Raw genomic sequence first — 56,452 nt, forward strand, 5'->3', positions numbered from 1 at the left:
TTCGTATCTTTCGGCGCTGTCCCTGCCTCAGCTGGCTCAGCCACATCTGGAGCAGTTGAGCCTAAAGCTGGGGGAGTCCACGTCGGCCGCAGTCCTGGATGGCCCGGACATCTTCTACGTTGCCCGCGTCGCTACTCGCCGAATCATGAACGTGGGTATCACGGTGGGCACCCGTTTCCCGGCATACGCCACCTCCATGGGCCGGGTGCTGCTCGCCGGTTTGCCACAGGCCAAGCTCGAGGCATACCTGGCCAACGTCGAACTCAAGCCCATCACGCCGCGAACCGTGGCCAACGCTGCAGACTTGAGGGCCGCCGTCGAACAAGTGCGTGCGCAAGGCTGGTGCCTGCTGGACCAGGAGCTGGAAATCGGGCTGATGTCCATCGCGGCGCCGGTGTGGAACCACAACAACGGCGACAACGTTGCGGCGATCAACGTGTCCCTGCAGGCGCAGGCTGTCGCGGCGGAGCCGGACCCGGACAAGTATCTCGAGTCAGTCCGGCAGGAAGTCGTCGCCACAGCCAACGCTATATCGCAGGACGTGTCAGCAAAGCACTAGATAGCTACTTACGGATCGCAGCCAGCCGCGTCTCCAGAATCCGCCGAACCATGGAGTCCGGAACCGGGTTGTCCGCAGAGAACCGCAGTGTCCCCGGCGACCACGAATAGCCGCCCAGCTCCTCCGACATCTCCGGCAGGATCTGGCCGCTAAACGGGTATAGGGCCAGGTGGTTTTTGGTTTCGAGGACGCTCACGAAGCCCTTGCCGTCCACCAGCAGAGCAGGCATGCCGTAGCTGGTGCCTTCCTCGGCGTCCGGGGCAAGTTCACGCGCGATCTCAACAACCCGCTCCAAGATTTCCCGGTTGCCCTCGCTGACGTTTTCCAGATATTCGGTGACGGTTCCCATAGGGGACATGCTTCACTAAGGCCGCAGCAGAGGCCAGAGGTTTAGCCCTCAGGAATAACGGCGATGCCCTGGATTTCGATCAGGGCCTCTTTTTGCCACAGTCGGGTCACACCGATGCCGGCCATCGCCGGGTACTGTGTGCCAGCCATTTCACGCCAGATCCGTCCGATCTCGCGGCCGTTCGCCATGTAGTCGTCTACGTCTGTGAGGTAGATGGTGACGTTGACGAGATCCTCCGGCTGTCCACCGGCTTCCCGCAACGTGGTCAGCACGTTGGAGAACGCCTGCGTGAACTGCTCCACGATGCCGCCGGGAACGATGTTCATGTTCTTGTCCAAGGCAGTCTGTCCACCCAGGAATACCGTGTTTCCGGCAAGCATGCCGTGCGCAAAACCGGATGGCTTGGGGAGTGACTCCGGGTTGATTGTTTTGTGGCTCATGCTGTTCCTCCTTGTTGTCGCAACTGCAAAAACTTTCGAAATGCCTCTGTGCAGATCATTTCTGCCGTGCTACGTTGAGCATATGTGACGATCGTAAAAAAGTCGACACATTGAATCTCGAAGGAGCAGAACCCATGAAACTTGCCACCTTGCGCACCCCGGGCGGAAGTACGACGGCGGCACTCGCCACGGGCGCCGACACTTACGTTGCGCTGCCGGCCACTGACGTCGGCGCGCTCCTGGGACACCCGGAATGGCGGCTAATCGCAGAGAGAGCAGCGGAAGCAGCGGCGGAGGGCGGACAGCCCGTCATCGCAGCAACTGAAGCTGACTTCGCCCCGCTCCTGCCCCGCGCCGGAAAAGTCATCTGTTGCGGGCTGAACTACGGGGACCACATCCAGGAAATGGGACGCGAACTTCCTGAATTTCCGACCCTGTTCGCCAAATACGCTGACACCCTGATCGGAGCCGCGGACGTCGTAGAAGTCCATGGCAGCGGTCGCGTGGATTGGGAAGCCGAGCTGGTCGTCGTCGTGGGTTCTGAACTGTTTCGCGCTGACGAAGAGCAGGCCCGGGCGGCAATTGCCGGGTACACCGTTGCCAATGACGTGTCCATGCGTGACTGGCAGAACCGCACCCTGCAGTGGTTCCAAGGCAAGGCCTGGGACGGCACAACCCCAGTGGGCCCCGTGATGCTGACTGCGGACGAAGCAAGCGAAAGCTTCGAGGTCCGTGGCTACGTCAATGGTGAGCTCGTGCAGCAGGGCAATACCAGCACCTTGGTGTTCGGCCCCGCGCAGCTCCTGTCCTACATTTCCCAGTTCACCATCCTGCGCCCCGGCGATCTTGTACTCACGGGCACGCCAGGGGGAGTGGGCATGGGGATGACCCCGCCGCGTTTCCTGAACGACGGCGACGTCCTCACTACCGAAATCGACGGCATCGGCCGGCTGGAAAACACGTTCCGCATCCACGCACCGGTCGCGCCAGTCCCCGCCAACGCCTAAAACCACCGCCAAAAGGAGAACCCCATGAGCCAGACCACCACCGAATACCGCCTCGAAGGCGACAACTCCATCTACGCCGGCGCTGACGGCAAGGTTGTCCCCGTAGTCACCCGCGCGGGTGAAGAAGACACCAACACCGCCCAGTCCGGGGATTGCATCCGCGTCTCCGGAGTAAGCATCCAGCACACCCCGGCAACCAAGATCTGGTTCGGCCAGGTCTCCAACACCCCCGGGTATCGTTCCCTGCCACACCACCACGGCGAAGCTGAAACCGGTGGCTACGTTCTTCGTGGCCACGGCCGCATCTACTTCGGCGAGAACTACTCCGAGTTCCTGGACATGAAGGCCGGCGACTGGGTCTTCGTGCCGCCGTTCATGCCGCACGTTGAAGCAAACATGTCCGTGACCGAAGAACTCGTGTGGCTCACGGCGCGCACTCCGGAGAACCTCGTGGTCAACCTCGAGGACGTCCCCGACGAAACCCTCGCCGATTACCGCCGGGTGTAACCACCATGATCGCCGGGACCCTTACCTCCGAGACCTTCCTCAAGGCCGTTGAACTGACGCCCACAACGGCCCAGGTTTTTGACGAAGCCTACGAAGCCACCACTCAATACGTTCCGTGGCCAAAAGCCTACGGTGGAGACATGGTGGCCCAAGCTGCAGCGGCCATGATGCTTTCCGTGGAGGCCGACAGGCAGCTCCACTCGATGCACAGCTACTTCATGCGCCCCGTGGACATCGGTGCCCATGTTCGTTATGAAGTAGAGCGCTTGCGCGACGGTCGCGGCTACTCCACCCGCAATGTCCGTGGTTTCCAGAATGGCAAGCCTGTATATGCCGCGATGGGTTCGTTCCAGGTTCCCGAAGATGGCCCGGACTTCCAACCGGAAGCTCCTGCCGCCGTCGAGCCTGAATCCCTGCGCTCCGCAGCGGAAGCACTGGACGGGACAGAAGGCCCAGCCGCAGACTATTGGTCTACGGGCCGTAGTTTCGACATGCGGCATATTCCGGGGCCGGTATATATTGAGCTTGAGGGTGGATCCATGCCGCAGCAGGCAATCTGGGTCAAGGCTTTCGATAGCCTCCCCAACGACGCCAACCTCCACCGCACTGCCCTTGCCTACGTTTGCGACTACACCATCCTGGAGCCGCTACTCCGGGTCAACGGACTCAACTGGTCCACTCCCGGCCTCGCCACCGCAAGCCTTGACCACTCCATGTGGTTCCACCGCGATGGCCGCGCCGACGACTGGGTCCTCTATGCACAAGAGGCCATATCAGGCCAAAGCAACAGGGGCCTGGCCATGGGCCGCTTCTTCGACCGGCAGGGAAGGCTCCTCGCCACAGTCGCCCAAGAAGGCATGATCCGCACCTGAACAGCTTTACCCCCCAACATCATCCCCAGCTTCACTGACGCACCACTGAAAGGAACGGCCATGAGCATGACGCCATCGGCCCACGTGGACACGTTCACCCGCGACCACCTGCCGCCCGCCAACACCTGGCCGGCGCTCGAATTTACCCTGCCCGAACTCCACTACCCGGAGCGGCTGAACGCTGCCGCCGTGCTGATCGACAACGCCGTCGAGACGTTCGGCCCGGACCGTCCCGCGCTCCGCACTCCGGATGGCACAGTCTGGTCTTATGGACAGCTGCAGCTGCACTCCAACCAGGTTGCCCAGGTCCTTACCGAGGACCTCGGGGTTGAGCCCGGAAACCGTGTGCTGCTCCGCGGCCCCAACAATCCGTGGCTCGTCGCTGCTTGGCTGGGCGTGCTCAAGGCGGGCGCGGTAGTAGTTACTACGATGCCCATGCTGCGTTCCAGCGAAGTGGCCACGCTGATCCAGCTCACCAAGCCCGTGGTCGCGATTTCCGATCACCGCTTCGTGGACGAACTCGCGACGGCGGCAGGCGAGGACGTCACCGTCCTGAGCTATGGAGGACCCGACGACGGCGACCTCACCCAACGCTGCACGGCCAAGAGCGGGGAGTTCACGGCTGTGGACACCTCTGCGGACGATGTTGCCCTGCTCGGCCCAACGTCCGGGACAACCGGTGTGCCCAAGGTGACCATGCATTTCCACCGGGATGTCCTGGCGAATGCGGACACCTTTGCCCGCTACATCCTGCAGCCCACCGCTGATGATGTCTTCGCCGGCTCTCCTCCGCTTGCCTTCACGTTCGGGCTCGGCGGATTGGTGATCTTCCCGCTGCGGTTTGGCGCGTCGGCGCTCCTGACGGAGAAGGCCGGACCTGTGGAACTGGCCGAGCATGCTTCGGCTGCTGGAGCCACCATTCTCTTCACCGCCCCCACTGCCTACCGGGCGATCCTGAAGGAAAAGCGCGGTGACTTGCTCCGTGGCCTCCGCATTGCTGTCTCGGCGGGAGAGCACCTGTCCAAGGAGACGTGGGAAGCGGTCCGTGAAGCGACGGGCCTGAGGCTGGTCAATGGAATCGGTGCCACAGAGTTGCTTCACGTGTTCATTTCCGCGGCCGGAGACGACATCCGTCCAGGTACCACCGGGAAGGCTGTGCCGGGCTTCCGCGCAACCATTCTTGATCAGGACGGGAACGAGCTGGGCCCAGGCCAGTCCGGCCGGCTGGCCGTGATTGGGCCCACGGGTTGCCGTTACCTCGACGACGTACGCCAAAAGAACTACGTGGTGAAGGGCTGGAACGTCACGGGCGATACGTTCTCCATGGACGAGGACGGCTACTTCACGTACCAGGCCCGCTCGGACAACATGATCGTTTCCTCCGGCTACAACATCGGGGCACCCGAGGTGGAAACCGCCATCGACCAGCACCCGGACGTGGTGGAGAACGCGGTGATCGGCCGGCCTGATCCTGAGCGCGGGAGCATCGTGTGCGCGTTCATCGTCCTGCGTGAGGGCGTCATTGGCGACGCTGCGAAGCGCAAGGAAATCCAGGACTTCGTGAAGCAGACCATCGCCCCGTACAAGTACCCGCGCGATGTCCGCTTCGTCACCGAGTTGCCCCGCAATCCGAGCGGCAAACTCCAGCATTTCAAGCTCCGCGATGGCCTCCTCAAGGAGAGCACCACAGGCGAAGCAGAAACCCAACAACTTACCCCCGCCGGCCAGAGCCAGGCTTGAGAAGGAGCATGAGCATGAAGATCGCAATTGTTGGAGGCGGCCCGGGCGGCCTGTACTTCGCAGCACTGATGAAGCAGCTGGACCCGTCGCACGACATCACCCTCTGGGAACGCAACGCTGCCAGCGACACCTTCGGGTTCGGCGTCGTGTTTTCCGATGAGACACTGGGCGGCATCGGCAATGCCGATCCCGTAGTTGCGGAGTACATGAGCCGCCGGTTCGCGCGCTGGTCTGATATCGACATCCACTTCCGCGACCAGATGATCACCGTCGGCGGGCAGGGGTTCGCGGCCATGAGCCGCAAGGAACTGTTGGAACTGCTGCAGCGCCGCTGCATCGAACTGAACGTCGACGTCCGGTTCAGCACCATGGCGCCTGCCATTGAAGAACTCGAAGCGAACTACGATCTGGTCCTCGCCGCTGATGGTGTGAACTCCCAGATCCGTGCGAAGTACGCCGACGCGTTTGGCCCGGACCTGGACCCGCGGACCAACAAGTTCATGTGGCTCGGTACGGACCAGGTATTCGAGGCCTTCAAGTTCTTCGTGAAGGAAACTGAGTGGGGTGTCATGCAGATCCACGGCTACCCGTACTCCGATGAGGGTTCCACGTTCATCGTGGAAATGCACCAGGACGTGTGGCAGGCTGCCGGCTTCGACGAGACCGCCAACGATGTCTTCCCTCCCGGGGTCTCCGACGAGAAGGCCGTTGCCAAAATCCGTGAAATCTTCGCGGAAGAACTGAACGGCTACGAGGTCCTCACCAACAACTCCAAGTGGATCAACTTCACCACGGTCCGCAACCAGAGCTGGCGCAAGGGCAACGTTGTCCTGCTCGGCGACGCCGCCCACACCGCGCACTTCTCCATCGGCTCGGGCACGAAACTGGCCATGGAAGACTCCCTTGCTCTGGCTGCATGCCTGCACGAGCATCCGGACGTGGACTCTGCTTTGGCAGCGTACGAGGCTGAGCGGCGTCCCGTCGTCGCCTCCACCCAGCGCGCCGCGCAGGCATCGCTGGAGTGGTTTGAGCGGATCGGCCAGTACAAGGACCAGGACCCCACCCAGTTCGCGTTCAACCTGCTGACCCGCAGCCGCCGCATCACCCAGGAAAACCTGCGCCTCCGCGACCCCGAATTCGCCCACGCCGTGGACCGGAACTTCGCCGAATCCCAGGGCCTGGCCCAGGACGCGCCGGCGATGTTCCAGCCATTCCGCATCGGGGAACTTGAGTTGAAGAACCGCATCATTGTCTCCCCTATGGACATGTACTCCGCCACCGATGGCATCCCGGGAGACTTCCACAAAGTCCACCTCGGCTCCAAAGCCCTCGGCGGTGCGGGCCTGGTCATGACCGAAATGGTCTGCGTGTCCGAAACCGGGCGCATCACCCCTGGCTGCAGCGGCCTGTACACGGACGAACAACGCGACAGCTGGAAGGAAATCGTGGACTTCGTCCACGCCCGCTCCACCGCCAAGATCGGCGCGCAGCTGGGCCACTCCGGCCGGAAGGGCTCCACCAAGCTCATGTGGGAAGGCATCGACCAGCCCCTCGAATCGGGCAACTGGACCGCCGTCGGGCCGTCTGCACTGCCGTACAGCAACGAAAACCAGACCCCCGCGGAGCTGGATCGTGCAGGGATGGATGCCATCACGGCGGAGTTCGTCGCTTCGGCGGTCCGCGCCGAGCAGGCAGGCTTTGACCTCCTCGAAATCCATGCCGCCCACGGCTACCTGCTGTCCTCCTTCCTCTCTCCGGTTTCCAATAAGCGCACCGATGAATACGGTGGCAGCCTGGAGAACCGGCTGCGGTTCCCGCTGGAAGTATTCGACGCCGTCCGCGCGGCCTGGCCTGCCAACAAGCCGGTGACGGTGCGCATCTCCGCGACGGACTGGATCGAAGGCGGCAACACCTCCGACGACTCGATCAAGATTGCCAAGGCGTTTGTAGAGCACGGTGCTGCAGGCCTTGACGTATCCACCGGCCAGGTCGCCAAGGAAGAGAAGCCCGCATTCGGCCGCAGCTACCAGACGCCGTTCGCGGACCGCATCCGCCAGGAAGTGGCCGCTCCGGCAGGCGTGGCCGTGATCGCCGTCGGCGCTATTTCCAGCTACGACGACGTGAACTCCATCCTCCTCGCAGGACGTGCCGACCTGATTGCCCTGGGCCGTACACACCTTTACGATCCGCAATGGACTTTGCACGCCGCCGCGGAACAGGAGTACCACGGCCCCGGCGCGCAATGGATCCCGCAATTCCGCGCCGGCCGCCGCAAGCCCCCAAGCGCCCGCACGGACGCCGTCCGCCCGCGCCTGTCCCTGCTGAAGGAACCCGACACCGAAGAAACCACCACCCACCTCCGCTGGACACCCGCGTCCGCCACTGCATCTGCGTTGGTGAAGTAGCCATGGCCGCCGCACCGGTGAATGACTGGAACGTGCCCAAGCGCACCACCGGCTTGGTGCTGATTTGCTGCTGGCTCGCCATCCTCGCCGAGGGTTACGACGTCGGCGTTCTGGGGGCAGTGCTTCCGGCGCTGGCCGAGTACAAGCAATGGAACCTCAGCCCGCTTGCCCTGGGTGGGCTGGGATCATATGCCTTGATCGGCATGCTTATTGGAGCCCTGTTCATCGGGACTCTCAGCGACCTCGTAGGCCGCAAGAAGATGCTGTTGGCTTCCATGGTCATCTTCACGATCACCCAGGCAGGTGCGGCCTGGGCTCCCACGCCCGAGCTGTTTGGCATCTTCCGCCTCATTGGGGGACTCGGCATGGGCGGCGTCATCCCCGTGGCCGCAGCCCTGACAATCGAGTACTCAGCTCCCAATAGGCGTTCCTACAACTACGGCCTCATGTATTCGGGCTACTCGCTGGGCATCGTTGCGGCCGCGCTTGCTGCGATGTTCGTGCTGCCGGTTGGTGGCTGGCGGGCGGTCATCGCTATTGGTGCCGCGCCGATTGTCCTGCTGCCCATCATTTGGAAATTCCTCCCGGAATCGTTGGAGTACCTCGAGTCCAAGGGACGTAAGACGGAGGCCAAAGCCTTGGCTGCCAAGCTGGAGATAGCCGACTACCAGCCGGTTGTACCGGTGGCTGAACGCGGTTCACAGGCAGCCTCAGACACAGCCTCACACGCCGCCGATCCGTGGTGGAAAACCATCACCACGATGTTCTCCAGGAAGTACCTGCGCTCCACGGTGTTCTTCTGGATTTCGTTGTTCTGCGGCCTGGTACTCGTCTACGGGCTCAACACCTGGCTGCCGAGCATCATGAAGAAGGCCGGCTACGATCTCGGCTCGTCCCTGACGTTCCTTTTGGTCTTCAGCCTGGCCTCCGCGATCGGCGGTCTGCTCCTGGGCCGTGCGGCCGACAAGTATGGCAAGAAGCTCATCCTGGTGGTGTTCTACATCCTGGGTGGCCTGGGCATCATGCTCCTCGTCTTCCCCAACACCATGGTGGTCAACCTGCTCTTCGTGGCCTTCGCAGGCGTCGGTTCCATCTCAACGTCGCTGGTCCTCACGGGCTACATCGCCGATTACTACCCGGCCAAGGTGCGCGGGACCGCCACGGGTTGGGCTCTCAGCTTCGCCCGTCTGGGCGCGATCTCCGGACCACTGATCGGCGGTTGGATAGCAGGTTCCAAGCTGCCGTTCGAGGCCAACTTCGCGATCTTCGCGGGCATCGCAGTGGTGGCAGCAGCCGCCGTCGCAATGATTCCGAAGCCGCAACCCGAGGTGACAGTTGCTGCGCCCAGCGCGGGAGCCGACGTCGCGGATCCGGACGACGAGACCGCGGTAGTCAGCACCCACTAGGAGAATCATGGACGCGTTTCCTGAAGCGAGTGTTGAGCGGACGGTTGAGTGGGTAGACACCGATGCCTCCGGCCACCAACACAACTCGGCCATCCTCCGATGGGTGGAAGCCGCCGAGGCAGAGCTGTTCCGCTCCCTGGAGCTGCCGGACTACTTTCCCAACGCTCCTCGCGTCCAGCAGGTGATCAACTACAAGGCCAAGCTCTGGTTCGGCCAGCGCGTCACCGCCACGGTGAAAATCCACGCGCTCGGCCGGACCTCGCTGACCATGGCCTTCGAGGTCCGCGGCCACCCACTTGAAAATGCGGCCCGCGAAACGCCCGACGGCGTCACTCACCAAGGTGCATCGTCGGACGGCAGCGAGGTGGCCGCCTTCGGGACGGTCACCACGGTCCACGTCCCCAACGGCACCACCGCCGCGCAGCCTTGGCCGGAACATTTTGTCCGGGCAATTGGGGCTGTGCAGGCCGCCGAATAGCTCCGCGAGATGGCAGATAACCCCAATGTTGAGCCTTGGCATTGGGGTTAAATGCCATCTCGGCGAACTGTACGTTGACGGGGCCTCCGCCCTTCGCCGGCCATTGATGGTTCCACACCTATGATGAACATGACTGGCGCCTTACCTGGCGCGGAAATGAGGGTCCTTCAATGTTCGCCGTCCCGGCACCCCCGGTGCGCCATCAGCAACTCCTGGTCACCATCTTCGGTCTTTATGGCAGGAATGCCGGTGATGCGCTGCCGGTCTCCGCACTGGTTTCGATGCTCGGTACGCTCGGCTATGACGCGCCAGGTGTGAGGTCGTCCGTTTCCAGGCTTAAGGCCAAGGGTGTCCTGAAGAGCGTGCGCGAAGGCGGCATTGCCAAGTACAAGATCGCCGAATCGGTGAGCGACGTCTTCCGTGAAGGTGATCGGCGGATCTTCGCCCCCGAACAGCCAGCTCCCGTGGATACGTGGGTGCTCGCCGTGTTCTCCGTGCCCGAATCGATGAGGAACCGCCGGCACCAGCTGAGGTCCGCCTTGTCCAGCCTGGGATTTGGGTCCGTGGCTTCCGGTGTATGGATTGCTCCAGCACACAAGCTGGAGCAAGCTCGCGAACGCCTCACTGCCAGCGGGCTCATCGAGTTCGTGGACCTCTTCCGCAGCGACTATGTTTTCGATGGCCCCATGCGGCCCAAGATCTCCGAATGGTGGGATCTCAAGGAACTCGATGAACAGTTCACGGAGTTCCTTGAGATCTACCGGGGCGCAGAGCAGCAGTGGATTGACCTGGTGGGCACCGACCCTGAGGCGGCCCTGGCTGATTCCACGGCCGAGGTGCGGCGCGACGCTTTCCGCTACTACATTCCGATGCTCACCTTGTGGCGCAAGTTCCCTTACCGGGACCCCAACCTGCCGTCGGACTACCTTCCGCCAGAGTGGCATGGGCCGGAAGTCCGCCGAACCTTCCAGGCAGTGCACCGCCTCGCCGCGCCGCTCGCCGCGGCACACGCCCATGAGGTCATCAGCGAAGCCTTGGACCCTGTCCTGACGTAGCCGTTGGTGCGGGCTTAGTCCTTAGTCCCGGCTTAGTCCTTGGTTCGGGGCGCGTCGATGATGCCGAAGATTTCTCCCTGGGGCGCCTGCAGGATTGCCATCCGACCCATGGGGCTGTCCATGACTGGCACCAAGGCTGAAGAGCCCAGCTCCACGGCGGTTGCGGCGGTTCGATCTACATGGTCGCTGGCAAACCAGGCCAGCCAATGATTCGGCGCGCCCTCGGCCATTTCGGTGTCGTGCTGAATGCCGCCCACTTCTCGGCCATCAGTGGCCCGCTTGGCGGTTGCGTAAATGAATCCGTCCTGGTCGATGTCCTGGTAGGTGAAGCCAAAAACATCGGCATAGAAGGACCGGGCCAGCGCGTAGCCGCGGGTGTGGAGTTCGTTCCAGCACAATGCCCCGTGCTCGTTGACGCGCTCCGCCCCGATATGGCTTCCCGCCTGCCAGATGCCAAAGACTGCACCAACGCTGTCCGCGGCAAGTGCCATGCGCCCCGAATCCATTACATCGAAGGGAGGAGCGATGAGTTGGCCACCAACAGCCGCTACTTCTTTGCACGTGGTGTCAACATTGTCCGAGGCCAGATACGTGGTCCAGGCAGTTGGCATGTTGGAATCCTGCTTGGGGCCCAGTCCCGCAACAGCCTGTCCATCCAGTTGGGCCAGTAGATAGCCTCCGGCTTCTTCGTCGCCGGAGAGGTAATCCCAGCCAAACAACTCCGTGTAGAAGGCCTTGGCTGCAGGGAGGTCATCGACCCCCAGATCCACCCACGCGGGTGTTCCTGCAGGCCATTTCTCAGTTTGGGTAGACATAGCAACTCCTCGGATTCAGGGCTTAATTGGCGCGGCTGCCTCCCGGAATGCCCTATGCGCCGGGCTTCCTGGGAGGCAGCCACTCCCTTTGTGCGTCCAGCGTCCAATTCGTGATGCGATTCGGCCCAAATCTTGGCCTCAAATCGTGCCCCAATACAAAGGAGGCGGCAGGCGTAAGCCGCCTGCCGCCGTCGTGCGTGTTCTGTTATCAGACGGTGCGCGTCGCCTTGGCGAGGTTTTCCCGAAGTTCGTCCGCGTTCTGACGGATAACGTAGGCCGGGCGGTCACGCTCGACGCGCCAGCTGTCTTCGAGCGGCCCGATGTTGACGGTGTCGAAACCGAACTCGTCGTACAGCTTGGTCACGAGTTCGGCGGCTTCCGGGAAGTCGCTGGCTGTGGCCAATGCGCGGCGGTTGGGCGTGCCGGCAGGGGTGCCATCGGTGGTGATGTCTTTTGCGAAGATGTGGTTGAAGCCCTTGGCTACCTTGGATGTGGGCAGGTGCTTCTGGAGCAGGCCCGAGGTGGTGGTCTCGCCGTTATCGAGCGCGGGAATACGGCCGTCGCGCTCCCAGTAATAGTTGTTGGTGTCGATGACGATCTTGCCTTCCAAGGGCCCCGCCGGGATGTCCTGATAGTTCTTCAGGGGAACGGTCACGACGGCGAAATCACCTGCCGCTGCTGCCTCAGCCGCCGTCGCGGCCCGGGCCCGCGGGCCGAGTTCTGTGACCAGTTCCGCGAGGGTTTCCGGCCCCCGCGAATTGTTGATCACGACGTCGTAGCCAAGTTCCACGGCTTTGCGCGCGACCTGGCTGCCAATGTGTCCTGCACCGATGATTCCGATTGTTGTCATACTCCCGCCAACAAGATATTGCAGACGCGTATTTCCGGCGTTACGGAATATGTCGCAGTCAAAGATGAGTTTCCGTGAATGGTGGTGATAAGTAGACTTACTAAATGTCTACTGCAGCGAATTCCAACCCCAAGAAACGCGGTGTCCTCTTCGACGTCGATGGGACGTTGATCGACTCCAGCTACTTCCACGCGTTCGCCTGGTGGCAGGCCTTCAGACGCGAAGGCTTGGACATCCAGATCTCCGACATTCATCGTAGCGTCGGAATGGGTGGCGACAAGCTGGTCCAGCACCTGGTTCCGGGCTGTCCGGAAGACATGCAAAAGGAATTGAAATCCGCGCACGGAGCTGTGTTTTCGACATTCTGGCCGTCATTACGCGCCTTCGACTCCGCCAGGGACCTCCTTGGAGCCTGCTCCGATTCCGGGCTGGCGGTTGGGCTGGCGTCGTCAGCGCAAGAGCGCGACCTTGACGTCAGCAGGCGGCTCCTCGACGCCGGTGGGTCCATTGACGCGTGGACCAGCTCCAATGACGCGGACGAAAGCAAGCCTGCCCCGGATATCCTCCTGGCGTGCCTGAAGAAGTTGGAACTCGATCCAGCGGACGTCGTCTTTGTTGGCGATGCTGTCTGGGACGTGAAGGCTGCTGCGGCAATTGGCGTTCCTGCCGTCGCCGTGACTTGTGGTGGTATCAGCGAGGCCGAGCTACGCGACGCGGGCGCCGTGGAGGTCTACGACAATCCGCGGCACTTGCTGGAGAATCTGGAAAGCAGCGCCATTGGACGGCTGACGGCGGGGACGCTCAGTGGTTAAGAAGCGCGGCCGCCCGCGCCACCGGGTTGAGTAGCATTGCCCCCAATTGACCAGCAACGGAAGGAAGTCGCATCATGCAGCAGTATGTCGTCCTGCAAGTGATCCTCAAGGAGAAGCTGCTGGGAACCGGTTCGGGCAATCTGACGTCCCTGGAGAAGGCCATCAACGATCAGGCCGCGAAGGGATACCGGCTCCACACCATCACCACGTCGAGCAGCGGGAGCAAGGGGCTCGGCGGCGGGGACCGTATCCAGGCAACGATGGTGTTCGAGCGCCTCGGATGATTTGACTTCGTCGACAAGCTGGGGCGTTCGCACGGCCGTGGTGGACCGACTTGCGGGCGAGGATGAGGATGGTGACCAAAATGGTCGCAAGGATGGCACAAGCGTACCGAAAGCGGTACGCTTTTGCCGTGAGATCGACTAGTTCGTACCGGCAGACCCTGAGGGAACTTGCCTACGACACCCATGGCGTCATCACAGTGGCCGACGCGCGCGAAGCAGGTGTACCTCCCGTGGAGCTCCGGAAACTGACTGCGCGAGGAGCCCTGCGACGCATCGGGCACGGCGTGTACCGAATGATCGAAGCCCCTTCGAGCAGCCTCGACGAGTTCGCTGAAGCCGTAGCGCTCGGAGGAGAAGAAGCTGTACTCGCTGACGAATCTGTGCTCGCCGCCTACGGCTTGGGTCAGGTCAACCTCCGCAAAATCAGGGTGGTCACTCCTCGGAGGGTCCGCAGCCGGCTGCCGGACACAGTCGAGATTGAACAGCGGAAAGTGCCTCTTTGGGACCGCGGCTACATTGAAGGCATTCCGGCCATGGGTGTGGAAAGCGCGCTGTTGGGTTCTCGAGGACGAATCATGACTGAGCGTCTGGTCGATGCGGCCCGTAAAGCGGAGCAGCGTGGTCTGCTCGATTCAGCAGCCGCAGCCCGCGTCATCAAAGTTTTGGAAACATCTTGAGCACACCACCTAACGACAATCAGCCAGAGGAAATCATTGCGCCCAAGAATGTCCGGTATTTCGAGGGCAGGATCGCAGAGCTCGCAAAGGCCGAGAACTCGACCGTCGCCAAGCTCAAGTCCCTAGTAGCCAACCTGGCGGTGTGCCAAATGCTGCCCCCATCAGCGGTGAAGGGCGGCACTGGTCTAAAGCTACGGCTTGGCGAGAACCTCACGCGTCAAACCCCTGATCTGGACACCGCCTTTCGCGGGAACATGCAGAATTTTGAAGAGCAGTTGCGAAAGAATCTTGCGGCTGGTTGGGGAGGATTCACCGGTGCGGTTGTGCCGGGAACTCCTCGCGCACCAGAGAGCGTGCCGACCGCCTACATCATGCAGCCTTTCGCGGTGAAGCTGCAGTACCGAAACAAGTCCTTCACGACGGTGGAGCTTGAAGTCGGCTTCGACGAGCTTGGAGCAACGGGAGATCTCACGGAGACAGCACTCTCGGCGGAATTGATCGACACTTTCGTGGCCCTAGGGCTCCCTCGACCGAATCCGGTGCCTGTCCTACCCCTCCACCATCAGGTATCACAGAAACTGCATGCGTGTACCGAACCCGGAAGCCAGCGGGCCCACGATCTGGTCGACTTGCAACTGATGGCCGGCCTTGCCGATGACGTGTTGGTGGCTGAAACGGTGGAACGGCTCTTCCGATTCCGGCGTCAACACGACTGGCCAGCTGTGGCAGTCTCGACCAAGAAGTGGGGCACTCTATATGCCGATGCGGCCCTCGGCCTGGAGGAGGTAGTGTTTCCCACTGTCGGCGATGCCGTCCAATGGCTGAACGGTGAATACATTCCGCGGATCGTGGCAGCAGGAAAAGTTCCTAACGCTGCAGATTGACGCAAAAGCCTGGGAGCTCGTGGTGCTCGGGGGCTTCGGCGTCCGGCACCTGGTACGGATCGCTCTACGACCGCCAAACTATGCTTTGAGGGCTCCCGGTATCCCATTGAGGCGAAGGGTCGTCCCCGTGCGCAGGTGAGGTAAGTCAGCGCTGCCGTCTCCGGTTCGCTTGATGAACGTGACCTGCTCTGTCCAGGTCAGCGTGCTTCTCCCCATTTCGGTATCGGCCAAGGTCACCGTCACGAGCGATGCCCACCGGGTTACATCGTCCACGATTGCTTCATAGACGAAAACGATCCGGCGATCGGGAATGATGTCGAGGTAGCGCGAACGATTGCGCAGTTTCCCGGCCTGCCCGTCGAGCATGACGAAAGTGCTGCTCGCTTCCTCACCGCCGCCAATGTGGAAGTCGTGATCATAGACGGACCCCGTTCCTGGCATCCGAAACCATTGCCGGCGCAACCGATCATCCGCGAACACGGCGAAGAGGTCCGCCCGGTTCGCATCGAAATCGCGCGTGATACTGAAAGTCTCGTGCCTCACGTCCGAAGGCTGCTCACCACTCGTTTGGTCGAAAGGGTGCCCATCATGCAACTCAGTCATGCCAGCCAACTCTCTGTTTTCTCATCACGTATCTGTGGGAACAGAGGCAGGCCGCAGTTGCTTCCCGCGCTTGATCTCAGCCGGACGGCCGCGCCTGGCGCCGTCTAGAGTTCCTCGTCCCGCACTTCCTCATTCCGACCGCGTCCTCGAACCGCCCAGATGATCAGCGCAATGACGATGATCGCAGCAACGGCTGCCAGGATCCACGGCGTGACGTCGGTCCGGGTTTGCTCCTGGGGTTGGGACTCTCCGGTCCCTGGGTTCGCGGGTCCGCTGCTTGCCGGGTTGGACGTGGTTTGCCCGCCGGACGATGGAGCTGGGTTTGTGGGTGTCGCCGTTGATGGGCCGGACGGGTTGCTGGGCGAGGCCGACGGTGTGGGGGTGGTGGCAGCGACGTGGCCTTGCATGGCGGCGGGGTTTGCTGCGTTTGCTGCTGCCGCGATGGACAACATGGACCCGGTGAAGAGGGTCAGTGCCAGGGTTGTCAGGGCTAATCTACGAAGCATCGTTTCTCCTGTGGGATAGGGCGTGTCCGCGAATCCTCATAGTAGTAAGCATACTGACTAACAAAGAAAATGGATGGGTGTCGCCCCTAGACAAGGGGCGACCCCACCCGAGGGGCTAGCGCGTTAGCTTGGCCGAATCCGGTTCCGGATCGCCGATATGGCCCGGAGCGTTGGCTGCCAGGACACGCTGGACGAACGCGCTGTATTCCTCCATATAGTGGCGCAGCAACCCTGCCGTGCCCTCGTCCTTAACCGAGCCGTCGTCGTCGTACGCGTCCGCGACGAAGCGGATGTAAGCCTCCGGCGCATTCAGCTGAGGTGCGTCGAGGAAGCTGAGGACGCTGCGCATGGAGGACTGCATCACCGCGGTTCCGATGCCACCAGGCGACGCGCCGATAATGCCGGTCGGCTTCCGTGCGAAGGAGTTGCTTCCCCACGGTCGTGATCCCCAGTCGATGGCGTTCTTCAATGCGCCTGGAATGGAACGGTTGTACTCGGGGGAGACGAACAGGATGCCGTCAGATACGGCGATTGCGTCCTTCAATTCCCTGCCGGCGGGCGGGAAATCGGAGTCATAGTCGGAGCTGTACAGCGGGAGGTCCCGGATGGCGATCTCATGAAATTCCAGTTCCGGAGGCGCCACGCTGATGAGCGCCTTGGAGAGGACCCGGTTGATCGAGGTACTAGAGAGGCTTCCGACGAAATAGCCGATTTTGAATGTGTCCATAGCGGCGTTCCTTCCCGACGGCACGGCCGGAACCGGCTCGTCGACGGTGTGGAGGCTGGATGCCCCAGCTTCCACCGACCCTAATGGACTTGTCCACATAGCGCACCCCCTACTCCCGTCCTGACCTTTGCGGCCATAGACTCATGCCAACTGGTTCCGGAGAGTTCCCGAAGAGGGGTGGCGGGTGAAAGCAGGCGTAGCGCGCGAGGCACTCGACGGCGAGCGCAGAGTGGCAGCCACGCCCGAAACGGTCAAGCAATTGACCGGGTTGGGCCTTGATGTTGAGATCGAGTCCGGAGCGGGGCTTGCCTCCGGACACAGCGACGATGATTACCGGCAGGCCGGCGCTTCTGTTGTGCAGTCCTTGGATCTCGGATCCGTAGACGTTTACTGCCACGTGCGTCCCATGGAACCGTCGACGGCGGGAGCTCTCCGCGCGGGTTCAGTCACCGTTGGTTTGGGGTCGCCGTCGTCGGAGTTGCCAACCGTCCGCGCGCTCGCCGCAGGTGGCATCACCTCCTTTGCCCTGGAACTGGTTCCCCGGATCTCGCGGGCCCAATCCATGGACGCCCTCACCTCACAGGCCCTGGTGGCTGGCTACCGCTGTGTCCTTGAGGCCGCGACGCGACTGCCGCGCTTCTTCCCCCTGTACATGACCGCGGCCGGAACTATTCCGCCGGCGCGAGTCCTGGTGCTGGGGGCAGGCGTGGCCGGACTCCAAGCGATCGGCACTGCCAAAAGGCTTGGCGCGCGTGTTTCAGCCAATGACATCAGGCCGGCCTCGGCAGACGAAGTGGCTTCCATGGGTGGGACTTTCATCAAGCTGGACCTTGAAACAGCCGAAGCTTCAGGCGGATATGCGCGCGAGCTCAGCGCAGACAGGGGTGCCTTGCAGCGTGCGCTCCTGACCCCGCACGTAGCGCAGGCAGATGTCCTCATCACCACTGCTGCCGTCCCCGGACGCCGGGCACCACTTCTGGTGAGCCGCGAAATGGTCCAAGGGATGCGCCCGGGATCGGTCGTAGTAGATCTGGCGGCTGAGTCAGGGGGAAACGTCGAAGGCAGCATCCCCGGGCAGGACATCCACATCCCCACCGCTGATGGGCAAGGCGAAGTGACCTTGGTGGGGCTCAAGGACCCAGCGTCCGCGATGCCCGGCGATGCCTCACGCTTGTTCGCCAAGAACGTGGCCAACCTGATCGCATTGATGACCCGGGACGCAGTTGTCGTCCCGGACTTTGAAGACGAGGTTGTGGCGGGAACCTGCCTCACCCACGACGGCGAGGTGCGGCACGCGCCAACGGCTGAGGCACTCACGGCGCTCGCGGGTGAGACCGGCCCCTTTGGCAGTGCCCACACCGCGGCCAACCCTGGCAGTGAAGGAGCGCATTGATGGATGGCATGAGTCTGCTGACGATCACCGTACTGGCAGTTTTCGTGGGCTTCGAGGTCGTCTCCAAAGTTTCCAGCACCCTGCACACACCGCTCATGTCCGGGGCAAATGCGATCCACGGGATCGTCCTCGTGGGTGCGATCATCGTCGCTGGCCAGGCCTCTGATCCGTGGGTTTTGGCGGTTGCCCTGCTGGCTGTTGTCCTTGCCACTGCCAACCTTGTGGGCGGCTTCGTGGTGACCGACCGCATGCTGGAGATGTTCCGCGGGAGGCAACGGCCGCTGTCGCCAGTTGTTTCATCCGAGGATCATGCGGGTAAGGAGCTCGGCCGGTGACTCTTCTGGATCCCACCTGGACAGCTCTCCTCTATCTCGCAGCCGCAGCCTGTTTCATCCTGGCGCTCAAAGGTCTGAACTCACCGCGGACGGCACGGCGTGGAAACCTCATTGGGGCGTTCGGAGCCTTGTTGGCTGTCGTCACAGTGTTCGTCTCGGTGAAGCTGGACAACGTTCCGTGGATCGTTGGGGCAATAGCTCTGGGATCGGTGGTGGCCGCACCCGTGGCACGGCGTGTTCAGATGACGCAGATGCCCCAACTCGTGGCCCTGTTCAATGGTGTGGGTGGCGGCGCAGCCGCGCTCGTGGCATTGCTGGAGCTCTCGCATACAGGGGATGCGTGGGTCCGCCTGGCCATTGTGTTCACGCTGCTCGTCGGGGCCGTTTCCTTCGCCGGTTCTGGAGTTACGTTTGCCAAACTGCAGGGGCTGATGACCACCCGGCCAGTAACGTTCCCGGGCCTGCCTGTACTGATGGCCGTGGTGCTGCTGGCCGCAGTGGGCGCAGGGGTTGCGGTGATACTGAACGGTTCACTGTTGCTCGCCCTTGCGCTGCTGATCCTTGGCCTTGTGGCAGGTATCCTGCTGGTGCTCCCGGTGGGCGGCGCCGACGTACCGATTGTCATCTCGCTGCTCAACGCCTTCACCGGATTGGCCGTGGCCGCGTCCGGATTGGTGCTGGGCAACGTACTCCTGGTGGTGGCCGGAACCCTGGTTGGAGCGTCAGGCACCATCCTCACTCGGGCCATGGCCGCCGCAATGGGCCGCAGCGTTACGGGCATCATGTTCGGTGCCTTCAAGGGTGGCTCCACGGCTGGGTCCACTGCGGTTAGTGAGCGCCCGGTCAGATCCTCCAGCCCGGAGGATGTTGCGGTGCTGCTCGGGTACGCCCAGCGGGTGATTATAGTTCCCGGGTACGGCTTGGCCGTGGCGCAAGGCCAGCACACGGCCGCTGAGTTGGCCTTGGCTTTGGAGGCACGCGGGACAGAGGTGGACTTCGCCATCCATCCTGTTGCCGGACGCATGCCCGGGCACATGAACGTCCTCCTGGCCGAGGCAAACGTGCCGTATGAGTCGCTGAAGGAAATGAGCGATATCAACCCGGAGTTCAAGACGGCCGATGTTGCTTTGGTGGTGGGTGCCAACGACGTAGTGAACCCTGCAGCCAAGACCACCTCCGGCTCGCCGATTTACGGAATGCCCATCCTGGAAGTAGCTGACGCCCGGCAGGTGGTATTCCTCAAACGGTCCATGCGTCCAGGATTCGCTGGCATCGAAAACGAACTTTTGTACGAGCCACAGACCACGTTGCTGTTCGGCGATGCAAAGGATTCATTGACCAAGGTGTTGGGCGCAGTAAAGGCGCTCTAGGAGGATCAGCCCCCCCAAATTTCGGCCCCTAATTTCGCGTCACGTTCGGACTGGTGAAGCCACGTCTTTTAAACAGAAGTCTGCCCAGACGGCGACTGCGAAAAGATGCATGGCTAGGAGTCATCGATTGCAAGACGATATGAAGGATTCGACGCCGGATTCCCGCTTCGACAAACCACAAAGCAAGAGAGTGACAGATTGGAGGCCCCTCGTTGGCCTGGACGTTCAAATCTGGCGCGGCAACAAGATCGTGGACCAAGGCCTCGTGGAAGCGGTGACGGCTGACGGCGACGTTTTATGGCTCAAACAAGAGGGAGCAACAAACCGTCGGCTTGTCATGAAGGAAGCCGGAACAGGGCTTCGGGTACGGCTCATCACCTGAGCACAAAGCCGGGGTGCCCGGCCTCGCACCCTTCCCGGCCATCCGCCGTCGTCCTAAGCTGAACCGTACGAGTTACCCAACCCATGCCGAACCGCCACATCTAAGCGAGGTTGCGCCATGACCGTCAAACTCAACAAGAAAGCATTCGATAACGCGAAGCACCTGATCAGCGACGGGAAGATCGTCAAGGACGTCCGGGATGACTGGAGCGAGCATGCCCCGTCCACCCAGGACGAGAACAAGTTCCTGGAGAAGCACGGCCAGGCGGAGTATTCCAAGTGGTATCTCGGTGTGGACGACGATCACCCGGATGACCAAAAGGGCCACTACAAATTCCCCTTCGGCGACTTCAAGAAGATCCACAGATGTGCGGTCATCTCTGCCGAGAGCCGTGCGGCGCAGAACGACTATGACGATATCCGGGATGCGCTCGGCAAGCTGCTCGAACGCATCGATGAGGACAACGAGGATTAGCGTACGGCGTCAGCCAGCAACCGCCCCCATTTCGGGTCCAGCAACGGAGCTCCGACAAGCTTGAGGGCATGCCAGAGTGTCACTGCCACAGAGTCGAGAACAGGGACGCCTGTTCGGGCTTCAACGTCGGCTGTGATGTTGGCTCCGTAAAGGTTGGTGCAGAGATAGACCAGGGCGTCCGGATGAGATGCCGCCAGCTCCAATGAACCCGGCAGCATTTCCTCATCAGTAACGCGGCCAAAGGATTCGTTATCGGTGAGATCAAGGTGCCGGTGATCGATCGTCTTGATGCCTTCTTTGGCATAGGACGCGATCACGGCCTCATTCACGTCTGCGGTGTAAGGCGTGAACAGACCAATTCGCTCGGTGCCAAAGGACGAGAAGGCCTCCAAGTAGGCGAGCGTGGACGTGGTGGCCGGTATGCCTGTGGCGTCGGTGATCTCACGGACCAAGGCGTGGTCGTGGGAAGCGCCGAGCCAGGATCCGGACGTGCCGTTCCATGCAATAACGTCCACGTTTGCTGTGGCCAGCAACTCGGCGGCGGCGCGCATCACGGAGGAATCGAACTGCTTGTCCGAGGAGTCGTCCAAGGCAATCCGGGTGACGGGGATGCGGGTTGAATGGATGGTTACATCCTGGCGGTCGCCAAGAATCCGGTAGGTCTGCGGCTCGAGGCAGGTATTGGAGGACGGCACGATCATGCCGATGCGGATGGGGCGGTTGTTTGAAGGCATGGTTGCTCCTAAGCGCTAAGGGATTCGGCAGAAGGAATGACGGGAACGGAGAGGGCGTCGCGGTGTTCCGTGAAGCCGTTGCGGGGCACGAAGCGACCCACCGGCCCGGGATCGTGGAAACCTGCTTCATCAAGGACCACCCGTCCCGCGGAGATCACCACTGCGGGCCAGCCGCTGAGCGTCTTCCCCTCAAAAGGCGAGAAATCAGTCCCCATGTGCAACGCACCGCCGTCGACCGTTTGCTGTGAGGCGGGATCGAAGATCACGATGTCGGCATCGAAGCCTTCCACGATCGCGCCCTTTCGCGGGACTGCATTGATTCTGGCGGGACCTGCGGAGAAAACCTCAACGAAGTCCTCCACAGAGCCGCCCGACTCCGTGACCAGTGCCGTGAACGTCACGGGCATGCGGGTTTCCACGCCGGGGAGGCCGTGCGGCATGTAGCGGACATCGTCCGTGCGCTCGCGTTTTTGGGAGAGGTCGTAGCAGGAATGGTCCGAGGAAACGGCGTGGATGGCACCGGCAGCAAGCCGATCCTTCAAAGCGGCCACCGTTTCGGCACTGCGCATCGGCGGGCAGCACGCGTACCATTCCGGGAACGCGGAACCATAAACGGTGTCGTCCAAGGTCAGATAGTGCGGGCACGTCTCCGAGTACGCCTCCTGGCCGCTCTCGCGGGCTTCGGCCACGAGGTCCACGGCGCCCGGAGTCGACTGGTGGACAAAATAGACGGGCGCTCCCGTGTACTGGGCCATTGCGAGGGTTTCCTTGACCGAGATCTCTTCGGCAAGCTCGGGCCGCGTACGGTGCAGGTGCTCGATGCCGATGCGGCCGTCCGAGGCGTGCTGCTCAGTGCAGTCGGTGACGATGGGGTCGTGCTCTGCATGGATATAAGTGAGGCCATCCAGGCGCACCATTTCACGCATGACCTTCAGGATCGTGTCACCATCGGCCATGGTTGAGCCGCGGTTGGTGGTGTACATCTTCACGGACCTGACGCCCTCGGCCGCAAGCTGCTCAAGCTGCCACGGAACCGTCTCGTCCCATGTGACAACAGCGCCGTGCAGGGCAACGTCGCAGCGGGACTCGGCGGCGAGCCGCTTTTTGTTCAGGACCGCTTCGAGCGGAGTCTCCCGCGAATCGCGGGGGATGCCGAAATCGATGATTGTGGTGGTGCCGCCCCAGAGTGCTGCCGTGGACGTGGTCCGGTAGTCATCCAAAGTGCGGAATCGGCCCGTCACTTGGGCAACATGGCAGTGGCCATCGATGCCGCCCGGGATGACCAACTGGCCGTGGGCTTCAATGGTTCGTGCGGCCGCGGGAATGGGTTCGGCAGCGTCAACGAGCTGAACGATGCGTCCGCCGTTCACTACGACGTGGGCGGCTTGCCTGCCGAAACTATTGACGACGGTGCCGTTGGCGATGACGAGATCGGGGAAGTGGGACATCGTTGTCCTCCTGGTTCGTGGGGAGCGTTTAGAGAGCGGGGGACGAGGATAGGTGCGCTGACTGCGCACCGGTCAGGGCAGCGTCGAGGTTTTCCGAAAGACCCTGCCGCCGCTTGACGGGTGGCGCTGCGAACGAGCCGCCTCGGTGAACGCCGGACTTCAACGCGACCACGGCCTCCGTCATGCGGATCCCGGCGGAAATTCCGTCCACCACGGGCACCGTGATTTGCCCTTCGAGCTCCCGGGCAAGCCCGGCTAGCGGCGCACCGGCAAGGATCACGACGTCGGCGCCGTCCTCAGCGACGGCCTGCCGGCTGAGTGCCAGCAGGGTTTCCTTGAAATCTGCCTGCACCGACCCTATCGAGTTCAGGCTTTGGTTGATGGAGCGGATGGAAGCGAGACGGCCGCCAAAACCGAAGCGTTCCACGCAGTCCAGATACCAGGCCTGGATCCGATCCGAGATGGCGATGATCGAGAAACGGTGGCCTTGCAAGGCCGCCGCGCACAGTGCCGCCTCGGTGATGCCGATGACCGGTACGTCAACGAGTTCCTTCAGCGCAGGCATTCCTGGATCTCCGAAAGCAGCCACAACGACGCCGTCCACAGCGGCGCTGTCGCGTTCCCGCCCAAGGCTGGCGCCGCCGTCGTGCGCGTATTCGGCGATCAGCTCAGCCACTGCGCCGGCCGCGATGAGCGACTCGAAGCGGGTTTCGATGTATTCGACGCCGTGCCCGGCAGTCCGAACGATCAATTCGGTGTCCGGCCCGGCTGAGTGCAAGGCCTCGGCCTCGATCAGGGCGGTGACGTCATCACTGATGTTGGGGTTGATGACCAGGAGTCTCATGGTTTTTTCCGTTGCAGTTTGGGCTCGGTGTGGCTGGAATCCTCGGGGAACTGTTCGCGGTACTTGCCGATGTGCGACGCCGATTGGAGAGCGGCCCGGTCAGGGTCACCACTGGCGATGGCAGCGTAGAGGTCGCGGTGTTCCTGGATGAGTTCCGGGAGATCGCTGACGTGGCGGAACAGCCAGTGCATGCGTCCCTGGAGTGGTTCCAGCGCGGAGCGAAGAAAATCGTTGTTGGCGATTGCCGTGATGGCATCGTGGAAATCGCTGTTGGCGCGGTGGGCTTCCAGGATGGAGCCCTTGGCCAGGCAGCGATCGGCCTCATCCAGCAGGCCGGCGAGGTGTTCAAGATTCTGGGTGGTGGCCCGCTTGGCGGCCAGCCGGCAGGCGAGGACTTCCAAGGATTGACGGACGTCGAAGAGGTCCTCCACATCCTTGGGGCTCAGGCCGCTGACTTCGGAACCACGGCCGGCGCGGTCCCGGATAAGTCCTTCCTGCCGCAGCATGCGCAGTGCTTCGCGGATGGGCAGTCGGGAGACGTTGAATTCGGCGGCGAGGTCGCGCTCCACCAGCCTGGTGCCGGGCGCATAGTGCCCCTCAAAAATCCTGGAACGGAGCGTGTCACGCACTGACTCCCGCAGGGGGCGGTCAGTGATGTTCGTGTCTTCTGCGGCTAGCATTTCCAGCTCCATTTCGTGATGTGTGAGGCAGTGCGCCCGGCGACCAGGTGGGCTTCCGGCCATCCGGCGGTTCAGGACCGTCCGGCCGGCCCGGTCAGGCGAGTTAGACCGGGAGTCGCTTGTTGTAATCCAGTACCAGGACGGAGATGCCCATGATCACGGCGGATCCAACAAAGTAGAGCAGAGCCCAGGTGTAAGAGCCGGTTGCCCCGACAATCAGGCCTACCACAATCGGGGTGACGAATCCGGCGATGTTGCCGCTGAAGTTCATGGCCCCGCCGAGTACGCCGGCATTGGTGCGACCGCCCAGGATGGACGGGATGGACCAGAACAGGCCAACCCAGCGCAGGAAGAACAGGACTACCGACAGAAGCACGACGGCGGTGATCGGGTCTGCGACGACCGTGACGCCTACGAGGCCGCCCACCACTACGACGCTGGAGATACCGAGGAGAGTGCGCATGACCCGGTTGGCGGAGGCACCGGATGCCCGCCATTTGTCGGCGATGATGCCACCGAGGATTTCGCCGACGAACCCGGCGCCGAAGATTACGAACGTGGACCAGCCGATGGTCTTCAGATCGAAACCCTTGGCTTGTGCCAGGTAAAGCGGGCCCCAGGTGAGCAGGCCGTAGAACACGCCGTTGAAGCCGAGCCAGCCGAAGCACATTGCCCAGAAGGAACGGAACTTCAGGTAGGGCAGCAGGGCGCGCTTGCCTTGCGCACCTTCCTTGGCAGCTTCAGCGTCGTCCTCGGCGTGTGAAGCCTCGATGTAGTCAGCTTCAGCGTTGTTGACACTCTTGTGCTGACGGGGGTTGTCGCGGACGTACCACCAGACGGCCAGGCCCATGAGAATCGTGAGGGCGCCGGCGATGATGAAGGACATCCGCCAGCTGCCGGTGGAGGCAATCAACCAAGTGATGAGGATGCCGCCGAGGCCAGCACCCAGCGGAGCACCGGCGTCGAGGATGGTGGCGCCACGGCCACGTTCCTTCTTGTGCATCCAGATGGCGTTGAGCTTACCGCCGGCAGGCATGACGCCTGCCTCCGTCACGCCGATGCCCAGGCGGGCGATGAACATGCTGAGGAATCCGCCGGCGAAACCCGAGGCGGCGGTAGCGGCGCCCCAGCCAATGCAGGATGCGGTGACCACTTTGCGTGGGCCAAACTTGTCGATCAACAGACCGACGGGGATTTGCATCAGGGCATAGGTCCAGAAGAATGCCGACAACAGAAGCCCCACAAGCTCGGGCGGGAGGTTGAATTCCTTCTGGATGATGGGCAGGGCTACGGAGATGGATCCACGGTCAATGTAGTTGACCGAGACAAGGACCAGGAGCAGGATGAAGAGCTTCCAGCGGACGTTGGTGCGTCGCTGCACGCCGTCCTTGCCGGTTTTGGGCTCGTTTTCCTGGTTTTCCTGGGTTGCCAGTTGGGTGTTTTGGGGAGACACAGCTTCTCCTTCAGAGGAGTCAACAGGGGTGGAATGTCTTGGGGTATGTCTTTGGGGGATGAGCCGGGGCGCGATATCGCTTCAGCTGGATCCGTGCCGGCGGCAACTGTTGCGATCCCTGTCCTTTTGGTGGCGGGGGCCGCAGCCGGTAGCGGGTCCATTTGGGATCCCGTTTTGGGATCCCAAAATCTAAGTTAGATGTGACGAGCGGCACTGTCAAGAGTTTTGGTATACCCAATCTGGGAACGGAATGTGACCGGGCGGGCTGGCGGGCGAACGCTCCTGCCCGGTTACTCCTGCACGGACGCGCGAAAACCCCGCCTTTCCTGGGAAATTCCGGGCTTTCGGGGCGGTAACTGGGAAGGAGCGCTGGCTAGCGCTGGTATGCCGAGCTTGGGGATGTGTCAGGACTGTATGCCAAAATCTCCGCGAGCTCACCAAGCCGGTGCGCGCGAGCAGACTCTGCGGGCGTGAATGGCTCGCCTGGACGGGAGAAGACCAGAGGTCCGTGCCATGCAGTTGGAATCTTGAGGATGTCCGTTGAACGTCCGACGCCGGCACTCGCCTCGGGTGCCGGATTCTCTGGATCGTTGGGAACTACTTTCGCGGACAGCAGTTCGGCGACCGCGTGTGGAAGCTCATTCGGATTCCCGGCAATACGGGTGGCGAGGCTCAGCGCCTTAGTTTGGCCGTCAGCCATGGCGAGTGCGGTGGTAGGCCACACGTGCGACTCACGCCCGCCGCCGTCGTCGAGCGCTTTCAGCAGTTCATGTTCTGTGACCTCACCCGGGGCGGAGAGGACGAACTCATCCATCACTATTTGCGAGACTTCTGATCCGTCGCGGGCCGGGCCGTCCATCGGGTGAACGTGAATGCTGAGGATATTCGTCTCCAGCTTGGCCAGGGACTGGGTGATTTTCTGCAGGGAACCGGGTTGGTCCCGCAGTGTGACCCGAGCACGCCACAAAGACGGGGCCGCATGTAGCTTGTGCCGCTGGCGGAGGGCAGGGGCATGCAACCAGCGGCGGAGAACCTTGGCGGCCGACGGTTCGGCCACCCAGATGACCAGCACTGTTGCAGTCACGGTCAGGAGCAGGACCTTGGCCACATAGGGGAGATGAGTTTCCACAACCGCGGCGTGAACCAGCAGCTCAATGGGAAGCATCACCGCGATGTTGGCCAGGGTGAGCCGGGCCTTGGGTGGTTCGGGCAACTGTCCGCAGACATCGCATCGGAGGTCCGCGGTGACGGGAGAGCTCGCTTTGGGCTTCATGGTCTCATGCTGCCCGACGCCTGTTTCGTGAGGGTTGCCTGCGCGTCACGTTTCTGGTTACTGGGTGCGTTTCTGGTTACTGCGCGCGATGCCTGCGCTCTTGCCGCCCCAAGCACTTACGTTCCCGCCCACTTCGTGACGGTGTGCGGAACTCCTGCAATGCAAAAACCCGGTGTTCTCGCGGGGAGAACGCCGGGTTATGCGATGCAATCGGGAAGGAGCGGTGGGGAATTTGTCTTAGTGGACGGAATCCGAATCGAGGTCCGAACCCCGTCCGGTACCGCGATGGGCCGCTGCATCCTTCAGGAGGTCGCGGATTTCGGCCAGGAGGGCGGTGTCAGCCGGCAGTGGCTCTTCTTCGGGTTCCTCGGTGGAGAGGCGGTTCTTGACCATTGAATTGATCTTGTTCATGGGCGCTACGAAGATGAAGTAGACCACTCCGGCGGTGATCACGAAGGTCACCATTGCCGTGAGCACGGCACCAAAGTTGATGAACGTAGCGGGGTTGTCCTGCCAGATCCGGAAGCCCAGACCGTCGGCGTTCACGCCGCCCGCAGCAGCGATGACGGGGTTGATGATGTTGGTGGTGAAAGCCGCGACGAGTGCGGTGAACGCACTGCCGATGACCACGGCAATAGCCAGTTCGATCACGTTGCCGCGAAGTATGAAGTCCTTGAAACCCTTAAGCATGGAAATGTCCTCCGATTGGGTGCGGGTGTCTGGCTCAAGCAGAGAACAAACTACCACTCCAAGGTTTCAAAAGGGTGTCAACGTGATGTGAGAGAGGGATCCTGCCAGGGGGTGTGGATGTGAGAGAGGGATGCCGGGAGGGGGTGTGGATGTGAGAGAGGGATCCTGCCAGGGGGTGGGGATGTGAGAGAGGGATGCCGGGAGGGGGTGTGGATGTGAGAGAGCATCGGGTTTGATCGATGCTCTCTCACATCGTGGCCTGTTTTCGAGAATGCTCGGTCAGGCGAGCAGCGCCCGGGTGTGGTCGTTCAGGAACATTCCCCTGGGGTCGAACTCGCGGCGGACTTGGATGAAGGTGTCCAACTCCGGGTAGAGGCGCTCAAGGCGACTCCGGGTCATGAAGTGGATCTTTCCCCAGTGTGCTCGGGGCTCGAATTCCTGCAGCACGGCATCGGCGTCCCGGAAGAACTGCCAGTAGTCGGTTCCTGGCTCGGTCGTCAGGGTGATGACCGTGCTGTCGCGGCCTTGGAACTGGGACATGTAGGCGTCGTCGGACTTCACCCAGCGGACCTCCACCGGGTACTTCTGCTCGGGATACTTGGTCCGGATCAGGTCCTGGATGGCTTCGACAGCCTCCAAGCCATCCTCGCTGCGGACGAAGTACTCGAGCTCGTGGAACTGGGTAGTGAAGCCGCCCGGGTAGATCCGGTAGGAGCGATCCAGCCTGGCACCCTCGACGGCGGAGAGCTCGCGTTCGTCCTGGACGTCCACAATGTTGTACCGCTTGGTGTAGCTGCGGTTGGCCATGCTCAGGCCGGGCGCGCCAGGGAGATCCAGAAGCTCGCAGGAATCGTCCTCCGGGCACCAAAGGAACGAGTAGTGCCTGTTGGAATCGATATCGGTCTGCCACGACGAAGCGGTTTCCGGCCAGGTGGGGTAGGTGATCTGTTCCTGGAGGTAGTAGCTGTCCTCAACAGCCAACTCCACTTCCAGGAAGATTCCCAGCGTGCCCAACGCAACCTGTGCAGCCCGGAGTTCTCGGAGTTGGCCCTCCCCGATTTCCATGATCTCGCCGTAGCCGTTGATCAACTTCACCCAGCGAAGGTTGGAGGAGAAACTGCCCAGGTTTTTGCCCGAGCCGTGCGTGCTGGTGGCCAGGGCGCCGGCGATCTGTTGCTTGTCGATGTCACCCTGGTTCCCCAAGGCCAGCCCCTGTTCCCATAGGGCATCGCCGAAAGCGTTGATGGTGGTTCCGGCGAGGGCCCTGGCGCGACGCCCGGTCTTATCGGTTCCCGTGATAGCCGAGAGCCCGGACATGTCCATCAGCACTCCGCCGGTCTGGACCAGCGGTGAGGACGAATGGCCTGAACCGACCGCCCGCACAGGCAACCCTTCGCGGATGGCGAAACGCACGGCGTCGAGCGCTTCTTGTTCATTCCTGGGCCGAACCGTAAAGGCGGGCGTCGCGCTCTGGTTTCCGCCCCAGTTGGTCCAGGTCACGTCCGTCCCGAAGGGGGCTGAAGGCGTGGCGGCACCTGGCAGAGAGGCAGGGTGGGAAACGTTGGTGGTCATGGTGAAAGCTCCGTTGCTTGTCTGGATGCTCATGCGCCGTGGTTGATCATCACGTGCTTGGTGCGCGAGTAATCGTCCAGGGCGTAGAGCGAGAGGTCGCGGCCGTAGCCGGATCCCTTAAATCCGCCCCACGGTACCTCGCACGCCAGGACAAGGTGCGCATTGACCCAGACCGTGCCGAAGTCCAGTTGCTTGGGAATCCGAAGGGAAAGGCTCGAGTCGCGCGTCCAGACGGAGGCCGACAAGCCGTAGGGGCTCTCGTTCGCGCGGGTCACGGCTTCTTCGGTGGTGCTGAAGGTCTCCACGGTGACCACGGGGCCGAAGATCTCGTGGGTGGCAATGTGGGCTCCGGCGGGAACGTTGGAGATGACTGTTGGCTCGATGAAGTAGCCGGGTCCTTCCAGTGCCGAACCACCAATCGCGATATTCAGGCCCGCAGCCTGGGCTTCGGCCAAGGACTCCTTGACGCGTTCAAAGTGGGGCCGGGAAATCATGGGGCCGATTTCCACGTCGTCGCCGGCTTCGGGAGCGCCAATTATCAGCGTGCTGACTTCGCGCACCAGATGTTGGGTGAACTCTTCGGCTACGGACTCGTGCACCAGCACGCGGCAGGCAGCGCCGCAGTCCTGCCCGGCATTCCAGAACCCTGCATTGCGGACTCCCGCAGCGGCGGCGCGCAGATCGGCGTCGGGGAAGACAACAACCGGCGCTTTGCCGCCAAGTTCCAGGTGGACGCGCTTGACGGACTTGGCCGCAGTTTCAGCGACGGCCTGGCCGCTCACCACGCTGCCGGTCAAGGCAACGAGGGCGATGTCCGGGTGCTCCGAAAGCCGCTGTCCCACAGTTCGGCCCTGGCCCGTGACTACGTTGAGGATCCCATCAGGGATGCGTCCGGCGAGCAATTCCGCCAGCTTCAGGGTGGACAACGGGGTTTGCTCGGACGGCTTGAGGACGATGCTGTTGCCGGCAGCCAGAATCGGTGCGACCTTCCAGGCGGCCATCAGCAGCGGGTAGTTCCACGGAGTGATGACCCCGACGACGCCCACGGGTTCCCGGAGGATCACTGAGGTGTGGTCAGTGGCGTAGTCGCCGCCGGCCATGGACGTCAGCGTGCGGGAGGCGCCGGCCATGAAGCGGAATGTATCGATGGTGCTGGTGACATCGTCCTCGGCCACCGCCTGCGGCTTGCCGGTATTGGCAGACTCAATGAGCTCGAACGCTCGCCGGTTCTCTTCAATGATGTTGGCGATCAGGTTCAGGACGTCCGCGCGCTCCTTGGGGGTAGTGGCACCCCAGGTCTTTTGGGCGACGACGGCGGCTTGGACGGCGGCGTCGACATCATCCGCGGTGCCCGCCTGCACTGAGGCGATGACTTGCTCGGTGGTGGGGTCCACGACGTCGATCAGCTCACCGGTGGAGCCCGGCACGAAGGATCCGTTGATGAAGTGCCCTGCTGGAGGCAAAGGCAGCACGCCCGCCGGGGAGGGGTCAGAGGTGGTGCGTCGAACAGTGAACTGGACGGTTTCGGGGTGGGCAATGTCTGTGAGGGTCATGACAATTCGCTTTCAGATGAGGTCTGGGGTGAGTGCAGCGGAAGAAAGTGAGGCGGCGTCCGATTTCTGACGGAAGACCCGGGCCGCGAAGTAGTAGAGGGGAGCAACAACCACCAGGCCGACGATCCAGGAGATGTCGACGCCGCCCAACGCGGTGGCCATGGGGCCGGTGTAGATTGCGGTGGCCGAGAAGGGAACCTGGATGAGGGCGCCTGCCAGGTAGGAGCCGATGGCGACCCAATTGAACCGCCCGTACACGCCGCCGTCGCGCTTGAAGAAGTCTTCAACCCGGTAGTCGCCGTGCCGCAAAAGGTAGTAGTCCACCAGGTTGATGGCAGTCCAGGGGACCAGGACGTACATCAGGAAGGAGAGGAAGTTGGTGTAGAAGAGGATGAAGTTGTCGCGGGCGAACAAGGCGATCGAGACAGCTACGACGAAGAGGATGATCGCCGCCACGGTGCGGGTCTTGGCCCGTGGCAACCAGGACGGCTTGAACGTTTGGCCGATGGTCAGCGTGCACAGGACGCCGCAGTAGAGGTTCATGGCGTTCGAGGCCGCGACTCCCAGGCAGAAAATGCCCACGATGATCAGGGTCCACGGCTGCAGCAACGCACCCAGGCTGCCAACGATTTCGACGTTGTCGGCGCTCATGGTCATGGCGAGCGTGCCCACCAAGGCGCCGAGGATCATGGGGAACAACGTTCCAAGGACGCAGCCCGAGTAGGAAGCCCAGAACGCCGGTGCTGAGCCAGTGCCCTGCGGCATGTAGCGGGAGTAGTCGGAGACGTAGGGTGCGTAGGCCAACTGCCACAGGGCCGAGACGGAGATGGTCCCCATGAAGCCGACCCAGTTGAAGTTGCCCTCCCCAAGGAAGCTGGCGGGAAGGCCGTGGACCACCAGGATCCAGACGAAGGCGAGCAACAACGCCAGGCCCGCTGCAACGCTAAGGACGCGGGCATAAGCGTGAATGAGCCGATAGCCGAAAATCGTGGCGATAACGCTGACCACGCCGATGATGATGATGCCGCCATCCACGCTGATGCCGGGGCTGACGGCGGCCATTGCTTCTCCGCCAAAGACAAGGTTGGCGGCGAAGAACCCTACGTACATGACCACCACGATGACCACGATCAACAGGGCGCCGAAGGAGCCGAACTGGCCGCGGGTCTGGATCATCTGCGCCACACCAAGCTGCGGACCTTGGGCCGAGTGCAGCGCCATGAAGACGCCGCCCACTATGTTGCCGATGATGATGCCCACCAGCGCCGGCACGAAACCGAGGCCGAACACCGTGGTGGCGAGTCCGCCGGTAACGATGGTCATGATCATGATGTTGGAACCAAACCAGATGGTGAAGAGGTCCCTGGCCTTGCCGTGGCGCTCATTCAACGGGATCGGCTGGATGGTTTTGTCCTCGAGGCGCGGTACTTCGGTTGTTGGCACCGTGCTCATGATGCACTCAGGGAGGTCGAAGCCAGTTCACGGACTGAGGTGGCCTTGCTGCGGTTCACCATCAGGCCGAGGAGGTCGAAGACGAGAGTGGCGGCGGCGACGGTTGTGATGTCCGCATGGTCGTAAGCCGGAGCGACCTCGACTACGTCGGCGCCCACAATGTTGATACCGTTCAGGCCGCGGAGCAGGGCCAGGAGTTCGCGGGAGTGGAGCCCGCCCATCTCCGGAGTGCCTGTGCCGGGTGCGAACGCGGGGTCGAGGACGTCGATGTCGATGGAGACGTAGACGGGGGTATCGCCGAGCCTGTCCTTCACCTGCTGGATTGCAGCCGGGACGCCGATAACATCCAGGTCCGAGCAGCGGATGATCTGGAACCCGAACTCGTGGTCCCTAAGGAAGTCATTGCGGTCATACACCGGGCCGCGGATGCCGACGTGCATGGACTTGTCCTCCACAAGGAGGCCCTCCTCGAACGCCCGGCGGAAGATGGTTCCGTGCGTGATGGGCTGGTCAAAGTAGGTGTCCCACGTGTCCAGGTGAGCGTCGAAGTGCAGCAACGCCACCGGGCCATGGACCTTGTTCAGCGCCCGCAGCATGGGCAAGGCAATCGTGTGGTCGCCGCCGATCGAGATCAGCCGCTTGTCCTCACTGATCAGGGGCAACGCCTGCTCCTCGATCTCACGGACCGCCCGGGTGATGTCGTAGGGAGTGCAGGCGATGTCGCCGGCGTCAACAACCTGGGCTTCGTACACGGGCTCGACGTCCAGCTCCGGGTGGTAGCCCGGGCGGAGGAGACGCGAGGCCTCGCGAACCGCGGCAGGACCGAAACGGGCGCCGGGCCGGAAGGAGGTTCCGCCGTCGAACGGGACACCGACGATAGCAATGTCGTAGTCCGGAACCCGGTCGATTTGGGGGAGGCGGGCGAAGGTGCCGAGGCCGGCATACCGCGGGACTTTGGTTGCGTCGACAGGGCCGATGGGCTTGTGAATTGTCATTGACGGATCCTTGGTGTGAGGGGGTGCTCGCCATTGAGCGGGAAGTAAGTAATTCCATTCTTCGTGACGCGGGTCACGACGAATAGCGGTACATTGACTACAAATGGCCGAGGCGCTTAGACGAATGTCTAAACCGCCCGAAACGGCCCCCGGAATCATAGAGTCAGGACCCCATCCGATGGCAATCACCGTCGCCGAGCTCGTGGCTGAACCGCAGCTGGGGCTCACCCTCCTGGCCGGTGATGCAGGCCGCGACAACCGGATCACCTGGGCCCACACCTCGGACCTGCCCAGGCTGTGGGAATGGGTCACCGGCGGCGAGCTCATGATGACCAATGGGCTGTCGATTCCCGCAGACGCCGAGGGACAAGTGGCGCTCGCAGAGGCACTCATGGACAGCGGGGCAAGCGCCTTGGCGATCGGCGAGAAGATGCACGCGCCCCCGCTGACGCAGGAGTTCCTGACGGCCTGCGATCGGCTGCCGTTGCCACTGATCAACGTCCCGTACCCGCTGCCGTTCATCGCGATCGCCCGCTCGGTTGCTGAATCTTCCCTGCTCGAAGAGTCCCGGCGGCTGCGGCAAACAGCCAGGGTCTACGACCTTCTTCGCACGGCCGGAGCCTCCGAGGACCATTGGCAGAGCCTGGTCCAACGGCTTGCCACCGAGCTGGACGCGGAACTGTTCGTGGTGGATCGCCGCTGCCTCCATCCCTGGCACCCGGAAGGGCAGGCGCTCCCGGGGTTCCTCGCGGATGAATGGGCACCGCTTTCCGGGCAGGTGACCTTGGCGGGTAAGAATTTCCAGTGGCACCGGATCCGCGGCCGGCACGTGCTGACCATGGACATCCCGACCCACGCAAACGCGCTCCTGGTGGTGCTGCCCAACAGCGAACCGCACCCGGACGCCGTCGTACTCCTGCACGCCGCAACCGTGCTGGGACTGCAGCTCTCGCGCATCGTTTTGTCGTTGGAAGGCCGCCATCGGCTGGCGGGCGAGTTCCTGCTGCAGGCCATGGATGGGCGCTTGGGCGCGGCCGAGATGGAGAGCCGGCTGGCAACTTTTGGGGTTCCGCCGCAGGACTTCCTGCTCGTTTCCATGTCCGAGACCGCCGGAGACAAAACAGCGAACGACGGCGACAGGCTGGCCAACGTGCACATCGAGCTGTGGCGGCACGGGGTTGCGTCGGCTTCCTTGAAGCGGAACAGCCGGCTGCACGTCGTGGCCCCTGCTGATGTGCCGGACGACATCCTGGTGCATTGCGCAGGGGTGGATGCGGCGATCGGAATCAGCGCTCCGGCGGCCGTGGCCGGGATTCAGCGCGCGCTGCAGGAGTCCCTCTGGGCGCTCGGATCGGCCCGGGCGAACAAGCTCGGATTGGCTCGCTACGCGCAAGGACCATCATGGCTGGGGCTGACAGGTTTCGAGGAAGGGACTGCGCTGGTCCGGCGTCTTCTGGGGCCGATTTTCGATTACGAGCAGAGTCAGGAAGGCGATCTCCTCGTCACGCTGAGGACCTATTTGGACTCGCAGCGTTCGTGGCAAAAGACTGCCGCTGCCCTGTTCGCGCACCGGCAAACCATCATCTACCGGATAAGGAAAATCGGTGAATTGACGGGGCTGGACATGGGTGAAACCTCCACGGTTGCCCAGTTGTGGTTCGCCCTCCAGATCCACGAGGCAATGCATCGGTAGGTATCCCTTGCTTGCGCTTTTTCGAGATAACCGGCTATGGTGTGAACCGTGTCACTGATGTGACGCAACGCTTTTGATCTGTGGCGGGAGAGTCCTGCCGGTACATCCAGTCAGGCGCCGTAGGAGCAAATCCTCCCCAGGAATCTCTCAGGCCCACGTACCGCCACGGCGAGGCAACTCTGGAAAGCAGTCCAGGTAACTGGGCTCACCGACGGTGCAAGCAGGCAACCATTCCTGCGGAATCTCTCAGGTCCAATACAGAGCGGGGAGGAACCCACATCATCGTGGCGCACATAGGGCGCCTGAATCATGGAGTTCCTCTTGACTGTTCAATCAACCCCCACCGCTTTCGCGGACCGGCATATCGGCGCACGACGCCAGGCCGACGTTGACACCATGCTCAAGGCCATCGGCTACGACTCCGTAGACGGCTTGGTAGACGTTGCGGTCCCCGATTCCATCCGCCAGGACACTGCACTGAAGCTGCAGGACGCCCTCACCGAGGTGCAGGTCCTTGCCGAGCTGCGGAAGCTCGCGTCCAAGAACAAGACCGCCGTTCAGATGATCGGCCAGGGCTACTACGACACCGTCACGCCGCCGGTTATCCGCCGCAACATCCTCGAGGCTCCGGCCTGGTACACGGCGTACACGCCCTACCAGCCCGAGATTTCCCAGGGCCGCCTCGAAGCTCTGCTGAACTTCCAGACGATGGTCCAGGACCTGACGGGGCTGCCCGTAGCCAACGCCTCGCTGCTGGATGAGGCCACCGCTGTGGCTGAGGCTGTGCTGCTGATGCGCCGCGCCAACAAGTCCAAAACTGCCAAGGACGGGAAGACCGTCCTGGACTCCGACCTCCTCCCGCAGACCATCGCCATTGTGAAGGGCCGGGCCGAAGCGCTGGGCTTCGAAGTAGAGATCGCTGACCTTTCGGCGGCCCTTCCCGACGGCGACATCAACGGCATCGTCCTGCAGCAGCCGGGTGTTTCCGGCCGCGTATTCAATCACTCCGGCGTCATCGCGGCGGCCAAGGGACGGGGTGCGCTGGTCACTGTCGCTGCCGACCTTTTGGCGCTCACCCTCATCACGCCCCCGGGCGAGCAAGGTGCCGATATCGCCGTCGGAACTGCGCAGCGCTTTGGTGTTCCGCTGTTCTTCGGCGGCCCCCACGCTGCGTACATGGCTGTCCGCGAAGGCATGGAGCGGACCCTTCCGGGGCGCATCGTGGGCGTCTCCAAGGACAACGCCGGCGTCCCCGCGTACCGACTCGCGCTCCAGACACGCGAGCAGCACATCCGACGCGAGAAGGCCACGTCCAACATCTGCACGGCCCAGGCACTGCTCGCGATTGTGGCCTCGATGTACGCGGTTTACCACGGTCCCGAAGGCCTGAAGGCGATCGCCGAAACCGTCAACGGCCACGCCCGTGTTTTGGCCGCGACGCTGCAGAAGGCGGGCCGCGAGCTCGTCTCCGACGTCTTCTTCGACACCCTCACCGTCCGCGTACCCGGCAAGGCTGACAAGGTCATCGCCGCCGCCGAAGCCCGCGGCATCAACCTGCGTCGCATTGATGCTGACACGGTCGGCGTTTCCCTCGATGAAACCACGACGCCGGAGGTCCTCTCTGCGGTAGCCGTCGCCTTTGGTGCCGGCCCGGTGAAGGACGCTTCAGGGTTTGAGCTGCCGTCTGATGTGCTCCGCACCAGTGATTTCCTGCAGCACCCAGTGTTCAACACGCACCGTTCAGAGACGCAGCTGCTGCGCTATATCCGCAAGCTGTCCGACCGTGACCTCGCCTTGGACCGCACCATGATCCCTCTGGGTTCCTGCACCATGAAGCTCAACGCAACCGCCGAGATGGAAGCCATTTCATGGCCAGAGTTCGCCTCGATCCACCCGTTCGCTCCGGATCACCAGACCGAGGGCTGGCGCGAGCTGATCACCGATCTTGAGTCCCAGCTGACTGAGATCACCGGCTACGATCAGGTCTCCATCCAGCCCAACGCCGGTTCCCAGGGTGAGCTCGCCGGCCTGCTCGCGATCCGTGGTTACCACCTCTCCCGGGGTGACGAGCAGCGCAACGTGTGCCTGATCCCTGCTTCTGCTCACGGCACGAATGCAGCCTCTGCTGTGCTGGCAGGCATGAAGGTGGTTGTGGTGGCCACCGCTCCCGATGGCACCATCGATCACGTAGACCTCAAGGCCAAGATCGAAGCCAACAAGGACGTCCTGTCCTGCATCATGATCACCTACCCGTCCACGCACGGTGTGTACGACGCCGATGTCCGCGAGGTTTGTGACTCCATCCACGCTGCTGGCGGCCAGGTGTACGTTGACGGTGCAAACCTCAACGCACTCGTTGGACTCGCGCAACCGGGCAAGTTTGGCGGCGACGTCTCCCACCTGAACCTGCACAAGACGTTCTGCATCCCGCACGGCGGTGGCGGGCCGGGTGTTGGTCCTGTTGCTGCGAAAGCCCACCTTGCTCCGTTCATGCCCGGGGATGCGAACAACGTTTCGTCTGAAGGGGGCGTGGCCATCTCGGCCTCACGCTATGGCTCCGCTGGCGTCCTCCCGATTTCCTGGGCCTACGTCAAGCTCATGGGCGGCCAAGGACTCACTGAAGCCACCAAGTCTGCGCTGCTCGCGGCCAACTACGTCGCCTCCCGCTTGGATGAGCACTTCCCAGTCCTGTACACCGGCGAAGGTGGACTTGTTGCCCACGAATGCATCCTGGACCTCCGCGAACTGACGGCCCGCACAGGTGTCACGGCCGAGGACGTGGCCAAGCGCCTGATCGACTTCGGTTTCCACGCTCCCACCCTGGCGTTCCCTGTTGCTGGAACCCTCATGGTGGAGCCGACCGAGTCCGAGGACCTGGCCGAGATCGACCGTTTCATCGAGGCCATGATCACCATCCGTTTGGAAATCGAGCAGGTCGCCGCCGGCGATTTCACTGTTGAGAAATCGCCGCTGCGCAACGCGCCGCACACGGCTGCCGCCGTCGTGAGTTCTGCATGGGACCGCGACTACCCGCGTGAGCAGGCCGCATTCCCGGTCCACCACCTGAAGCAGGACAAGTACTTCCCACCGGTCGGCCGCGTTGACGGCGCCGCGGGGGACCGCAACCTTGTGTGCTCCTGCCCTCCGCTCACGGACTTCGAAAACTAAAGGACGGTCCTGCAAATGACTGAGAACTACACCGCTCTTTACGAGCAGCACAAAAAGGCCGGCGCATCCTTCACGGATTTCGGCGGCTGGCAGATGCCCCTCAAATACGAGTCCGAGCTTGCTGAGCACCACGCAGTCCGCAACGCAGCGGGCTTGTTCGACCTCTCCCACATGGGCGAAGTCTGGGTCACCGGTTCGGACGCGGCAGCGTTCCTGGACTTCGCGCTGGTGGGCAAGTTGTCCGCGGTCGCCGTGGGCAAGGCGAAGTACTCGCTGATCTGCAACGCCGACGGCGGCATCATCGACGACCTCATCTCGTACCGCCGACCCTCTCCCGAAGAAGGCGTGGATCAGTACCTCGTGGTCCCCAACGCGGGCAACGCCAAGGTAGTTGCAGCGGCTCTGCTGGAGCGCGCGGCTGGCTTCGACGTCGTGGTTCAAGACGCTTCGGCTGAGACGTCGCTGATTGCAGTCCAGGGCCCGAACGCGGAAGCCATTCTGCTGAGCCTGGTTCCCGCCGAGCAGCACGCCCTGGTGACGGAACTGAAGTACTACGCGGCCGTTGAGGTCTCCATTAACGGGCAGGACCTGCTCCTGGCACGCACCGGCTACACCGGCGAGGACGGCTTCGAGATCTACATCCCCAACCTTGGCGCAGCTGGCCTGTGGGAAGCCCTCCTCGAAGTCGGCGAGAGCCACGGGCTCATCCCCGCAGGCCTTGCGGCACGCGACTCCCTCCGCCTCGAAGCCGGAATGCCGCTCTACGGCAACGAACTCTCCCGCTACGTCAACGCCTACGCCGCAGGACTCGGCCCGGTGGTTTCCCTGGCCAAGGAAAGCGACTTCATCGGTAAGGAAGCACTGACGGCGATCAAGGCCGCCGGCGTCGGATCCACCATCGGACAGAAGCTCGTCGGCCTCAAAGGTGCAGGCCGTCGCGCAGCCCGCGCCCACTACTCGGTCCTCAAGGACGGCTCGCTCATCGGCGAAGTCACCTCCGGCCAGCCGAGCCCAACGCTCGGTTACCCGATCGCCCTGGCGTACGTCGACGTCGAACATTCAGCACCGGGAACGATCGTCGAAGTGGACCTCCGAGGCAAACCCGAGCCGTTCGAAGTCGTGGCCCTGCCGTTCTACAAGCGGGTCAAGTAGGTCAAGCGGGTCAAGTAGCCCGGTGGGAGTGACATCCTCCGCGGGCTCGGTCGCAGAAGCGCCCGCTGAGCGGACGGTCAAGTAGCCCGGTGGAAGTTACATCCTCCGCGGGCTCGGTCGCAGAAGCGCCCGCTGGGCGGACGCGATGCTCCCTTAGACGCCCGCTTCCGGATGTCACTCCCACAGGGGCCGTGCGCCTCACCTTGCGCACGGGACCAGTAGACCGAGGCGACCTGCTGAAAAGCCGGTTCCGAGCCTCGGTTCGCGGGCTTTTCTGAAGGTGAGCGGCCCGTAAAGTGTGGGCCAGCCGTGGGGAGCCGGATTCCGGAAGCGTGCGTCTAAGGAAGCGACACGTCCGCTCAGCGGGCGTCCTCGCGACCGAGCACGCGGAGGAGTTCGGTTCCCCGCCACCCAACCCAAGTACCACCGAGACCACGAACAGTTTTCAAAACACACAAGAAGTTAGGAATTGGAATGAGCAAAGTAGTTGCCGAGCTGAAGTATTCGGCTGAGCATGAATGGGTTGCTTCGGATGGGGCCGGGCCTGTGGGGATTGGGATCTCTGCGGTCGCTGCGGATGCATTGGGCGACATTGTGTATGTGGACCTCCCTGAGGTTGGCTCCACGGTTACTGCGGGGGAGACCTGCGGTGAAGTTGAGTCCACGAAGTCCGTGTCTGACCTGTACTCGCCTGTTACTGGTGAGGTGACCGAGATCAACGACGCCGTCGTCGATGATCCGGCCCTGATCAACAACGATCCCTATGGTGCCGGCTGGCTGTTCAAGGTGGCCGCCACGGAAGAAGGCCCACTCATGTCGGCCGAAGAATACGCTGCAACGAACGGTGGAGAACTGTGAACCCGGCAGCCGTGACCGAATTCGAGCAGGTCGTGTCGGCGTCGTTGGATGCGCACTTGGCGGACCTGGACCCTGAGATCGCCGCAAAGATCGACGACGAACTGGGCCGCCAGCGCGACGGCCTGGAAATGATCGCTTCAGAGAACCACACGGCGGTTGCTGTGATGCAGGCTCAGGGCTCGGTGCTGACCAACAAGTACGCCGAAGGCTACCCGGGCAAGCGGTACTACGGTGGTTGCGAGCACGTCGACGTGATCGAGCAGCTCGCCATCGACCGCATCAAGTCCCTGTTCGGCGCCGAATTTGCGAACGTTCAGCCTCACTCCGGTGCGCAGGCCAACGCGTCGGTGATGCACGCGCTGATCAAGCCGGGCGACACCATCATGGGCCTGAACCTGGCCCACGGCGGCCACCTGACCCACGGCATGAGGATCAACTTCTCCGGCAAGCTCTACAACGTGGTCCCGTACGGCGTCCGCGAGGACACCCACACCGTCGACATGGCCGAAGTCGAACGCCTGGCGCAAGAACACAAGCCTGCCCTCATCGTTGCCGGCTGGTCCGCTTACGCGCGGCAGTTGGACTTCGCCGAGTTCCGCCGGATCGCTGACTCCGTTGGCGCTTACTTGATGGTGGACATGGCTCACTTCGCCGGATTGGTTGCAGCTGGCCTGCATCCGTCGCCGGTCCCGCATGCCCACGTCACTACGTCCACAACGCACAAGACCCTCGCCGGTCCTCGTGGAGGCATCATCCTCTCCAACGACGCCGACATCGCCAAGAAGATCAACTCGGCTGTGTTCCCGGGGCAGCAAGGTGGACCGCTGGAGCACGTGATCGCCGGTAAGGCTGTCGCCTTCAAGATCGCGGCCTCCGAGGAATTTCGCGAGCGTCAGGAACGCGTCCTGGCTGGCGCCCGGATTCTCGCCGAACGCCTGATTCAGCCGGACGTTGCCGAAAAGGGGATCACAGTTGTTTCGGGTGGCACGGACGTGCACTTGGTGCTCGTCGACCTGCGCAACTGCGAACTCGACGGCCAGCAAGCCGAAGACCGGCTCGCAGCGATCGACATCACCGTCAACCGCAACGCCGTCCCCTTCGACCCACGCCCGCCCATGGTCACTTCCGGTCTGCGGATCGGCACACCGGCCCTCGCTACACGGGGTTTCGGGGAAGCTGCCTTCCGCGAGGTTGCGGACATCATCGCCGAAGTTCTGATTGCCGACGCCGATGCGGACCTTTCCGGGTTGCGGCACCGGGTTGATTCGCTGGCGAAGGCGCATCCGCTGTACCCGGGTGTTTCGAACCTCTCGTAAGTCGCCCGTCGGGTTCGGTTCGTCGTCGGGTCCGATATCCGCCGCGGGCTCGGTCGGGTTGGCCCGTCGGGGCCGACATCCTCCGCGGGCTCGGTCGCATATGCACCCGCTGAGCGGATGCGATGCTCCCTTAGACGCCCGCTTCCGGATGCCGGTCCCGAAGGGGCCAGCTCTTGGGCCGGCCGGTCCCAATGCCGGGCCCATTGGGGCCGGTGGTCGGGTGCCGTGTTGCCGTGTTGGGACGGGACCGCGGGTTCGTTGGCTTGTGTTGGATGGGTCTACCTGCCGAGGGTGTTCCGTGGACGCAGGGTTGGTTTGGGAGCCGCGGGTGCAACTGCAACGCGGGGTCACTTGTGGCCCATGTGGGGTGCGTTTGGGGGCCATAAGTGACCCCGGGTTGCTTTAGCCCACATTCTTCTTTTGGTTTGGGAATGTATTGGGGGCCGATTCGGGGGGTGGCTGCGAAGTGTGCCGTGCGCACGGCATGTTTGGCAGCGGAGCCCCGAATCGGCGACGGCGCACTGGGATTCATGCAACGCGGGGTCACTTGTGGCCCATGTGGGGTGCGTTTGGGGGCCATAAGTGACCCCGGGTTGCTTTAGACATCTTTTGTTTTGAAAGGGATCACGGCTATGGCTGTTGGTGTTTTCGATCTGTTCACTGTGGGCATTGGCCCGTCGAGTTCGCATACTGTGGGGCCGATGCGGGCTGGGGCGGTGTTTGCTCGCGAGCTGCGTGAGTCCGACGTGCTCGGGTCGGTCGCGTCCTTGCGGGTTGACTTGTATGGGTCCTTGGCTGCGACGGGTAAGGGACACGGCACGTTCACCGCGGTGTTGCTTGGGCTGGAAGGCTTCGACCCCGAGGAGATCCTGCCTGACCAAGTGGAGGAGCGGTTGGCCTCCATCGCAGAGACCGGGAAGCTCAATCTGGCTGGCGGACAGCTTCTCGAATATGCGGTGGAGGACATGATCCTGCATCCGTTGACGGTGTTGCCGCGGCATACGAACGGGATGAAGTTTGCCGTGGCTGATGCTGTGGGCAACGTGCTGCGGGAGGCGACGTTTTTCTCGGTGGGTGGCGGGTTCATTGTCCGCGAGGGTGAGGAGGACGCGGCGCGGGCGGAGTTGGAGGAGACGAAGGCGGAGTTGCCGTTGCCGTTCCGGACCGCTGCTGAGTTGCTGGGCCGCTGCTCGTCCAAGGGCCTGGGGATTTCCGACATCATGTTCATCAACGAACGCGCGTCCCGGAGTGAGGAGGAGATCCGGGAGGGTTTGCTTCATATCTGGCATGTGATGGAGGCGTGTGTTGAGACGTCGTTGAAGCGTGAGGGTGTGTTGCCCGGGGGTCTGAAGGTCCGCCGTCGTGCTCCTGACTGGTTGGAGCGGTTGTTGAAGGAGGACAAGGACCGCAACGATCCGAAGTATTGGCAGGAGTGGGTGAACCTGATCGCCCTGGCCGTGAATGAGGAGAACGCGACCGGCGGGCGGGTGGTCACGGCCCCGACGAACGGCGCTGCCGGGATCATCCCGGCGGTGTTGTATTACGCGTTGAATTATGCCCCGGGCATGGACCAAGCCAGTCAGTCCGATAAGGACGATGTGGTGGTGAAGTTCCTGCTCGCCGCCGGTGCGGTGGGTGTGTTGTACAAGGAGCAGGCGTCCATTTCGGGGGCTGAGGTGGGCTGCCAGGGTGAGGTGGGGTCGGCGTCGTCGATGGCTGCTGCCGGGTTGGCTGAGGTGATGGGTGGTACGCCGGGTCAGGTGGAAAACGCGGCGGAGATCGCGATGGAACACAATCTGGGGCTCACGTGTGATCCGATCGGGGGGTTGGTGCAGATTCCGTGTATTGAGCGGAACGCGATTGCTGCGGCGAAGGCGATCAACGCCGCGAAGATGGCGCTCTGGGGTGATGGGACGCACCGGGTGTCGCTGGATGAGGTGATCGTGACCATGCGCGAGACCGGCAAGGACATGTCCTCCAAGTACAAGGAAACCGCGATGGGCGGCCTGGCCGTGAACGTCGTCGAATGCTGACTCTTACAACCAACAAGGAAGTAAATCCATGACCCTGGCACCTGAAGGCCGTAAGTTGCTGCGCGTTGAGCAGCGTAACTCGGCTGTCCCGGTTGAACGCAAGCCCGAGTGGATCAAGGCCAAGGTCCAGATGGGCCCGGAGTTCGTCGGGTTGAAGAACCTGGTGAAGAAGGAAGGCCTGCACACTGTCTGTGAAGAGGCCGGCTGCCCGAACATTTTCGAGTGCTGGGAAGACAAGGAAGCGACGTTCCTGATCGGCGGGTCCGAATGCACCCGGCGCTGTGATTTCTGCCAGATCGATACCGGCAAACCCTCCCCGGTGGACATGTTCGAACCCACCAAGGTGGCCCGGTCCGTGCAGGCCATGCAGCTGCGCTACGCCACGGTCACCGGAGTGGCCCGTGATGACCTCGCCGATGAAGGTGTCTGGCTGTACGCCGAAACTGTCCGCAAGATCCACGAACTGAACCCCGGCACCGGGGTGGAACTGCTGATCCCCGACTTCTCCGGCAAACCCGAACACATCGCCGCGATCTGCGATTCCAAGCCCGAGGTGTTCGCGCACAACGTCGAGACCGTGCCCAGGATCTTCAAGAGGATCCGCCCGGCGTTCCGGTACGAACGTTCCCTGGATGTCCTCACCCAGGGCCGGGACCTGGGCATGGTGACCAAGTCCAACCTGATCCTGGGCATGGGCGAAACCCGCGAGGAAATCTCCGAAGCCCTGAAGGACCTGCACGCGGCCGGGTGTGATTTGATCACGATCACCCAGTACCTGCGCCCCTCCGAACGGCACCTGCCGGTGGACCGGTGGGTCAAGCCCCAGGAATTCGTGGACCTCCAGCACGAGGCCGAAGAAATCGGCTTCCTCGGTGTCATGTCCGGTCCGCTGGTCCGCTCCTCCTACCGGGCCGGGCGTTTGTGGGCCACCGCAATGCGCAAGAAGGGCTGGGAAATCCCCGCAGCCCTGGCCCACATCGAGTCCTCCGGCACCACCCGCCAAGAAGCCTCCACCATCCTCGCCGCCCACGCCTAACCTCACATCAAAAAAGGACACCCATGCTTCCCCTCCGCGTTGAGATCATCCCGTCCGAGGGAATCGTGGACGCCGTCAGCCAGACGTTACCAACATCTACGGTGATCAGCATTACCTGCCTGCCCAAGCACGGTGTGGGTGCCACGCTGCGGGCCGCGGTCCAGTTAAGGGAGCTCGGCTATACCGTGGTTCCCCACCTTGCGGCGAAGGCTCTTGAAAGCCGCGCCGAACTATCAGCCATACTGGGTGACTGCTCGGCGTCGGGCATCACCGAAGTCTTCGCCATCGGTGGCGACGGGCAGCCCTCGGGTTCGTATTCCAATGGTGGCGAATTGCTGCGCGATATCGCCCAGATCACCTCCGGTGCAATGGCCGTTGGAGTGGCTGGGTACCCCGAAGGGCATCCGGACATCACCAGCCTGCAGTTGGTTGATGCGCTGCTGGAGAAGCAAGAGCACGCCACCAAGATCGTCACCCAGATGTGTTTCTCGGCGGACAAGATCCATGATTATGTGGCCATGCTTCGTCGTGAGGGCGTGCTCCTTCCAGTCTGGGCAGGTGTGGCTGGGGCCGTGCCCAAGGTAAAGCTGGTCTCGCTTGCCACCAAGATCGGAGTGGGATCGTCCCTGAAGTTCCTCAGTCGCAAGGGTCCGCTTGCGCGGAGGCTCCTGATCGGGGAGAGGTACACGCCGGACACTCTCATCGACGAGCTCTCAGCGCGCCCCGGGATCGAGGGCATTCAGCTCTACAGTTTCAATTCCTTGGACGCACTCCCAACGCCGCAACACGTCGTCCAGGGGCGTTGGTAACCGGAGCTTTGAGGTGCGGAAGTGCCCCGATTTTCACGGAAAAAGTAGTAGCAAACTCCATGGTTGGCAAGGCGGGGCAGAGGCTGTACGTTTGCCGTAGGAAGGTTACTTAGCAACTGCATCGCAGCGCAGGATTACGCCGGCGCAGCGCGCTTAGACGCAAGAGGTGTAGGGCCGTGAGCGCAGGCGGTGAAGCTCTCGTTGATCCAACAGGCGGCGGGGACATTCTCAACGGCCGCTACCGGATTCTGGAGCTACTCGGGCACGGGGCGATGTCCACGGTCTGCAAGGCCCGTGATGAGATCCTGCTGCGCGACGTTGCACTTAAGATCTTTTCGCCAGGCTCAGCCGATGAGGGCTTCGAGGAGCGCCAACAGGCAGAGATGCGGTTGCTGGCAGGATTTGACCACCCAGGTTTGGTGCACATTTACGACGCCGGTGTGGACGCCGGAACTTCCGGCCCGCCACAGGCTTTCCTCGTCATGGAACTGGTTTCCGGAAGTAATCTTCGTTCGGTGCTTGCACAGGGTCCGCTCAGCCTCGCAGAAACAACCCATATCGGCCACGCCCTTGCAGGTGCCCTCGTACAGGTTCATGGCAGCGGAGTGATTCATCGGGACATCAAACCCGCCAACATCCTGGTTTCAGAGACTCCGGGGCCTGATCGCATAGTAAAACTCGCCGATTTTGGCGTGGCCAGAATATTGGAAGGTAGCCGCCTGACTGCCACCGGAATGACGGTGGGGACGGCCCAGTACCTCAGCCCGGAACAGGCCCTCGGGCGGCCCTTGACTCCTGCCAGCGACATCTACTCCCTCGGCCTGGTGCTCTTGGAATGCCTCACTGGCAGGACCGAGTATCCGGGGACGCCAATAGAGTCCGCTGCAGCGCGTCTTCACCGTGCCCCCGTTATCCCGGAACAGATCCATCACCCCATAGCCCAGCTGTTGAAGTCGATGACGGACCTCGAACCAGACAACAGGCCGACCGCTGCGGAGATCGAAGAATTCTTGGGCCGCCCTTGGCAAGAGGCGTATGCACACCCAGCAGCTACGTCGCTTTTGCCACCTCTGCCCGCCCGGGCACCCGCCATCGGGCCAAGAACTGCAGTTTCTCCGAAGCTTCATAGAAGTGGTGGAGGGGGCCGACTCGGAGCAGTGTTGATGGTCCTTCTCGCGGCAGCGATCGCCGTACCCCTCGCGGTGGCGCTGTCCGGTCAGGGACCCCTCCCGGCAGACGTTACCTCGCCATCTCCGGTTACCCAGGAATCCAACGTTCCTTCCCCCGTTGTCACCCCCGCACCAGTGGTGACAATTACCACCCCTGGACCGGTGGAAACAGTTCTCATTCCAGGCCCGGTGCAAACCATTCAGTTGCCTCCGCCGGGCTCAGGAGGAGGCGCGGTAGTGGCTCCGCCGGCAGATGTGAGCCAAGCCAGCCCAACTGCCGTTGCCCAGGAAACCGAATCCCCGGGGTCCGTTCAGCCAGCAGACAGCCCATCAGCGGGTGTGGGCCGAGGGGACGGCCAATCCGACGAAAAGGGCCTCGGGGACGAAAAGAAGGGAAAGGGCAAGCACGAGAATTAAGGCCCCGGCAAGCCCGTCCGGGGAGCGTCAACGATCCCCATGATCGAACGCCAGCGCAGTTTTGGCTCAAGATGGGCACAATGTTGACGCACTGCTGCCATCGTTCCCTGAATCCGTGGCTCGCGGCGCCTTCCAGCGGCCCGATGCCGCCCCTACAAGACTGAGTACTCCCTGATCGACCCGCCTGGAGCCTGTCCCAGCACGCGAAAAAGGCAGTGGCGGTGGGTAGAACGCCCTGTTCGATCCGTGCATCGAGCCGACCCACGCGGCCATCACGCCGAAGGCGAACCAAGTAGTCGAAAATCCAGAAACTGAGTACTTGCCAGCGCAATCAACGTATTCCTGACCCCTTGGTCGGGCGGAAAAGAGGCGTACACCCAAGAGTAGCCACGGTGGCACTGCTGGCTGAACTATTGGGGGCATCGCTTCATCCGCCGGAAACGGTCGGGTGCTGGGGGTTGCGATGCGGCTCCCCGGGAAAAAGATCAACCAAGGAGTCATACCATGCGCAAGCTTTCCAAGAAGAGCCGGATCACCGCCACCGTTGCAGGCGTGGCATTGGTAGCCGTAGGTGGCGGAGCTGCCTACGCCTACTGGACCACCACGGGATCAGGCAACGGCTCAGCCGCCAACTCATCAGGTGGCGGAATTGTCGCCCTCCACGCCACGTTCAATGCCGGCCTGGCGCCGGGCAACCAAACGGCGGTGGCCTACACCGCCGATAACTCGACGACCTCTGGGACGGTCGTCGGAGCCCTCGCCGCGAACGTAACCACGAGCGACGCCGGCTGTCTTCCGGGCTGGTTCGAGGTCACCGCAGTTACGAGCAACTCACTCGTCGCCGCCAATTCGACCGGAACGTCGGTTGGTAGCGGTGTCCTGAAGTTCAACGACAGCGGCACCGCCAACCAGGACGCCTGCAAGTCCGCGACCGTCACGGTCAACGTCTCCAGCCAGTAGCGTTGCCCAGCCGGGGACCACCTTGCGAGTGGTGGTCCCCGGCTTACGCATTCCGCCCGCTGAACGCTTACGTCCGAAAAGAGAGCTTTCCATGGACCACCGGCCAGAGCGCACCACGCCTTTCCGTCGAGCTGGAGTACCACTCCGGGCGATTTTACTTGCGCTCGTCGTGGCCCTTGTTCCCGTGGCGGCACTCGCCGCAAGTAGTGGGCAAAGCGCTACGCAAGGCAATCCGCCCAAGGTGGCCAAGGGGATTACTGTGACTTTGTCGCCCTCGAGCCGCAGCCTGGATCAAGGGCAGTCCACCACCTTTGCAGTGTCAGCCACCTCCACTGGAGGCTTCGTGGGACCCGTGATGTTCAACGTCGCGGGCCTTCCGGCCGGAGCGACAGCCGCGTGGTCGCCGTCGTCGGTGGTTCTGGGATCCGGCGGCACCGCTCAGGTGTCGTTGACCATCACCACGGCGACCACTACGGCGGTCGGCAAGTCCGACTTCACCGTGACGGGGACCAGCGGCACAGTCCAATCCAACGCAGCGCCGGGCCAGTTGCAGGTTCAGGAAGTCAAACGGACCTTCGGCGTTACGGGATCACTGAATGGGCTACTGGCGCCTGGAGTGTCCAGGGCAGTGGAGCTGCAGATTTCCAACCCCGAGAAGAAGAGCATCGCCGTCACCAACCTGACGGTTGCGATTGCACAGGTGGTGCGCACGCCGGCAGCGGTGGCCGCCAACCTCCCCTGCAGCAGCGCTGACTACCAAATCACCCAATACTCCGGAACGTACCCGTTGACAGCTCCCTCAGGGCCCAGCTCGCTGACCTCCCTGGGAGTGCCCCAAAGCAAGTGGCCGCAAGTGCGGATGCTGGACACGTTGCAGCTTCAGGATGGTTGCAAAGGCGCGACCCTCCAACTCACCTTCTCCGGGACGGGACAGGCGAACTGACATGAAAACGCTCAGCCGGAACCTCCGTAGCGGACGGATCGCCCGCAGCACAGCTGCCACAGTGGCCCTCTGCATCCTGGGCGGCGCAGGGACCGCCTACGCTTATTGGACCAGCACCGGTCTCGGCAGTGGTTCGGCGACCAACGGCACCATGCAAACCGTGACTGTGGATGCGTTAGTCGCAGGGGATACCTTGCAGACCAGCCTCGTTCCAGGTGGAACAGCCGACGTCATCCTCCGCGCAAGCAACCCCAACGCCCACGCGGTTAGCATCTATGGATTTGCGGCCAACGGTGCTGTTACTGCCGATGCCGCGCATGCCGCCTGCACCACCACCGGCGTGACGTTCACGCCACCTCCCACACCGTTGGCCCAGCCCGTCACCATTCAGGCAAATACGTCCATCCTGCTGACCCTGCCGAACGCAGCCAGCATGAGCGCGGCCTCACTCTCCGCCTGCCAAGGCGCCCAATTCAAGGTCCCTGTCACGCTGGAGGTACGGAAGTGAGCCCGCTGCATCAGTCCGCTGCTTCGTCGTCCTCGACTCGGGCGACCATGGGCGCGTGGAACCGCGCCCTCGTGATCGTTCTCGGTATCCTCCTCGTCTCCTGGGGCGGACCGGCTGCAAGTGCCTTCTGGAGTTCTGTTAACAGCGGCTTCGGTGCGGCCAAGGCCGACGCCGTCGCGCAGGGCGCCAAACCCACTACCTCGGTTTCCGGAGCCAGCGTTACAGTCACCTGGGCAGCGAGCACGACGGCGGCAGGCCGGTCTGTGAGCGGGTACAGCATCGCCCGCTACGCCTCGGCGACCGGCGGCACAAAAGTCGCCGCGACAGGAACCTGTGGCGGCACGATCACGGCCCTCAGCTGTGTGGAGGGCAATGTTCCCGCCGGCACCTGGTTCTACTCGGTGACGCCTCTGCTTTCCCTGTGGCAGGGGACGGAAAGCGCTCGAAGCACGGGCGCAACACCTGTTACGGATACCACCCCACCGCCGGCGCCAAACCTGACAGTGCCAGCATATGTCCACAGCGGAAACGTAACGGCTGTTCCCGTGACCGGTACAGCAGAGGCGTTGTCCTCGGTGGCCCTGACCGTTACAGGCACAGGTGCCCTGCCCGTGACCCAGACTGTCAGCGCCAACAGTTCCGGCAACTGGACTGCCACGCCATTGAACCTGAGCGACTTCAGCCCAGGGACCATCAACTACTCCGCACGGGCAACCGATGCAGCAGGTAACACCGGTCCTGCAGGAACGGGATCGTCCATCAAGGACGTGAGCTCGCCGACGGTAACTGGGGTTCGGCTCAACAACGTTTCGGGCGGCACCCCCGGCAAGATGGAGAAGGGCGATTCGGTGACGATAACGTTCTCGGAACCCGTCAACCCGACCACGATCTGCAGCATCTGGGCCAACAACACCACCAACGTGCAGACCCAAGCCGGCAACAATGCAGACAACGTGATAGTCAACGTAGCCCCCGGAGTCACTACCAGCACGCTGACCGTAACCGGGGCTGGTTGCCCCACCCTCAGGGTCGGCAGTGTTGCACTGGGCGGCAACTACACGGACTCGGCGCTCACCTTTAGCGGCAATGGCGGCAACGCCTCCAGCCTGAGCTGGAATCCGACGGCACGAACGCTCACCATCACCCTGGGTGGTGGAACCGCCGGTAGCAACACGGTTTCCACGTCCCCCACGCCGATCCCAAGCTACACCCCGGCATCCGGCATTACGGATATTGCGAGCAATCCGCTCTCCACCAACACAGTGCAAGGTGCAACTTCCCGCTTCTAGCAACAAGTAATGCGTAACTGATAGTGCCCCTTCATCCTAGTGATTAGGGGCACTATCTGTACGCAAACCCGGAGTAGTCCAGCGCCCGGAGCGTAGCCTTGAAGCGGACGCCAGCGCCGCCGTCGTACGTTTTTATCCTGCGACGAAAGGCGAACCGCACCTTGAAGGCTGTAGCGGAAATGTTCACGATGGGTCCAGGAAACAAGGACCATCACCCGGCTCTCCGTTGCGCTGTAGGTGTCTTTGTTCCATTGATTTCACTGACGCTGTTGGGGCGGTTGGATCTGGCCGTATTTGCTTCGTTCGGTGCGTTTACGGGCATTTATGGTCGCAATGAACCGCACAGCGTCCGCTTCCGAAGTCAGCTGCGTGCCGGTAGTTTCATGCTGCTGATCATCCTGCTGGCGACGCTCATGGCGCGGGGAGCGCAATCCTGGGGAATCGAAGGCGCCGCGTATTCGTGGCTGCTGACTGCTGCTACCACTCTCGTGGCAGGAGGGTGCTCGGTGGTTGTCGCGGCCTGGAGGCTGAGGCCCGGCGGTTCCCTCTTTCACATCTTCGCTTTCGCTGCGATCGCATCCATCCAGGCGCAGCCGCCGCTTGGGGAGGCAATGCTCGTTGCGGCAGGGACGACGGTCTTCTGCCTTCTGATCGGTATGTCATCCCGGGTTTTCAAGAGCCACAGGACCCCGTGGAAGCGGCCGCCGCGCATCCGCCACACCACCCCGGAACGTCGGGCGATCTGGTTGGAAGGCGGTGGATACCTGATCGCGGCCGGCCTTGCGGGGACCATCGCGACGCTGGTGGGGGAGAGGCTTGGCTTCGGCCACACTTATTGGGCCATGGTCGCGGCAGTGGTTCCATTGGTGGGGCATTCGACGCGCCATCGCGTGAGCCGTGGCATCCAAAGAATCGCCGGAACGGTGGTCGGGTTGGTGCTGCTTGCTGGCATCCTCTGGCTCAATCCCGCGCCGTGGGCCATGGTCCTGGTGATCGCTGCTTGCCAGTTCGGCGCTGAAATGTTCATCGCGCGGCAGTACCTTGTGGCGCAGATTTTCGTTACGCCGCTTGCCTTGGTCGCTACTTTGCTGGCAGCCCCAGTCGATCCCGGCCTCTTATTGCGGGACCGCATCGTCGAAACGTTGATCGGGGCCGCCGTCGGCGTTGCCGTTGTGGTGGCTCCCGCTCTTTGGCGGCATGCGCGGGTCACAGTCCCGTCTGGCTGGACTTAAATGATAAGTACACATATAACTAGTTAGCCAAGTTAGTTACTAGGGAATGTGTGGGAGAAGACGATGACAGTCGCACTGCGTGAACCAAGCTCCACACCAGTGACTGGGAATACCGTAGACCTCGCTGCGGAACGGGGAGTGTCGATGGGCCCCGTACACTGCGGTTCGCACATGGCCATCTCCGCAGGACCCGGCTACGACTCCATGCAGTGGATCACCGTGGAGCCAATATGGCCGGAGTGGGCTTGCAGTTGCGGATTCAGAATGGACATTGACGCCCTTGACCCGGTCAGCGGCGTCTGGGTCGCGGCCCTTCGCCGCCAAAGCCTCCAACACGAGCTGGCCATTTCCCAGAACACGCTCGCCTTGGCCTTCAAAAAGGCCGTCGATGCCGGAGTGGACCCCCGCGCCCTTGCCGAGGTAGCCGGACTGCCCGTTGGAGAGATCGAATCCCTCCTTCAGTAACTGGGACGCCCTGAAACGTCTGCCCGCCGAGTTGTCGGCATAGTTCGCCGCACAAGCGGGCAGCTAGCAATCAGGCCGATGGCGGCACCCGGTATTGGTGCTGGCCGAGGCCTACGTACGAGAAAAGGGAAACACATGGGAATCATTGGTTGGATTGTTTTGGGTTTGATCGCAGGAGCCATTGCCAAGGCCATCATGCCGGGCAGGCAGGGAGGCGGCTGGATCGCGACGCTCCTGCTGGGGATCGTGGGCGCCGTGCTGGGTGGCTGGATCGGTAGTGCCATCTTCAAGGTGGGCATCAACGAATTCTGGTCGATCTCCACTTGGTTGCTCGCAATCGGAGGCGCGCTGATCGTACTGGTTATCTGGGGGTTGGTCACGCGCAGGAAGGCTTGATTTATCGAGCTTGCGGAGGCCCGGACGCGAACGCGTCGGGGCCTCCGTTTTCGTGTAGCTCTCGTCCTGCCAGTACTAGTCCTGACAGTGCTCGACGGCGACTGGAAGCTTTGGCGCGTTCGGCGGATTCACTGCCGTAGCCCTCGGTAGAACGAGTCCTTGCGGATTTGAGGCCAGGATGCGCAAGGCATCCCTTGCGCCGACTCGATCATGTTCTTCAAGCATGAGCCAAGAGGGATGAAGAGGATCCAGCAAAGCTGTGTGGATTGTTTGGACACGGCTGCGGTCGCTGCCCTTCAGTTCTGGCACCACCTTTAGGGCGTCGGTAATGGTTGCGGCCAGCACCGCTGCATCGTCAAGATGGCGACGACCATCGCGTGAGTCTTCCCTAAATGCTGCGCCCTTCAGGACCAAAGCGCCAAGCGTGTTTGGGATGCTGATAGTCACTGCTTCTTTACCTGTGGTGATCTGGCAGTACATGGTGCGCTGCAAGGCCTGCGTGCCCGCCGGGAGCCTGAAAATGTCTCGTCCGCCAAGGCGTTGGGGAGGCTTTGCGACTCCATGATCAGCGACCATAACATCCACTTGTTCCTGGCCGCGGACAAAGCGGTGCGCCGGGGCGGATCTATCGATGGATGGCTGCAGTTCGTAACCGAGTCCGCCCAACGATTCGGTGACTTCGGATGCGGTTACAGCCCCCGTTTCGACATGAAGGACTATGTCTACATCGGCCGTTGGCCGGGTGACCAGAAGGCCTGCCGCGGCCGCATGCAGTTGCACCATGAGCCCACCGACCAGCGTCCACTTTGTAGCAGGTAGCGCCTTTGCCAACTCCATGCACTGTGGCCATGGACTTCCCCAACCTCCAATTGGTATGGGCATGTCGCGAGTGGGCCGCTTGCCAAGATTCTGGCGATTTTGATCATCCATTGAGCAGCTCTTCAAGGACGCGCATACCAGCTGAACGTTCCCTGGTAGCCAGGGAATCCATGAGGTCCACCGCGATGGCGGCCAGGGGTGTGGTCTGCTCCACGAAAGGTTCAGACAGCGAGGTTTCCCGGATGGTCACGTTTCCACTGGGATCATCGACCATTCCCAGTGCGGCGGCGATCTTGCTGCCATCTCCCGGCGTTGCGTACCCGTCGAAGAATCCGCCTCCGCCAGCGAGCCCAAATCGGTGAGCGATCTCGTTATTGCGCAGCGCCGCGCCGGCAGTTGGTATCAGTGCTTCCTGAAGTGCGTCGACGGCAGTTGGCGTCGCCCGATACCGTTTCACTTCTGCACGATTCCTGGCAAGTTGCTGAACCTCTCCCGGATTTAGATCGCGGAGGCGGCGCGTTAGCCGATACCTGCTGGTTGATTCAATCCAGGGTGCCTTGTCTCCGGAGAGCAAGCAGAGTGCAGCCCATGCGGTCTTCGGCGTCCAGAGTCGGCCCGAGCGCTTTCCTGATTCCAGAGCACGATGCAATGAAGCGGGGTCTATGAGAATCGTGTGGCCCACCATGCCCATGTCCGTCAAGCGACCGCTCTTCAGCATTTTACGTACGGCGACGTCGCTGACGCCTAAGCGCTTGGCGGCTTCCTTGGTGGTGACAACATCCATGCTTAAAGGTTCTCATAAAATAACCATTCTGTATATACTGAATGGTTTTCTAATAAGAACCATTCTGCGCACTCCCGGTCACAAAGCCCCCGCAGCAACACGAGTGTGGGCGCCCTGAAAAGCTCGGATACGCTGCTTTCGAGTTACACCACATCGCACGCTAAGGGTTATCAACGATGCTCACCTCAGCTGTCGACGGCGCGCCCCGCCGTCGGCCGGATCCTGCCCCGAAGAAGACTGCAACTGAGCTCGGCGCCATCGGGACAGCGTTGGGCGCGTTGGCTGCGGTCATCCTCGCCGGAGTCCTTGCACTCGTCCTCCACACGCTCGCGCAGCAATCGCCGCGGCTCGGCCCGGCATTTGAAGGCTGGGCTGCATCGGTCACCAACTCACCTTTTGCAGCGGTCCGATGGTTCTTTGGCGACATGACTGAGCCGCTGTTCTACAAATCAGAGCTGGCAGCTTGCGGGTTGCTTGCCGGGGCTTTGTTGGCTTGGTTCGCTGGCCGACGGGGCAAGAACTGGGCTGGCCAGCTGACGTATGGCACCGGACTGTGGCCGTGGGTGCTGACGTCGGCATCGCTCAGTTTGCTGTTGTCCACCTTGGTTTTCGGCGGGCTGCTCGACGACGGATGGCAGCCCACGTTCGTACCTTTTGTTTGCGTGGCCCCGGCCTTGGTCCTGATGTATGGACCCGGTTGGCGGACCTGCGTGACCGGAGCTGTGCTCGGGGCCTTCACCGTAACGCCCACCGCGTTGGTGCTGATCCCAACGGTCGCCGCGCCGCTGGGACTGCCGGCCGTGGTGGCGAACGTCCTCGCGATGTCCTTGGGATCAGTGCTGGCTTTCCTCATTGCCCGGAAATTGCCATGGCTTGTCCTACGCAAGTCGACTCAGCAGCCGCAAGCCATCCAGCCGCCGTCGGGCGTTAACCCTGTTCTTAAGGACGCCATATGGGCGATGCGCCGGGTCCTCTCTGACTTCACGGAAACGCAATTCTTCGCCAACGAACTCGCCAGCGCGGGCATGATCCTTGGCGTCGCGACGGCATTCTTGCTCAATCCTGCACTGCCCTCGTACGGTTCCAACCTGGTTCCGCACATCCTGTTCGCGCAGGCCCTCACGTCGGCTATCGGCGTGGTTCTTTGGCGGGGGTGGTTCCGCAATGCTGGGTGGGCTGCCACCTATGCGTCACTGGTCTCAGTGGCGCCGGCCGCCGTGCTCGCCTACGACGGCTCGTGGCAGAGCATCATCGCCGGTGCATTGCTTGGAGCCGTGCTTGCCCCTCCCATCGCCAGGGCTATTTCGGCCCGGCTGCCGGAGGGTTTCCACCCGGTCATCGGCAACACCGCCGCCATGGCAATTTCGACGGCGGTCGCCCTCCCGATCCTGGGGCTGCTGCACCGCTGACTTAGGCTGCGATCTACTTAGTCTGCGACCTCCTTAGTCCGCGACCAGCAGCGCTTGCGGCGCGGCCTGCTTCATCCGGGTTTTCAACCAGCTGAGCTGAACCTCTGTCTCTTTGTGGCACTGTTCGACGACGGCGAGCAGCTCGTCGTCGCGAAGTGCGGACCCGGCTTGATTCACCACAGTCCACGTGACATCGACCAAGCTCGCCAGCAGATACAGGTCCTGCAGGTCGCGAAGGAGGCCGACAGGACCGGTTCGCGTTTCCGATAAACCCTCGGCATGGAGCCGCTCGGGCTCATGGTCCGATGTGTCTTTGCCGTACCGCTCCGCTATAGGGAGGAGGAGTTCCTCGTGCTTATCGCACTGCTTGGC

At 62.5% G+C, this 56,452-nt stretch carries 56 protein-coding genes and 1 riboswitch (2 of these 57 running past the window's edge); of the genes, 35 read left to right on the plus strand and 21 right to left on the minus strand.

Features of this window, described 5'->3' with window-relative positions; translation table 11 throughout:
• Window positions 1-559, plus strand: the 3' portion of a protein-coding gene (locus tag AB4Z15_RS10890) for an IclR family transcriptional regulator domain-containing protein (RefSeq protein WP_442017273.1). 245 nt of this gene lie to the left of the window's left edge; 559 of the gene's 804 nt are visible here — the last part of the coding sequence; its start codon lies beyond the left edge, outside the window; it ends in the stop codon at window positions 557-559.
• Window positions 560-563: 4 nt separating this feature from the next.
• Here the strand turns inward: AB4Z15_RS10890 and AB4Z15_RS10895 are convergent, their stop codons facing one another.
• Window positions 564-908: an iron chaperone gene (locus tag AB4Z15_RS10895; protein ID WP_442017274.1), complete on the minus strand. Its 345-nt coding sequence runs from the start codon at window positions 906-908 to the stop codon at window positions 564-566.
• 41 nt (window positions 909-949) lie between these two features.
• The gene (locus AB4Z15_RS10900; RefSeq protein WP_442017275.1) at window positions 950-1,348 is read right to left on the minus strand and encodes a RidA family protein; all 399 of its coding nucleotides are present in this window, start codon (window positions 1,346-1,348) and stop codon (window positions 950-952) included.
• A gap of 134 nt (window positions 1,349-1,482) precedes the next feature.
• Here AB4Z15_RS10900 and AB4Z15_RS10905 point away from each other — a divergent pair, with 134 nt between their 5' ends.
• The 8 genes from AB4Z15_RS10905 to AB4Z15_RS10940 all read left to right on the plus strand — a co-directional run bounded on the left by AB4Z15_RS10905 (window position 1,483) and on the right by AB4Z15_RS10940 (window position 10,818).
• Window positions 1,483-2,355, plus strand: coding sequence for a fumarylacetoacetate hydrolase family protein (locus AB4Z15_RS10905; protein WP_442017276.1), 873 nt, complete (start codon window positions 1,483-1,485; stop codon window positions 2,353-2,355).
• Between the two features lie 24 nt (window positions 2,356-2,379).
• Complete coding sequence (locus AB4Z15_RS10910) at window positions 2,380-2,862, plus strand: cupin domain-containing protein (RefSeq protein WP_442017277.1); 483 nt, start codon at window positions 2,380-2,382, stop codon at window positions 2,860-2,862.
• A 5-nt stretch (window positions 2,863-2,867) separates the two neighbouring features.
• Window positions 2,868-3,734 (plus strand): acyl-CoA thioesterase, encoded by an 867-nt coding sequence (locus AB4Z15_RS10915; protein ID WP_442017278.1) that lies wholly within the window; start codon window positions 2,868-2,870, stop codon window positions 3,732-3,734.
• Window positions 3,735-3,794: 60 nt separating this feature from the next.
• Window positions 3,795-5,474 (plus strand): AMP-binding protein, encoded by a 1,680-nt coding sequence (locus AB4Z15_RS10920; RefSeq protein ID WP_442017279.1) that lies wholly within the window; start codon window positions 3,795-3,797, stop codon window positions 5,472-5,474.
• A 14-nt stretch (window positions 5,475-5,488) separates the two neighbouring features.
• Window positions 5,489-7,879: a bifunctional salicylyl-CoA 5-hydroxylase/oxidoreductase gene (locus AB4Z15_RS10925; protein WP_442017280.1), complete on the plus strand. Its 2,391-nt coding sequence runs from the start codon at window positions 5,489-5,491 to the stop codon at window positions 7,877-7,879.
• 2 nt (window positions 7,880-7,881) lie between these two features.
• Window positions 7,882-9,285 carry an MFS transporter gene (locus AB4Z15_RS10930; RefSeq protein WP_442017281.1) on the plus strand — a complete coding sequence of 468 codons (1,404 nt, stop codon included), beginning with the start codon at window positions 7,882-7,884 and terminating at the stop codon, window positions 9,283-9,285.
• A gap of 7 nt (window positions 9,286-9,292) precedes the next feature.
• On the plus strand, window positions 9,293-9,763 hold the full coding sequence (locus tag AB4Z15_RS10935) for an acyl-CoA thioesterase (protein WP_442017282.1): 471 nt from the start codon (window positions 9,293-9,295) through the stop codon (window positions 9,761-9,763).
• A 170-nt stretch (window positions 9,764-9,933) separates the two neighbouring features.
• Window positions 9,934-10,818 carry a PaaX family transcriptional regulator gene (locus tag AB4Z15_RS10940; protein WP_442017283.1) on the plus strand — a complete coding sequence of 295 codons (885 nt, stop codon included), beginning with the start codon at window positions 9,934-9,936 and terminating at the stop codon, window positions 10,816-10,818.
• Window positions 10,819-10,850: 32 nt separating this feature from the next.
• Here AB4Z15_RS10940 and AB4Z15_RS10945 read toward each other — a convergent pair whose 3' ends face one another.
• Together AB4Z15_RS10945 and AB4Z15_RS10950 are read right to left on the minus strand one after the other, a co-directional pair.
• Window positions 10,851-11,633 carry a VOC family protein gene (locus AB4Z15_RS10945; protein ID WP_442017284.1) on the minus strand — a complete coding sequence of 261 codons (783 nt, stop codon included), beginning with the start codon at window positions 11,631-11,633 and terminating at the stop codon, window positions 10,851-10,853.
• Window positions 11,634-11,841: 208 nt separating this feature from the next.
• Window positions 11,842-12,483, minus strand: a complete 642-nt coding sequence (locus AB4Z15_RS10950; protein ID WP_442017285.1) for an NADPH-dependent F420 reductase — start codon at window positions 12,481-12,483, stop codon at window positions 11,842-11,844.
• 104 nt (window positions 12,484-12,587) lie between these two features.
• On the opposite strand from AB4Z15_RS10950, the gene AB4Z15_RS10955 reads away from it, so the two are divergent.
• From AB4Z15_RS10955 to AB4Z15_RS10970, 4 genes are all read left to right on the plus strand, one after another.
• Window positions 12,588-13,295, plus strand: coding sequence for an HAD family hydrolase (locus AB4Z15_RS10955; RefSeq protein WP_442017286.1), 708 nt, complete (start codon window positions 12,588-12,590; stop codon window positions 13,293-13,295).
• Between the two features lie 74 nt (window positions 13,296-13,369).
• The gene (locus tag AB4Z15_RS10960; RefSeq protein WP_223935036.1) at window positions 13,370-13,579 is read left to right on the plus strand and encodes a DUF4177 domain-containing protein; all 210 of its coding nucleotides are present in this window, start codon (window positions 13,370-13,372) and stop codon (window positions 13,577-13,579) included.
• A gap of 128 nt (window positions 13,580-13,707) precedes the next feature.
• Window positions 13,708-14,256, plus strand: coding sequence for a type IV toxin-antitoxin system AbiEi family antitoxin domain-containing protein (locus AB4Z15_RS10965; protein WP_442017287.1), 549 nt, complete (start codon window positions 13,708-13,710; stop codon window positions 14,254-14,256).
• Window positions 14,253-15,140 (plus strand): nucleotidyl transferase AbiEii/AbiGii toxin family protein, encoded by an 888-nt coding sequence (locus AB4Z15_RS10970; RefSeq protein WP_442017288.1) that lies wholly within the window; start codon window positions 14,253-14,255, stop codon window positions 15,138-15,140. Before AB4Z15_RS10965 ends, AB4Z15_RS10970 begins: the two co-directional genes overlap by 4 nt.
• 78 nt (window positions 15,141-15,218) lie before the next feature.
• Here AB4Z15_RS10970 and AB4Z15_RS10975 read toward each other — a convergent pair whose 3' ends face one another.
• The 3 genes from AB4Z15_RS10975 to AB4Z15_RS10985 form a co-directional block, all read right to left on the minus strand.
• Window positions 15,219-15,743, minus strand: coding sequence for an SRPBCC domain-containing protein (locus tag AB4Z15_RS10975; RefSeq protein WP_442017289.1), 525 nt, complete (start codon window positions 15,741-15,743; stop codon window positions 15,219-15,221).
• Between the two features lie 104 nt (window positions 15,744-15,847).
• Window positions 15,848-16,249: a hypothetical protein gene (locus AB4Z15_RS10980; RefSeq protein WP_442017290.1), complete on the minus strand. Its 402-nt coding sequence runs from the start codon at window positions 16,247-16,249 to the stop codon at window positions 15,848-15,850.
• A 115-nt stretch (window positions 16,250-16,364) separates the two neighbouring features.
• Complete coding sequence (locus tag AB4Z15_RS10985; protein WP_442017291.1) at window positions 16,365-16,976, minus strand: NADPH-dependent FMN reductase; 612 nt, start codon at window positions 16,974-16,976, stop codon at window positions 16,365-16,367.
• Window positions 16,977-17,160: 184 nt separating this feature from the next.
• On the opposite strand from AB4Z15_RS10985, the gene AB4Z15_RS10990 reads away from it, so the two are divergent.
• From AB4Z15_RS10990 to AB4Z15_RS11010, 5 genes are all read left to right on the plus strand, one after another.
• Window positions 17,161-18,369 carry a Re/Si-specific NAD(P)(+) transhydrogenase subunit alpha gene (locus tag AB4Z15_RS10990; RefSeq protein ID WP_442017292.1) on the plus strand — a complete coding sequence of 403 codons (1,209 nt, stop codon included), beginning with the start codon at window positions 17,161-17,163 and terminating at the stop codon, window positions 18,367-18,369.
• Complete coding sequence (locus tag AB4Z15_RS10995; protein WP_442017293.1) at window positions 18,369-18,704, plus strand: NAD(P) transhydrogenase subunit alpha; 336 nt, start codon at window positions 18,369-18,371, stop codon at window positions 18,702-18,704. The genes AB4Z15_RS10990 and AB4Z15_RS10995 overlap by 1 nt, the downstream gene beginning before the upstream one ends.
• Window positions 18,701-20,074 carry an NAD(P)(+) transhydrogenase (Re/Si-specific) subunit beta gene (locus AB4Z15_RS11000; protein WP_442017294.1) on the plus strand — a complete coding sequence of 458 codons (1,374 nt, stop codon included), beginning with the start codon at window positions 18,701-18,703 and terminating at the stop codon, window positions 20,072-20,074. Before AB4Z15_RS10995 ends, AB4Z15_RS11000 begins: the two co-directional genes overlap by 4 nt.
• A 127-nt stretch (window positions 20,075-20,201) precedes the next feature.
• Window positions 20,202-20,456 (plus strand): hypothetical protein, encoded by a 255-nt coding sequence (locus AB4Z15_RS11005; RefSeq protein WP_442004821.1) that lies wholly within the window; start codon window positions 20,202-20,204, stop codon window positions 20,454-20,456.
• Between the two features lie 117 nt (window positions 20,457-20,573).
• Window positions 20,574-20,930, plus strand: a complete 357-nt coding sequence (locus AB4Z15_RS11010) for a hypothetical protein (protein ID WP_442017295.1) — start codon at window positions 20,574-20,576, stop codon at window positions 20,928-20,930.
• Here AB4Z15_RS11010 and AB4Z15_RS11015 read toward each other — a convergent pair.
• From AB4Z15_RS11015 to speB, 11 genes are all read right to left on the minus strand, one after another.
• The gene (locus AB4Z15_RS11015) at window positions 20,927-21,664 is read right to left on the minus strand and encodes a maleate cis-trans isomerase family protein (RefSeq protein ID WP_442017296.1); all 738 of its coding nucleotides are present in this window, start codon (window positions 21,662-21,664) and stop codon (window positions 20,927-20,929) included. The genes AB4Z15_RS11010 and AB4Z15_RS11015 overlap by 4 nt on opposite strands.
• An 8-nt stretch (window positions 21,665-21,672) precedes the next feature.
• Entirely contained in the window at window positions 21,673-23,112 is a 1,440-nt protein-coding gene (locus AB4Z15_RS11020; protein ID WP_442017297.1) for an amidohydrolase family protein, read from the minus strand.
• A gap of 28 nt (window positions 23,113-23,140) precedes the next feature.
• Window positions 23,141-23,956, minus strand: coding sequence for an aspartate/glutamate racemase family protein (locus AB4Z15_RS11025; protein WP_442017298.1), 816 nt, complete (start codon window positions 23,954-23,956; stop codon window positions 23,141-23,143).
• Entirely contained in the window at window positions 23,953-24,636 is a 684-nt protein-coding gene (locus AB4Z15_RS11030; RefSeq protein ID WP_442017299.1) for a GntR family transcriptional regulator, read from the minus strand. The genes AB4Z15_RS11025 and AB4Z15_RS11030 overlap by 4 nt, the downstream gene beginning before the upstream one ends.
• A 103-nt stretch (window positions 24,637-24,739) precedes the next feature.
• Window positions 24,740-26,089: an MFS transporter gene (locus AB4Z15_RS11035; RefSeq protein WP_442017300.1), complete on the minus strand. Its 1,350-nt coding sequence runs from the start codon at window positions 26,087-26,089 to the stop codon at window positions 24,740-24,742.
• Window positions 26,090-26,462: 373 nt separating this feature from the next.
• On the minus strand, window positions 26,463-27,362 hold the full coding sequence (locus AB4Z15_RS11040; protein WP_442017301.1) for an amino acid-binding protein: 900 nt from the start codon (window positions 27,360-27,362) through the stop codon (window positions 26,463-26,465).
• Between the two features lie 237 nt (window positions 27,363-27,599).
• On the minus strand, window positions 27,600-28,052 hold the full coding sequence (gene mscL / locus AB4Z15_RS11045; protein ID WP_442004813.1) for a large conductance mechanosensitive channel protein MscL: 453 nt from the start codon (window positions 28,050-28,052) through the stop codon (window positions 27,600-27,602).
• Window positions 28,053-28,331: 279 nt separating this feature from the next.
• Entirely contained in the window at window positions 28,332-29,657 is a 1,326-nt protein-coding gene (locus tag AB4Z15_RS11050; RefSeq protein WP_442017302.1) for a D-arabinono-1,4-lactone oxidase, read from the minus strand.
• The gene (locus tag AB4Z15_RS11055) at window positions 29,654-31,177 is read right to left on the minus strand and encodes an aminobutyraldehyde dehydrogenase (protein WP_442017303.1); all 1,524 of its coding nucleotides are present in this window, start codon (window positions 31,175-31,177) and stop codon (window positions 29,654-29,656) included. The genes AB4Z15_RS11050 and AB4Z15_RS11055 overlap by 4 nt, the downstream gene beginning before the upstream one ends.
• A gap of 12 nt (window positions 31,178-31,189) precedes the next feature.
• Entirely contained in the window at window positions 31,190-32,629 is a 1,440-nt protein-coding gene (locus AB4Z15_RS11060) for a purine-cytosine permease family protein (protein ID WP_442017304.1), read from the minus strand.
• Entirely contained in the window at window positions 32,626-33,624 is a 999-nt protein-coding gene (gene speB, locus AB4Z15_RS11065; protein ID WP_442017305.1) for an agmatinase, read from the minus strand. The genes AB4Z15_RS11060 and speB overlap by 4 nt, the downstream gene beginning before the upstream one ends.
• Before the next feature lie 178 nt (window positions 33,625-33,802).
• On the opposite strand from speB, the gene AB4Z15_RS11070 reads away from it, so the two are divergent.
• The 16 genes from AB4Z15_RS11070 to AB4Z15_RS11145 all read left to right on the plus strand — a co-directional run bounded on the left by AB4Z15_RS11070 (window position 33,803) and on the right by AB4Z15_RS11145 (window position 53,068).
• Window positions 33,803-35,317, plus strand: coding sequence for a PucR family transcriptional regulator (locus tag AB4Z15_RS11070; protein ID WP_442017306.1), 1,515 nt, complete (start codon window positions 33,803-33,805; stop codon window positions 35,315-35,317).
• 74 nt (window positions 35,318-35,391) lie between these two features.
• Window positions 35,392-35,490: riboswitch (glycine riboswitch) on the plus strand.
• 148 nt (window positions 35,491-35,638) lie between these two features.
• A complete protein-coding gene (gene gcvP, locus AB4Z15_RS11075; RefSeq protein ID WP_442017307.1) occupies window positions 35,639-38,485 on the plus strand; it encodes an aminomethyl-transferring glycine dehydrogenase in 2,847 nt (948 codons plus the stop codon).
• A gap of 15 nt (window positions 38,486-38,500) precedes the next feature.
• Complete coding sequence (gene gcvT / locus AB4Z15_RS11080) at window positions 38,501-39,637, plus strand: glycine cleavage system aminomethyltransferase GcvT (protein WP_442017308.1); 1,137 nt, start codon at window positions 38,501-38,503, stop codon at window positions 39,635-39,637.
• Between the two features lie 474 nt (window positions 39,638-40,111).
• Window positions 40,112-40,495 (plus strand): glycine cleavage system protein GcvH, encoded by a 384-nt coding sequence (gene gcvH, locus AB4Z15_RS11085; protein WP_442004805.1) that lies wholly within the window; start codon window positions 40,112-40,114, stop codon window positions 40,493-40,495.
• Window positions 40,492-41,811, plus strand: a complete 1,320-nt coding sequence (gene glyA / locus AB4Z15_RS11090; protein ID WP_442017309.1) for a serine hydroxymethyltransferase — start codon at window positions 40,492-40,494, stop codon at window positions 41,809-41,811. Before gcvH ends, glyA begins: the two co-directional genes overlap by 4 nt.
• Window positions 41,812-42,443: 632 nt before the next feature.
• Entirely contained in the window at window positions 42,444-43,844 is a 1,401-nt protein-coding gene (locus AB4Z15_RS11095) for an L-serine ammonia-lyase (protein WP_442017310.1), read from the plus strand.
• 28 nt (window positions 43,845-43,872) lie between these two features.
• A complete protein-coding gene (lipA, locus tag AB4Z15_RS11100; RefSeq protein WP_442017311.1) occupies window positions 43,873-44,880 on the plus strand; it encodes a lipoyl synthase in 1,008 nt (335 codons plus the stop codon).
• Between the two features lie 23 nt (window positions 44,881-44,903).
• Window positions 44,904-45,689: a methylenetetrahydrofolate reductase gene (locus AB4Z15_RS11105; protein ID WP_442017312.1), complete on the plus strand. Its 786-nt coding sequence runs from the start codon at window positions 44,904-44,906 to the stop codon at window positions 45,687-45,689.
• Window positions 45,690-45,865: 176 nt separating this feature from the next.
• On the plus strand, window positions 45,866-47,275 hold the full coding sequence (locus AB4Z15_RS11110) for a protein kinase domain-containing protein (RefSeq protein WP_442017313.1): 1,410 nt from the start codon (window positions 45,866-45,868) through the stop codon (window positions 47,273-47,275).
• Between the two features lie 504 nt (window positions 47,276-47,779).
• Window positions 47,780-48,235: a hypothetical protein gene (locus AB4Z15_RS11115; protein ID WP_442017314.1), complete on the plus strand. Its 456-nt coding sequence runs from the start codon at window positions 47,780-47,782 to the stop codon at window positions 48,233-48,235.
• A gap of 259 nt (window positions 48,236-48,494) precedes the next feature.
• A complete protein-coding gene (locus tag AB4Z15_RS11120; protein ID WP_442017315.1) occupies window positions 48,495-49,178 on the plus strand; it encodes a hypothetical protein in 684 nt (227 codons plus the stop codon).
• Window position 49,179: 1 nt separating this feature from the next.
• The gene (locus AB4Z15_RS11125; RefSeq protein ID WP_442017316.1) at window positions 49,180-49,686 is read left to right on the plus strand and encodes a hypothetical protein; all 507 of its coding nucleotides are present in this window, start codon (window positions 49,180-49,182) and stop codon (window positions 49,684-49,686) included.
• Window positions 49,683-50,975: a hypothetical protein gene (locus AB4Z15_RS11130; RefSeq protein ID WP_442017317.1), complete on the plus strand. Its 1,293-nt coding sequence runs from the start codon at window positions 49,683-49,685 to the stop codon at window positions 50,973-50,975. Before AB4Z15_RS11125 ends, AB4Z15_RS11130 begins: the two co-directional genes overlap by 4 nt.
• A gap of 161 nt (window positions 50,976-51,136) precedes the next feature.
• Window positions 51,137-52,207: an FUSC family protein gene (locus AB4Z15_RS11135; protein ID WP_442017318.1), complete on the plus strand. Its 1,071-nt coding sequence runs from the start codon at window positions 51,137-51,139 to the stop codon at window positions 52,205-52,207.
• Between the two features lie 63 nt (window positions 52,208-52,270).
• Window positions 52,271-52,672: a hypothetical protein gene (locus tag AB4Z15_RS11140; protein WP_442017319.1), complete on the plus strand. Its 402-nt coding sequence runs from the start codon at window positions 52,271-52,273 to the stop codon at window positions 52,670-52,672.
• 135 nt (window positions 52,673-52,807) lie between these two features.
• A complete protein-coding gene (locus AB4Z15_RS11145) occupies window positions 52,808-53,068 on the plus strand; it encodes a GlsB/YeaQ/YmgE family stress response membrane protein (protein ID WP_224093026.1) in 261 nt (86 codons plus the stop codon).
• A 75-nt stretch (window positions 53,069-53,143) separates the two neighbouring features.
• Here the strand turns inward: AB4Z15_RS11145 and AB4Z15_RS11150 are convergent, their stop codons facing one another.
• Entirely contained in the window at window positions 53,144-53,905 is a 762-nt protein-coding gene (locus AB4Z15_RS11150; RefSeq protein WP_442017320.1) for a hypothetical protein, read from the minus strand.
• A gap of 85 nt (window positions 53,906-53,990) precedes the next feature.
• The gene (locus tag AB4Z15_RS11155; RefSeq protein ID WP_442017321.1) at window positions 53,991-54,671 is read right to left on the minus strand and encodes an excisionase family DNA-binding protein; all 681 of its coding nucleotides are present in this window, start codon (window positions 54,669-54,671) and stop codon (window positions 53,991-53,993) included.
• Between the two features lie 176 nt (window positions 54,672-54,847).
• Here AB4Z15_RS11155 and AB4Z15_RS11160 point away from each other — a divergent pair, with 176 nt between their 5' ends.
• Complete coding sequence (locus AB4Z15_RS11160) at window positions 54,848-56,080, plus strand: hypothetical protein (RefSeq protein WP_442017322.1); 1,233 nt, start codon at window positions 54,848-54,850, stop codon at window positions 56,078-56,080.
• Between the two features lie 33 nt (window positions 56,081-56,113).
• On the opposite strand, the gene AB4Z15_RS11165 is transcribed toward AB4Z15_RS11160, so the two are convergent.
• Window positions 56,114-56,452, minus strand: the 3' portion of a protein-coding gene (locus AB4Z15_RS11165; protein ID WP_442017323.1) for a hypothetical protein. Its footprint extends 123 nt past the window's final position; the window shows 339 of its 462 coding nt (coding positions 124-462); its start codon lies off the right edge, out of view; it ends in the stop codon at window positions 56,114-56,116.

Origin of the sequence: Paenarthrobacter sp. 2TAF44 (assembly GCF_052114885.1) — a bacterium.
Taxonomy (GTDB): Bacteria; Actinomycetota; Actinomycetes; order Actinomycetales; family Micrococcaceae; genus Arthrobacter.

Bases quoted from the DNA above. Each gene is read 5' to 3' on its own strand.
- AB4Z15_RS11060 (WP_442017304.1), bottom strand. From the start codon at position 32,629: ATGAGCACGGTGCCAACAACCGAAGTACCGCGCCTCGAGGACAAAACC.
- AB4Z15_RS10940 (WP_442017283.1), top strand. From the start codon at position 9,934: ATGTTCGCCGTCCCGGCACCCCCGGTGCGCCATCAGCAACTCCTGGTC.
- AB4Z15_RS11040 (WP_442017301.1), bottom strand. From the start codon at position 27,362: ATGAAGCCCAAAGCGAGCTCTCCCGTCACCGCGGACCTCCGATGCGAT.
- gcvH (WP_442004805.1), top strand. From the start codon at position 40,112: ATGAGCAAAGTAGTTGCCGAGCTGAAGTATTCGGCTGAGCATGAATGG.
- AB4Z15_RS10900 (WP_442017275.1), bottom strand. From the start codon at position 1,348: ATGAGCCACAAAACAATCAACCCGGAGTCACTCCCCAAGCCATCCGGT.
- AB4Z15_RS11125 (WP_442017316.1), top strand. From the start codon at position 49,180: ATGAAAACGCTCAGCCGGAACCTCCGTAGCGGACGGATCGCCCGCAGC.
- AB4Z15_RS11115 (WP_442017314.1), top strand. From the start codon at position 47,780: ATGCGCAAGCTTTCCAAGAAGAGCCGGATCACCGCCACCGTTGCAGGC.
- AB4Z15_RS10930 (WP_442017281.1), top strand. From the start codon at position 7,882: ATGGCCGCCGCACCGGTGAATGACTGGAACGTGCCCAAGCGCACCACC.
- AB4Z15_RS10910 (WP_442017277.1), top strand. From the start codon at position 2,380: ATGAGCCAGACCACCACCGAATACCGCCTCGAAGGCGACAACTCCATC.
- AB4Z15_RS10980 (WP_442017290.1), bottom strand. From the start codon at position 16,249: ATGCTTCGTAGATTAGCCCTGACAACCCTGGCACTGACCCTCTTCACC.
- speB (WP_442017305.1), bottom strand. From the start codon at position 33,624: ATGACAATTCACAAGCCCATCGGCCCTGTCGACGCAACCAAAGTCCCG.
- AB4Z15_RS10920 (WP_442017279.1), top strand. From the start codon at position 3,795: ATGAGCATGACGCCATCGGCCCACGTGGACACGTTCACCCGCGACCAC.
- AB4Z15_RS11140 (WP_442017319.1), top strand. From the start codon at position 52,271: ATGACAGTCGCACTGCGTGAACCAAGCTCCACACCAGTGACTGGGAAT.
- AB4Z15_RS10915 (WP_442017278.1), top strand. From the start codon at position 2,868: ATGATCGCCGGGACCCTTACCTCCGAGACCTTCCTCAAGGCCGTTGAA.
- AB4Z15_RS11020 (WP_442017297.1), bottom strand. From the start codon at position 23,112: ATGTCCCACTTCCCCGATCTCGTCATCGCCAACGGCACCGTCGTCAAT.
- AB4Z15_RS10995 (WP_442017293.1), top strand. From the start codon at position 18,369: ATGGATGGCATGAGTCTGCTGACGATCACCGTACTGGCAGTTTTCGTG.
- AB4Z15_RS11030 (WP_442017299.1), bottom strand. From the start codon at position 24,636: ATGCTAGCCGCAGAAGACACGAACATCACTGACCGCCCCCTGCGGGAG.
- AB4Z15_RS10905 (WP_442017276.1), top strand. From the start codon at position 1,483: ATGAAACTTGCCACCTTGCGCACCCCGGGCGGAAGTACGACGGCGGCA.
- AB4Z15_RS10945 (WP_442017284.1), bottom strand. From the start codon at position 11,633: ATGTCTACCCAAACTGAGAAATGGCCTGCAGGAACACCCGCGTGGGTG.
- AB4Z15_RS11150 (WP_442017320.1), bottom strand. From the start codon at position 53,905: ATGGAGTTGGCAAAGGCGCTACCTGCTACAAAGTGGACGCTGGTCGGT.
- AB4Z15_RS11145 (WP_224093026.1), top strand. From the start codon at position 52,808: ATGGGAATCATTGGTTGGATTGTTTTGGGTTTGATCGCAGGAGCCATT.
- AB4Z15_RS10955 (WP_442017286.1), top strand. From the start codon at position 12,588: ATGTCTACTGCAGCGAATTCCAACCCCAAGAAACGCGGTGTCCTCTTC.
- AB4Z15_RS10895 (WP_442017274.1), bottom strand. From the start codon at position 908: ATGGGAACCGTCACCGAATATCTGGAAAACGTCAGCGAGGGCAACCGG.
- lipA (WP_442017311.1), top strand. From the start codon at position 43,873: ATGACCCTGGCACCTGAAGGCCGTAAGTTGCTGCGCGTTGAGCAGCGT.
- AB4Z15_RS11025 (WP_442017298.1), bottom strand. From the start codon at position 23,956: ATGAGACTCCTGGTCATCAACCCCAACATCAGTGATGACGTCACCGCC.
- AB4Z15_RS11105 (WP_442017312.1), top strand. From the start codon at position 44,904: ATGCTTCCCCTCCGCGTTGAGATCATCCCGTCCGAGGGAATCGTGGAC.
- AB4Z15_RS10935 (WP_442017282.1), top strand. From the start codon at position 9,293: ATGGACGCGTTTCCTGAAGCGAGTGTTGAGCGGACGGTTGAGTGGGTA.
- AB4Z15_RS10925 (WP_442017280.1), top strand. From the start codon at position 5,489: ATGAAGATCGCAATTGTTGGAGGCGGCCCGGGCGGCCTGTACTTCGCA.
- AB4Z15_RS11015 (WP_442017296.1), bottom strand. From the start codon at position 21,664: ATGCCTTCAAACAACCGCCCCATCCGCATCGGCATGATCGTGCCGTCC.
- AB4Z15_RS11050 (WP_442017302.1), bottom strand. From the start codon at position 29,657: ATGAGCATCCAGACAAGCAACGGAGCTTTCACCATGACCACCAACGTT.
- AB4Z15_RS11160 (WP_442017322.1), top strand. From the start codon at position 54,848: ATGCTCACCTCAGCTGTCGACGGCGCGCCCCGCCGTCGGCCGGATCCT.
- mscL (WP_442004813.1), bottom strand. From the start codon at position 28,052: ATGCTTAAGGGTTTCAAGGACTTCATACTTCGCGGCAACGTGATCGAA.
- AB4Z15_RS11155 (WP_442017321.1), bottom strand. From the start codon at position 54,671: ATGGATGTTGTCACCACCAAGGAAGCCGCCAAGCGCTTAGGCGTCAGC.
- AB4Z15_RS10950 (WP_442017285.1), bottom strand. From the start codon at position 12,483: ATGACAACAATCGGAATCATCGGTGCAGGACACATTGGCAGCCAGGTC.
- AB4Z15_RS11055 (WP_442017303.1), bottom strand. From the start codon at position 31,177: ATGACCCTCACAGACATTGCCCACCCCGAAACCGTCCAGTTCACTGTT.
- AB4Z15_RS11070 (WP_442017306.1), top strand. From the start codon at position 33,803: ATGGCAATCACCGTCGCCGAGCTCGTGGCTGAACCGCAGCTGGGGCTC.
- AB4Z15_RS10960 (WP_223935036.1), top strand. From the start codon at position 13,370: ATGCAGCAGTATGTCGTCCTGCAAGTGATCCTCAAGGAGAAGCTGCTG.
- AB4Z15_RS10975 (WP_442017289.1), bottom strand. From the start codon at position 15,743: ATGACTGAGTTGCATGATGGGCACCCTTTCGACCAAACGAGTGGTGAG.
- AB4Z15_RS11010 (WP_442017295.1), top strand. From the start codon at position 20,574: ATGACCGTCAAACTCAACAAGAAAGCATTCGATAACGCGAAGCACCTG.
- gcvT (WP_442017308.1), top strand. From the start codon at position 38,501: ATGACTGAGAACTACACCGCTCTTTACGAGCAGCACAAAAAGGCCGGC.
- AB4Z15_RS10985 (WP_442017291.1), bottom strand. From the start codon at position 16,976: ATGGACACATTCAAAATCGGCTATTTCGTCGGAAGCCTCTCTAGTACC.
- AB4Z15_RS11095 (WP_442017310.1), top strand. From the start codon at position 42,444: ATGGCTGTTGGTGTTTTCGATCTGTTCACTGTGGGCATTGGCCCGTCG.